Here is a 57671-nt window from a genome sequence, read left to right as displayed (position 1 = left end):
CCAGGCCAGTGTCGGCGACAAGGTCAAGCTCGCGTCGTTCGATATGGACGAAACCGGCCTGCAACGCATCAAGGACGGCACGCAGATGTTCTCGATCGACCAGCAGCCCTATCTGCAAGGCTTCCTTGCCGTGTCGCTGCTCAACGGCTTCGTCAACTACGGGCTCGACCTGCCGACGAAACCGGTGCTGACCGGACCCGGGATCGTCGACGCCGCCAATGTCGACGCGACGCTGGCTGGCGCGGCGGCCGGCGCCCGATAGCTCGGCCTTGCCTTCTCCCCTTTTTGGAGAAGGTGGATCGGCGCGCAGCGCCGAGACGGTTGAGGGGTGCTGGACGGAGCGCCGTCGGTGCCAAGCTGGAACACCCCTCATCCGTCGCCTGCGGCGACACCTTCTCCCACAAGGGGACAAGGGGGAGCCATATTTTCAAGTCACAACGCCAGGGACATTTCGATGACATCCCAAGCCCATCACCAACCCGCCGTGGCGGCGACCGCGCCGCACTCTTCGATGCCCTCGATCGGCAGCCTCGTGCGCCGACCGGAGGTGGGCTCGCTGATCGGCATGATCGCCGTGCTGGTGTTCTTCTCGATCTTCGGCGGCGCCAATTTCATGTCGGCCGGGGGCGCTGCGAGCTGGCTCAACGTCGCCTCGGAACTCGGCATCATCGCACTTCCTGTGGGGTTGTTGATGATCGCCGGACATCTCGATCTCTCCGTCGGCTCGATGATCCCGGCCAGCTCGATGACCATTGCCATCCTCTCGGGCCACTACGACCTGCCGATCATCGTCGGCATCCTCGCCGCGCTCGGTCTTGGGCTCGCCGTCGGCTTCATCAACGGCGTGCTGGTGATCCGCACCAAAGTGCCGTCCTTCGTCGTCACGCTGGCGACTTTGTTCGCGCTGGCCGGCCTGACGCTCGGCCTCTCGGTCATCCTGTCCGGCAGCACCAGTGTGGCGCTGAAGAGCGGACCGACCGCCAAGCTCCTGTTCGGCGACTATCTCGGCGGCAAGTTCCAGGTGACTTTGTTCTGGTGGATCGCCGTCGTCCTGATCGTCGGCTTCATCCTGAATTTCTCGCGCTTCGGCAACTGGATCCTGGCCATGGGCGGCGACGCGGTCAGCGCTCGCAATGCCGGCATCCCGACGGACCGGGTGACCATCGCGCTGTTCATGAGCAGCGGCCTGTGCGCCTCCTTCGTCGGCATGTCGCAGGCGATCCTCTACAACAGCGCGCAGGTGGCCGCCGGCCAATCCTTCATCTTCAACTCGATTATCGCTGTGGTCATCGGCGGTGTGCTGCTCACCGGCGGCTACGGCTCGGTCGTCGGCATCGTGCTCGGCACGCTGACGTTCTCGATCGTCAACCAGGGCATCTTCTACACCGGCTTCGACGCCAACTGGGCGAGCCTGATCATCGGCGTCCTGCTGCTCGCCGCCGTGCTGATGAACAACACCTTCCGCACCATGGCGCTGACCTACGCGCCGCGCACCAAATCGAGGGCAAGCTGATGACAACGCCCCTGCTCAGGCTGACCGCAATCAACAAGTCGTTCGGTCCGATCGATGTGCTCCACGACATCTCGCTCGAGGTCAACAGAGGCGAGGTGCTGTGCCTGCTCGGCGACAATGGCGCCGGCAAGTCGACGCTGATCAAGATTCTCTCCGGTGTCCACAAGCCGACATCGGGCACGATGGATATGGACGGCAAATCAGTCGCCTTCGACAGCCCGCGCGACGCCAGCGACCATGGCATCGCCACCGTCCACCAGTTCGGCGGGACATTCCCGCTGATGAGCATCGGCCGCTCCTTCTTCGTCGGCGCCGAGCCGACGCGACGCTGGGGGCCGCTGACCATCTACGACCGCAAACGGGCCAACGAGATCGCCGTCACCGAGATGCGCCAGCTCGGCATCACCCGCATCGATGACGGCGATCGCCTCGTCGGTGGGCTGTCCGGAGGCGAGCGCCAGGCGCTGGCGATCGCGCGCGCCGTGCATTTCGGCGCCAGCGTGCTGATCCTCGACGAGCCGACCGCGGCCCTCGGCGTCAAGGAGGCGGCGCATGTGCTGCGCATCGTCCTGCAGGCGCGCCGCAAGGGCATCGCGGTGATCTTCATCACCCATAATGTCGTCCATGCACTGACTGTCGGCGACCACTTCGCTGTCCTCATCAGAGGCTCAAAGGCGGCCGACTTCCGCAAGGGCGAGAAGAGCCGCGAGGCGATCACCGACCTGATGGCCGGCGGCGAGCAGATGGCCGAGCTTGAAGCCGAGATCGAGAGCTTCTCGGCGGCTGACAACGGGCATGCGCCGCAGGGCGCGAGCCATGCGTGACCAGTGAAGACGCCCATCTCCTCCTCCCGGGCATCTTCCTGTACGGCCGGCGGAATGCGTGGTCCGCCGGCCGCCTTTTTCAACCAACCAAAGACAGGCTTGCAGGAACCAGCAATGGCAAAGTGGATTGATGCGTGCGCGACCGATGACATTGAGGAAGAGGACGTCATCCGCTTCGATCACGAGGGCCGGACATTCGCCATCTACCGAAGCCCAGACGATACATTCTTCTGCACCGACGGGCTGTGCACGCATGAAAAGGTGCATCTGAGTGACGGGCTGGTTATGGAATACCGGGTCGAATGCCCCAAGCACAGCGGCGTGTTCGATTACCGGACCGGCGAAGCGCTGCGCGCACCGGTCTGCGTGAACCTTAAAACCTACACCACGAAGGTCGAGGACGGCCGCGTGCACATCGAGGCCTGACATGTCCGATACCTTCACCCTTGCGGCTTGCGTCGAAATGCTGTGGCGCGACAAGCCGATGGAATGGCGCGTCAAGCGCCTCACCGAAATGGGCTTCCAGATTGGCCTCTGGAACTGGCCCGAGCACGATCTCGCAATGCTCGAGAAATCCGGCGCGACCTTCTCGATCATGAACGGCTATCTGCGCGGCAGGCTTGCCGACGACGAGGGTGCCGCCGAACTATTGAAGACAGCGAAGGAGACGGCGGCGGTCGGCAAGCGGCTCGGCGTCGCACGGCTCAATCTGCATGGCACAGGACTGGGCGATGGCGGCCTCCCGGTCACCCCTTGCGAGACCGTCACCGGCGCGATGTGGCTGAAGGCGCGCGACACGCTGAACCGCATTGCCGACCTCGCCGAAGCCGAGGGCGTGACATTCACGCTGGAGAATTTGAACCTGCCGGTCGACCATCCCGGTGTGCCGTTTGGGCGCGCCGAGGATACGCTTGCCCTGGTGTCGAGCGTCAACCGTCCAAGTCTGCGCCTCAATCTCGATCTCTACCATGCGCAGATCGGCGAAGGGAACCTGATCGAACTGTGCCGCGCCTGCCTGCCGTGGATCGGCGAGGTCCAGGTGGCCGACGTGCCCGGACGCATGGAGCCCGGCACCGGCGAAATCAACTACAACGGCATCGCCCTTGCCCTGAAGGACATGGGCTACCGTGGGCCGGTGGGCATGGAGGCGTTTGCCTCCGGCGATCCCGAAATTGCCCTGCAGGCCTTCCGCGAAGCTTTCACCGTCTGAGGAACGAAATGGTCACCAAGAGCAGCCGCCCCACCGTCGCCGACATCCGCGCCATGAAGGGCCGCGGACAAAAGATTTCCATGCTGTACGTCACCTCTGTCGAAGAGGCGGCGGCAGCGGATGCGGCCGGCGTCGACATGCTTTCGATCGAGGGCCGCTTCTTCTCGCCCGAGATGCGCGAGGCGGCCGGCCGCTGCTTCGTGCAGGTCGGGCTCCCTTATGGCCCCGCCGGCAATCTGGTCACGTCGGAGGATTATCTGAAAACCGCCTACCACTTCATGCGCATCGGCGGCGACTGCTTCTACTGCGCCGCCTCGCTCGATATTCAGAAGGCGCTCTGCGACAATGCGGTGCCGGTCGTCGCCCATGTCGGCCTGATCCCCTCGCAATGCACCTGGACCGGTGGCTTCAAGGCCGTCGGCAGGACGGCCGAGAGTGCGCGTGCGGTATGGGATCACGTCAAACGCCTGGAGGCCATCGGCTGCTTTGGCGCCGAGCTGGAGGTGGTGCCCGACCGGGTGGCCGAACTGATCACCCGCAATACGCCCATGATCATGCTCGGCATGGGCGCCGGGCCGCATGCAGACGCGCAATACTTGTTCAGCGAGGATGTGCTCGGCCACACCGCTGGCCACAGGCCGCGCCACGCCAAGACCTACCGCAACTTCGCCGCCGAATATGAGCGGCTGCAGCGCGAGCGCATCGCCGCCTATCGCGAGTTCATATCCGACGTGCAAACCGGCGCCTATCCCGAGCCGCAGCACGTGGTTGCGGTCGCCGACAAGGAGCTTTCCGCTTTCAAGGCCTCGCTGGGCCTCTAGCAGCCTGTCCATTGGCGTGCGGGCTCGATTGCCGGCCGCCGACAAGCTGCGGAATTCTGCCCGGTGATCATGTGCGAGCACTCGGCGCCAATGCCGATACCCACAATCGGTCCTGCCCGATCATGTTGCTCCGGCGAGAGTCCGAGGCATGTGATCACGAAGCAGTGACGGCTGTAACGAAGGCTCGCGAGGCTGCGAAGATTGGACGTGAGTGCCGCGCGAAGCGTTGCGGCGCCTCGTGCCAACCTCTCAAGGAATTCGCGATCATGATCAATAGGCGTACTTTCTCCACCGCGCTCGTCGCTGGGGTGGCGACGAGCATACTGGCCGGCTCCGACAAGACCAGGGCGCAGACGGATCCCAAGATTCGCAATGTCGTCCTGGTCCATGGCGCCTATGCGGATGGCTCGTGCTGGTCGGAAGTGGTCGGTCGGCTACAGCAGGCCGGCCTCAAGGCCACCGTCGTCCAGCACCCGCTGACCACGCTGGAGGCGGGCGTTGACGCTACGCGCCGTGCGATCGCTCTCCAGGATGGACCGACGATACTTGTCGGCCACTCCTTTGCCGGCATGATCGTCACCGAGGCAGGGATGGATCCAAAGGTTTCCTCGCTCGTCTATGTCGCGGCGCGCGCCCCGGATGCAGGCGAAGACTACACGGCACTCGCCAAGACTTTTGCCGCGCCGCCCGCCTCCGCCGGCCTTGTCTGGTCCGAAGGCTATGGCAAGCTCAGCGAGGGGGCTTTCCTGCGGGATTTCGCCGGCGGTATCCCTCGCGAGAAGGCGCGTATCCTCTATGCCGTCCAGGGGCCGATCTCGGACAGGCTTTTCACAGGAAAGACAACGCAGGCAGCTTGGCGGTCGAAGCCAAGCTGGTATGCCGTCTCGACCGAGGATCGCACGATCAACCCGGATCTCGAGCGTTTCATGGCCAAGCGCATGAACGCAAAGACCATCGAGGTGAAGGCAAGCCATTTGTCGCTGATCTCGCACCCGCGCGAGATCACCCAGCTCATCTCGCAAGCTGCGGGTCTCAGCTAGCGAGGTCGCCCGGGCACACGCGGCCCGCACAATCCGGCGACATGATCGGCCGCATTGCCTTCTGCAAGCGCCCGCTGGATACTCTCGGCCATGTTGGAGACCCTGGCGACTCACTGGCCCCAAATTCTCGCCATCATCTCGGTGGTGATGGCGACCGCTGGCATCGCCCATGCCGTCATGACCAAGGAGGATGTCCGCGCCGCCACCGGCTGGGTCGGCGTCATGGTGCTGTCGCCGATCCTCGGCGTGCTGATCTATGCTGTCGCCGGCATCAACCGCATCCGCCGTGCCACGATCACCGCCCAGCGCCCGCTTGCCGACGGCGCGGTCTCCGCCAAACATGAGCGCGACGTCGCCGTCGAAGAGGCCCTGATCGTCGAGCGATACGGGCAGCGATTCACGGGTTTGCGGACACTGGGCGACAGGGTGGCGCGGCGCGCGCTCAACCCGGGAAATGCAATCGATGTGCTGGAGACCGGCGACGAGGCTTATGCCGCCATGTGCGCGGCGATCGATGGCGCCGAGCGCAGTGTCCTGCTCGAGACCTACATTTTCGACAATGATGCCGTCGGCCTGCTCTTCGTCGAAGCGCTGGCCGGCGCTGTCCGGCGCGGCGTCACCGTCCGCGTGCTGATCGACGCCGTCGGCGCCCGCTACTCCGTGCCGAGCATCCTTGGACATTTGCGCGAGGCCAACATCCCCGCTGATGTCTTCAACGGCAACATCGTCATGGGCCTGCGCCTGCCCTACGCCAATCTCAGGACCCACCGGAAGATCCTGGTGGTCGACGGCATGATCGCCTTCACCGGCGGCATGAACATCCGCAAGGGCTTCTCGGCCGAATTCGCCGGCTCCAACAGCGCGAGGGACACACATTTCCGGGTGAACGGTCCAGTCGTCGCCGACCTCTTTTCGGTCGCCGCCGAGGACTGGCGCTTCGCCACCAACGAGGCGCTGAAGGGTGATGCCTGGCGAATCGCCCCGCTGTCACCGTCGCCCGGCGTACCGATGCTGGTGCGGGCGGTCGCGTCCGGCCCGGACGCCAGCAACGAGACCAACCACAAGCTGCTGATCGGTGCATTCTCCGTCGCCCGCAAGTCGATCCGCCTGATGTCGCCCTATTTCCTGCCGGATCGGGAGTTGATCAGCGCATTGATCACCGCGGGCCGGCGCGGTGTCGAGATCGACATCGTCGTGCCGGCGGTGAACAACCTCTTCCTTGTCGACCGCGCCATGACGGCGCAGTTCGATCAGGTCCTGAAAAACTATTGCCGCGTCTGGCGTACCGAGGGGCCTTTCGACCATTCGAAGCTGCTTTCGATCGACGGTGTGTGGGCCTATGTCGGCTCGTCCAATCTTGACGCCCGCTCGCTGCGGCTCAATTTCGAGATCGACCTCGAGGTGCTCGACGCCGGCTTTGCCAGCGAGATCGAGGCGCGGATCGGATCGGCAATCGCCTCCGCCGTGCCGGTGACGCTGGACGCGTTGCGGGCCCGGCCATTCCTTATCAGGCTGTTCGACCGGGTGCTTTGGCTGGGTTCACCCTATCTCTAGATAGGCTTGGCCCTAGATGGGTTCACCCAATCTTTAACAAAACGACGTGTTTGCCGGATAGTTTGGTGTCAATCATGGAACATAAGCCCAAAGACTCTATTTGAGGTGCATGGTGAAGGCAGCTGAAATGGCAGGCACTCGATGCGAATGAACGGACGCAGCCTCCCGGCAAGCATGCTTCTATCCATTCGTGACCGCCGGATGCAGAAGGCAAACGCCGCTGCACACAAGACGACGGCCATCACCGGCACGCTGGTTGCCTCCTACAATGTCCACAAATGCATCGGCGTCGACAGGAAGTTCGACCCGGAGCGGACCATTCGCGTCATCCGCGAGATCGATCCGGATGTCATTGCGTTGCAGGAAGCCGACAACCGCTTCGGCGACCGCGACGGGCTTCTCGACCTGCCGCGGCTCGAGCGGGAAACCGGCCTGGTTCCGGTGCCGATTTCCGCGACTGGCAAGGGCCATGGCTGGCATGGCAATGTCTTGCTGTTCAAGAAGGGCGTCGTTCGTGACGTGCATCAGATCAAGCTTCCGGGTCTGGAGCCGCGCGGCGCGGTGGTGGCGGAGATCGACCTCGATGGAAGTCAGACGCTGCGCATCATCGCCGCCCATCTTGGCCTGCTGCGCCGTTCGCGCTCCCAGCAGGCCCGTGTCGTGCTCGACCTGATGAACAGCCCGGACGAAAAGCCGACCTTGCTGCTCGGCGACCTCAACGAATGGCGGCTCGGCAACCGCTCCGCGCTCAACACGCTGCATGCGACGTTCGGCCCGCAGCCGCCGGCGGTCCCCACCTTCCCCTCAAATCTGCCGCTGCTGGCACTCGACCGCATCATGGCCAACAGGCATGGCATGATTGCCGCCGTCGACGCGCATGACACGCCGCTTTCGCGCGTTGCCTCCGACCACCTGCCGCTGACGGCCTTCGTGCGCCTGGAGCGTGTCTCCGATAACGCCTTGATATCTCCGGCGTCGCAAAGCGTGTAGATTTAAAGTGGAACGCCCAGGTCTTCCGCGAGTTGATATGTCGAGTTGATATGTCTTGAACTCGCAGGAGGACGAAATGAAGAAATTGATTTTAGCTTCCGTGTTGGCATTTGCGGCGACAGCCGCAGTCATTGCACCCACGCAAGCTGCAAGCGTGATTATCCAGTCCGACGACGGCAACCGGTATTCACCGGACGATGAGTCCGACAACGGCGAAATTGTCGTTCGTCGCCATCATAACCGGTACAACAATGACAACCAGTATGGTGACTATCAGAACGGCAGCGTGCAGTTCGGTGATTACCAGGGTGGCCAATATCGCCGCCACCACCGGCATCACCGCTGCCATATCGAACTGGTCAAGCACTGGCGCCACCACCACAGGGTGATCGAAGAGGTCCGCGTCTGCGGCTGATTCTGGTCAGACCAACCGGCCGGCGAAAGCCGGCTGGTTTCGTTCTGGCATGATCAGCTGACGAAATAGCGCTGCCACTCGAAGTCGGTGATGTGCGACGCCTGCCAGGCGTCGAATGCTGCCTGCTCCGCCCGCCGGCTCTCGGCATAATTGTCGCGGAAGGCCTCGCCGAAGGCATCGGCGCAGAAATCCGATGCGGCGAACGCCTCGATCGAAGCATTGAGCGTGCGCGGCAGTTTCGGCTTGTCGAGATTGGCCAGGTTCGACGTCACCGGCGCCTCGAGCGGCAGGTCCTTTTCGATGCCCTCGCAGCCCGCCGCTAGGATCGCGGCAATCGACAGATACGGATTGATGTCGGCGCCCGGCGCGCGGTGCTCCAGCCGGCAGGCGCCGTCATTCGGCGTGGTGATGGCACGGATCGGCGCGGTGCGGTTCTCGAACCCCCAGGCGACATCCTCCGGCGACCAGGCGCCGCGATCGAAACGGCGATAGGAGTTAACCGTCGGCCGGAACAAGACATGCGTTTCCTGCATCCGCTTGAGCACGCCGGCAAGGAATTTTTCGGCGACCGGTGTCAGCCGGTTCGGTCCGGCGGCGAAGGCCGGCTTGCCGTCCCGCCACAGGCTGACATGGTGATGCGCGCCGCAGGCGCTTTCCTTGCCTGGCGGCTGGAAGCGCGTCATGAAGGTGGCGACCAGGCCACGCTCGGCGCAGAGTTCGCGCAAATGCAGCTTGGCGCGCATGGCGTCATCAGCCGCCTGAAGCGCCGATTTCGGCGTCAGCGCATATTCGTACATGCCGTAGCCATATTCGGTAACCAGCGAGGCCACCCCGATGCCGATGCTCTTCATGCGGGTGATGAACTCGGCGGCAAAATCCTGATATTCGCCGCTGCGCACCAGATCGTAATTGATCAGCGAATGGCCCCAGGGCTTCAGCTCGCGGTAGCGCCCGGCGCGCATCAGATCGTGGTCGGCATGGAAGATGCCGAACTCGTATTCGAGCGCGACCATCGGCTCGTAGCCGAGCGCCCTGGCGCGTTCCTCGACGCGGGCCAGCACGCCGCGCGGATCGAACGGACAGACCGCGCCGTCGAGCATGTAGGAACTCGTGATGGCAGAGGCGAATTTCGGCTTCCAGCCGTGCTGGACCACCGTCGCCGGATCGATGATCCCCTTGATGTTGGGGAAGCCATTCTCCTCATTGGCGCTCGGCGAGGCGAAGGCGACATCGCCCATGGGCTGGCCGTCGCCATGGGTGACGCAATAAAGGATGGCGTTGATGGATTCGCCATAGGTCGAAAGCTTCAGCGGCGTGATCTTGGAGCGGAACGCTCCTGATGTGTCGACCGTATGGATCTCGATGAATTCGACGCCGGCAGCTGCCAGCTGGCTCTGCAACGCCTCGAGCCTGGGCTTGTAGGCCGCGGCCTTGTCCTCAAATTCCACTTTCAAACCTCCACAAGAGAATGCCAGGCTTCGCTATTTCGCGTTGCGCCTGAAAAATCGCGACAACAGTTCATCGATCTCGTAGCGGCCGCTGATGCCGCTTGGCCGGAAAGCCATGCAAAGCACGATGACGACTCCGAGCGCCACACCGGACAGCCCGAGCAATTGCGGCAGCTGGATGCCGGCGATCGTCACCCCGGATTCGATGCTGCGGATGAATTCCAGCCCGACCGAAAGCACGATCACGCCGGTGACCGCGCCTGTCACCGTCGCCATGCCGCCCAGGATCAGCATCGCCAGCGTGTTGAAGATCATCTGGAAATAGAACAGCTTTGGGCTGATCGTGCCGGCGAAATAAGCGTAGAGCACGCCGGCCAGGCCGCAAATCAGCGCCGACAGCACCCACGACATCAGCCGCAGGCCCCTAGCGTCGATGCCGAGCGCGGCGGCGGCTTGCGGGCTCTGGGCGCTTGCCCTGAGTTGCAGGCCCCAGCGGCTGTCCTTGAACAGCCGCGCCAGCACGATCACCACCACCGAGAACACCATCATCCAGGGCAGGCCGACCACCTTCGGGATGCCGAAGAAAGCCTGGTTGCCCTTGAACAGGTTCGTCCAGTTGAGGAACACCGAATGGACAATGATCAGCAGTGCGAGGCTGACGATGGTCGCGGCGACGCCCGACAGGCGGCTGATGACCTTGCCGCTGACGGCGGCGACGATGCCGACCATGATGAGCGCGATGAGCGCCGACGACACCGGATCGAGCTGCAATGTGGCGAAGCCGAACGGCGCATTGGGGATCGACAGCTTCTTCATTGCCAGCGGCGTCGACAGGATGGCAACACCATAGGCGCCGAGACCGACAAAGGCGCTGTGGCCGAGATTGGCGATGTTGCTGTTGCCCATGAACACTTGCAGGCCGACGACGACGATCAGGTTCACGAAGGCGCCGAGCGCCAGATAGGTGTAGTAGGTCGGTGCGAAATTCAGGATCAGCAGCCCGACCATCAGCACAGGCAGCGACGTTACCAGCCCACCGATGAGCGAGCGCGTCAGCGCGCTGCCGGGCCGCGCGACAACCACAGCAGTAGGTGCGGTGTTTTCAATTGTCTGCGACACTTCAAATCTCCTTGTCGCCGAGTTCGACCCGCTGGCCGAGCAGGCCTTCCGGCCGGTAGACAAGCAGCGCGACGATGATCACGTAGGTGAGCGCATCCTTGAAGCCTCCATATTCCTGCGGCAAAGCAACCAGCAGGCCGACCTCGATGAAGCCGAGCAGCATGCCGCCGGCCGCAGCGCCCGCCAGCGAGCCGAACCCGCCGATGACGCAGGCGACGAACGCCTTCAGCACCAGGCTGAAGCCGAGATCGGGCGAGACGCTGCCGCGCCGCGCGATGATGAACACGGCGGCGATGCCGGCCAGCGCGCCGGAGATGGCGAAGGCCGTGGCGATCACCCGGTTCGCCTTGATGCCCATCAGCCGCACCGTGGCGAAATCGCGCGACGCCGCGCGGATAGCCAACCCCAATGTCGAACGGTTGAGGAAGAGCACCAGGGCCAGGATTGTCAGGCCGGAGACGATGAGCTCCATCACCTGCAGCGACGACACCGCGAAGGCGCCGAAGAACCACATCTGGTTCAACCCGTTGAGGATCGAGACTGACTGCGGCTTCGGCGATATCAGCAGCATGAACAGGTTCTGCACGACGATCGAAACGCCGAAGGCGGTGAGCAAGCCTGTCGTCGTAGGTGCATAGCGCACCGGCCGGAACGCCACCCGCTCGAAGGCGATTGCCGCAAGTGCCGCGGCAGCAACAGCAAGCAGCACGGCGACGAATGGCGAGGTCAGCCCAAGCGCCGCCGCCAGGAACACGCTGTAGGCCGACACCCCGATGATCTCGCCATGCGCGAAATTGACCAGGCCCATGATCGAGAACACCACTGCCAGGCCGAGCGCCACCAGCGAATATTCCGCACCGAAGGCGAGCGCATTGAGAAGCTGCTGCAAGGCATAGTCCATGTCGCCGCCTACCCGCCGATATAGAGGTTGAAGAGGCCGTGTTCGTCGGCAAGGCTGGACGGCGGCCCGCTATGGCGAAGCGTGCCGGCACTGACGACATAGACGCGGTCGGCGAAGCGCAGCGCCTGCCTGGCGTTCTGCTCGACCACCAGCAGCGTCAGCCCTTCCGCCTTCAGCTCGCCGATGAAATCGAAGATCTGCACCACGATCTTCGGCGCCAGTCCCAGCGACGGCTCGTCGAGCAACAGCAGCTTCGGCCGCGACATCAGCGACCTGGCGATGGCCAGCATCTGCTGCTCGCCGCCCGACAGCGTGCCGGCCGCCTGCCCGTAACGTTCGGAAAGCACCGGAAACAACGCCAGGAAGCGCTCGATGTCCCGGCGCACGCCCTTGGGATCGCGCCGTATCGCCGCACCAAGCCGCAGGTTCTCGCCGACCGTCAGATTGGCGAAGATGTGCCGGCCTTCCGGCGTGGAGGTCAGGCCTGCGCGAATGCGGTCCTCGGTGCGGACACGCGAAATGTCCTGGCCGTCGAGAACGATGCGGCCCGAGGCCGGCGTGACCAGACCCGTCAGCGCATTGATGGTCGAGCTCTTGCCGGCGCCATTGGGACCGAGCAGGGCGACAAGCTCGCCCCGCCCGACCTTCAGGCTGAGGTCGCGCACCGCGCTCACCGCACCGTAGCGGACGACCAGATTGTCGACGCTCAGCACGACGAGGCCTGCACTGCGAAGGCTCGATCCTTCATCACTTGCTGCCCGTCAATTCAACGCCGGAACGAAGGTCGGTGGCGTGTCGGTGATGAGCACCCGCTTGCCGTTCGCAAACCCCATCACCGGCACCGCCTTGACCGGATAACCCTTCTTTTCGGCAAAGGAGATGATCGGCGCCGTGGTGCCGGGATAGCCGCCCGGCGCGCGGATCGCCTCGCGCAAGGCGGCGGGCTCGACCGTGCCGGATTTCTTCGCCGCCTCGTAACTGATCTGCACCATGTCGGCGCCGAGCGCATCGAAGATGCCGTTGATCTTGTAGCCATCGGCCTTGCACTGGGCCAGGAACTTGTCGATCGGGCTGTCGACGCCGGTCGCGCCATGGGTGGCGAACATCACCTTCTCAAGCGAGGCCGGATCACCGACGGTGCCTTCCAGCGACTTGTCGTCGAAGGCGTCGCAGCCGGCGACCCAGCCATCATAGCCATTGGCGCGCAGCTGGCGGATGAAGATGCCGACATCCGGCAGCACGCCGCAGATGTGGATGGCGTCCGGCTTCTGCGGCAACGCCTTGATGCTGGCGATCTGCGGCGACCAGTCTGATGTGCCCCAGGAATAGTTGAGTTTGGAGACGACCTTGCCGCCGAGATGTTCGAACACCTCGCCAAACCATTCCGGCAGTTTTTCGGAATAAGAGCCGGCATCGGGCGAGACCATCAACGCCACGGTGCGCGCGCCCTTGGCGTAGAGCGCATTCGCGGTCGCAGCCGCATTGATCGGGTCGGGCACCGCGCCGGCGATGAAATTATCGAGGCCGGCCTGCTGCATCTCAAGCTGGGTGTTCGGCGCTGAAAACACTGTGGCGCCATAGGGCGCGGCGATCTGCGCGGTCGGGATCAGCGCATCCGGGAACGGCACGCCGGTGATGATCTGGGCACCGGCATCGAGGAACTTCTGGCCGAGCGAAACCGAGAGCTGCGGATCGGAGCGGTTGTCCTCGATCATCAGCTCGACCTTGGGATCGCCGGCGCCTGCGGCCTTGTTCAATTTGTCGGCCATGCAGCGCGCCCCTTCGGCCTCGCTGTAAGGCGCGTAAGTGCCGGTCATCGCCACGGCGAGACCAATCTTCAGATCGGCGGCGCCCGCATGCGTCACTTGCAAAAACCCTGCCGCGACCACCGCGGCCCCTAAAATCTTCCTGTCCATTGACCCTCTCCCTTGTTGTTCCCGACCCTAGGCGCCGTCACGATGCCTCGGACTGCCCGACATAAACCTCGATGACGCGCGGATCGCGCCACACCGCTTCGGTCTGCCCGGAGGCGATCACCTGACCCTGGTCCATGACGCAGAGCCGATCGCAAAGCCGGTTGATGAAGCGCAAATCGTGATCGATGACGATGGTCGCGCAGCCGACATCCCGGCGAATGCCTTCGATCGCCACCGCGAGCGTTTCGGACTCACCTTCATTGAGGCCGGCCGCCGGCTCGTCGAGCAGCAGCAGCGATGGACCCAGCGCCAGCGCGCGGGCGATTTCGAGCCGCCGCTGGCTGCCATAGGACAGCGTGCCGGCCGGAACGTCGGCAAAGCCGTCCAGCTGATATTGCGCAAGCAGTTGATCGACGCCGATGCGTGCCGCGGCTTCCGGCCGAACCGCCTGGCAGGTGATATGAGCGACTTCGACATTCTGCCGAACGGTCAAATCCTTGAACAGGCGGATGGTCTGGAAGGTACGCGCGACACCCGCCCGGGCGCAGTGCTCGGGGCCTTGGCCGGTGATCTCCTTGCCCGCCAACCTGACACTGCCAGTGTCCGGCCTGAGCACGCCGGAGATGGCATTGACCAGGGTCGATTTTCCGGCGCCATTGGGGCCGATCAGGCCGAGGATTTCGCCAGCCTCGCAGGTCAGCGAGGCACTGCGCAACGCCTGCACGCCGCCAAAGGTCTTGCTGACTGCCTCAACCGACAGCATCGGTCACATCTCCCATCCGGCCGATGGCTATTTCTCCTGTCGGCCGGTCAACAGGATGCTAGACCCCGGACTTTTCCATAACAAGTATTTTTTTCCATTTTAGAAAATATTCTTGAGGCGCTGAGCTTTCGGGCTGGGAATCCGGCTAGGCCGGTATCAGACGCCGGCGCCGGCCGGCAGCCCGTCGCGTGGCACGGTGTTCGACATCAGCATGATCACCGGCTCGTCGCCCAGCGCGATATAGGCATGCTGCATTTCACCGTCGAACAGGATGCTGTCGCCCGGCTGCAGCACTGTCGGATCATAGTGGATGGTGTGCAGTTCCAGGCTGCCGCTCAGCACGTGGATGAACTCCTCGCCCGAATGGCTGCGCCAGCCGCCATTCTCCTCGAAGCTCCTCGCGCGCAGCGTGACACGCCAGAAAATGTTGGTCTTGTCGCGAAAATCGCTGCACAGGACCTCGAATTCCATCGCATTGCCCTGGTGCAGGATGCCGCTGCCGGCGCGCGTGATCGAGCGGCGCGCCTGCATGCCCGGCTTCGGGCTGAACAGGAAGGAGGCCACCGGCACATGCAGCACGCCGGCGATCATCAGCGCGACGTCGACCGTCAGGCGGGCTTTGCCGTTCTCGAGCTTCGACAATTGCGACACCGAAAGGCCGGAGCGTTCGCTGAGATCGCGCAGCGTGATGTTCTGCTCCTTGCGCGCATCGCGGATCTTGCTGCCGACATTACCCTGCATCGCCCACGCCCTTGGCTGCCGTGTTTCCAATTCGACAAGCTCTAGCGGCGCGCCTCGGGGGCGTCCAGCCTTTAGACGGCTACGGCTGGTTTCGGCCATAGCGACATCGCGACGGTGGCAAAGACATCCTCCAGGGTGCGGCTGACGAGCTCGAATGTTTCCGGATCGGAAAGCAGGTCGTTGCGGACTTCGAGATAGAGGCAGGGCCTTCCCTGTTCCAGCCCGTGCCGGTTCAGCGTGTAGCCGACCGCCTGGCGCCAGTCATAAGGCTCGTTGTCGCCGACCCTCAACCCGGCCTCCGCGCCCCGCGCGCCAAGGGTTTTCAGCACCGAGGTGACGAAGGGGGACGGCTCCCGCCACAGCACGCCGATGTCGACATTGCGCCTGACACCGCCCATCACCGGGGTGAAGGAATGCACCGAGATCAGCGCCTGCCGGCCCGCCGCGGCCTCGATAACAGCCTGTTCGACCGGCGCCCAGGCGATCCTCTTGCGCAGCCTGACATCGACTGCATCGGGCGCCAGATTGCCGGGCACCGGAATGCCGCCGAGATCCGGGCGCATGAAGTCCCATTCACCGGCCGGCCTGTTGTAGTCGAGGAACAGCCGCGAATAATGCGCGACCACGGCCGGCGCCCGCAATGCCCGCGACAGCCGGCGCGTCAGGGCATCGATGCCGATGTCGACAGCGAAATGCGTGCCAAGATAGGGTGCTGCGAGGCCAAGATCGGACCACGGCGCGGGCACGCGATTGCCGGCGTGTTCGGCGATCAGAAGATAGGGGCTTGCCGCCTCGACGCGCAGCCGCTCGACGCTGGCGGCGGCCAGCGCGGCGATTGCTCCATCGTCAAGCCCTGCAAGGCTCGCGGCGCTCACCGGGCCGACCTCCGGATCAGCCGATGACGGAGCGGACATGATAGGCCTTCGCCGCCGTCGCCTCCGCCAGGCCGGCACGGCCATTGGTGCGGCCGAGACCGGAATTCTTGATGCCGCCCCAGGGCAGATGCAGATCGGCGTGGTCGCAGCGGTTGAGATAGACGGTGCCGGCCTCGACCTCGTCGAGCAGCGCCACGCCGCGATCGATATCCCTGGTCCAGATCGAGGCGCTGAGGCCGAAATCGCTGTCGTTCATCAGACGGATCGCCTCGTCATCGCTGCCGACCGACTGGATGCAGGCCACCGGCCCGAACAGTTCGTTGCGCATGATCCGCATGTCGTGGTCGACACCGACCAGCACTTCCGGCGCGACATAGGCGGCGCCGAGGCCTGAGGCCTTGAGCCCACCATCCTGCGGCATCAGCCGCCGGGCCCCTGCCCGCACCGCCTGCTCGGTGAGATCGCGGATCGTGTCGGCGGCACTCGCCCGCACCACCGGGCCGACCATCGGCTTCTCGCCGATCGGATGCCCAATCGTCCATTTCGCCGTCTCGGCGACCAGCGCTTCGATGAAGCGGTCATGGATCGCCCGGTCGACATAGATGCGCTCGACCGAGCAGCAGGACTGGCCGGCGTTGGAATAGGTGCCCTCGGCGATCTGCGGGATCGTTGCCTCAAGGTCGGCATCGGCCCTGATATAGGTCGGATCCTTGCCGCCGAGTTCGAGATGAACCTGTGTGAAGGTGCCCGCGGCGGCGGCATGGACGCGCCGGCCGCCATTGACCGAACCGATGAAATTCACCGCGTTGAAGGCGCCCGAGGCGATCAATTGCTCGGCATCTGCATGATCGAGATGCAGGCTCTGGAACACGCCCTCGGGACCGCCGGCGGCGCGGAAGGCGTCCTCGGCCAGTTCGGCAATCAGTGGCGTCTGCGGCGAATGCTTGAAGATCACGACATTGCCGGCCGCAAGCGGCGACGTGACGAGATAGCCAAGCATGGCGGTCGGGTAATTCCACGCGCAGATCGACAGATGCAGGCCACCCGCCACCGGTTTGGCATAGCGGCGGATGGTCTCGTCCGAAGGATACGGCACATCGGCCAGCGTTTCCGGTGCGATGTCGGCAAGCAGCTGTCCGACCAGCGCCAGGCGCGGCGTCTCGTCGGCCTGCCACAGCGGCCGGCCGATCTGCCAGGCCACCATCTCGGCCAGCGGCGTTGCCCGCGCCTTCATCTCCTCGCCGAAGCGCAGCAGGATTGCCAGCCTGTCGGCCAGCGGCGTCCGCCGCCAGGAAGGCAGCGCAGCACGAGCCCGGGTGAGCGCTGCCTCGATGGTGGAACCATCGGCATAGGAGCGCGTCGTATAGGTCGAGCCGTCGACGGGAGAAGTCACGGAAAAGGTCCGCGCGCCGGAATGCAGGTTCATGCTGTTGAAATCCATCCGAGCTGAGAGGTCATTTTGGGTACGATATCGCGATTTTCCATTTTGGCAAATTTTTTCTAATACCGCTTGATGGATTTTTAGTCCGCCCCTATTGTCACTCTCGATCGGCATTTCGGCAGAAGCAGACGAGGGGTTCAGATGATCGCTTACGATTTCACCGGCAGGCATGCGGTCGTCGCCGGCGCAGGCGGCGGCATGGGCGAGGCGATCACGCTGGCGCTGCTCGATGCCGGTGCCTCCGTCACCGCCATCGACGTGAAGGCCCGGCCGGCCTCCCTCGCCTCTTACGACGACAGGCTCACCTTCGCGCAGGGCGACCTCACCGACGCCGCCTTTGTCGAACAGACGATCGGTACGGCGGGCCGCGAGCGCGGTGGCATCGACTATCTCGCCAATGTCGCCGGCGTGCTGTGGTTCGGCCGCGACAAGTCGGCCCTCGAGATGGATCTCGACGTCTGGGACGAGGTGTTCAGGATCAATCTGAAATCCTTCGTGCACACCGCGCGGTCGGTAGTACCCCATATGCGCTCCGGCGGCCGAGGCGGCGCCATGGTGCATTTCTCGACCATCCAGTGGTATCGCGGCGACGCCAACCCGCAGGACGCCTATCAGGCATCCAAGGCCGGGGTCTGCGCGCTGTCCAAATCGCTCGCCATGCAGCTGGCCGGCGAGCGCATCCGCTCCAACGCCATCTGCCCCGGCATGGCGCTGACCCCGCTGCAGGCGCGCTGGGACACCGAGGAGAAGCGCTCGGCCGTGGCGAGCTACGCGCCGCTCGGCCGCATCGGCACGCCGCAGGACATGGCCAATGCGGCCCTGTTCCTGCTCTCCGACGCGGCGAGCTACATCACCGGCATCGAACTTGCCGTCGACGGCGGCCTGCTGATGCGCATGTAGCCAGCACGCCCGCTGCCGGAGGCCATGGTCCAGACCGCGACCCTCGATCTCGACATCCATCGCTCGGCCACGGACGGCGGCACATACGGCGGCATCTACATCGGCGACGGTGCCGATGGCGGCTACGATCCAAACGGCTGACGCAGGCCGACAATGATCGCGTGGCGCCTCCGGCGACTTTCGGGGGCGCCGGTTTTTTTCCGATAGCGGATAGAAGAAGGCAAAAGCCTACTGGACCGACGCGACAGCGGATGCGACGTCTCCTATGCTCTGGCCGCAGCAATCAGTTAGCACGCCGCTGGCCGCTATCGGACAGCGCCTCTTCTCCAACTTTGGTACCCTCTGGACACAGCTGTCGAAGGCTGAAAAATGTGGAACGCAACTCCGCGTTTGGAGTTGAATCGGAACATGAGGAGGATGACGCTGAATCTGGAAGACATTGCCGGCCATCCGGCCCTGCATCGCCATGTTCAGGCACAGTCTTTGGCGCTGATCCGGATCTATGAAGAGAGCCCGCGGCTGGCTTCGATTTTCGCGACGCAGCAGCGTTGGCTATTGGGCCATGTCGGCCTTGCCATGCATTTCAGGCGCGACCCGCACGACCGCCGCAAGGAGTTGACGGTATCCCGTTTCATCGAGTTCGTGCACCAGCATGCCGTGGCCAGCCGCAACACGGCGGACGCTTTCATCAAGGAGATGCTCCACTACCACATTGCCGAGTATGTGTCGGGCGGGGACGGCCGCACACACCCCTTGCAGCCGACGGCGGCAACCGTCCAAACGTTTACCGGCTGGGTCCTTGCCCATTTGCGGACGCTGGATCGCCTCGACGGTGCTGACCGCTTGGCCAGGTTCCTGGAACACCCCGAGATGGTTGCCAGGCTGCAGCCTCTGGTGGCGGACGGCCTGCTTGCCTCCAAGCCGGTGCGCGAGCCCAACCAGACCTTCTCCCTGTTCATCTGGCTCAACAATGGCGGCATCGTCATGGACTGGCTGATGTCGGGCATCGACCCCGATCATGCCGGCCTGGACCGGATTCCGACCAGTGTGGTTTCGATCGGAGATTTCGCCAAATGGCTCAAGCTGTCGCGGACCCACCTTGCCCGCAAGCTGCGCGCCGCCGAGGAACTCGGCAGCATCGGCTGGCTCGGCCAGCGCGGCCATTCGGTGATGTGGGTGTCGAAAACCTTCTACCAGGAGTACATGACCGTCCAGGCCGCCAAGCTGGCTATTGTCGATGCGGCCTTCGACGCCTGTTTTCCAACCCCGGAAGACCGCTGAGAACCGGCGCGGATCGATATCTGCCCGGACCGTGAACGTTATCTCCTGGCGATCATAACCTGTTATAGACCGGGCGCGTCTGGACACGGGCCGTGAAGGCTGAAAATGTGACCTGCGTCTTCGCGTTGGGGGGCTCGACGCACGGGGGGAGAATGGCGCTGACCTTGAACCATATTGCCGGTCACCCGGCATTGTATCGCTGTGTCCGTGCCCAGGCGCAGGCGCTGATCCAGGCCTACGAGATGAACCCGAGGCTTGCCTCGGTGTTTGCCACCCAGCAGCGTTGGCTGATGGCGCATATCGGCCTTGCCCTGCATTTCAGGCGGGAGCCCGACGACTACCGCAAGCAGTTGACGGCGGCGCGTTTCATCGACGTTATCCGCGAGAATTCCGTCGCCAGCCGCAACACCGCCGACGCCTTCCTCAAGGAGATGCTGCATTACAATTTCATCGAGCATCTGCCGGCAACACAGGACGGCCGCATCCGCCCCATTCAGCCAACGGTGAACACGCTGGAGACGGTTGCCGGCTGGATGATGGCGCACCTGCACACGCTGGACAATCTCGACGGCGCAAACCGCCTGGCGACGTTCCTGGAGCGGCCCAACGCGCTTGCCAGGGTGCAACCGCTGGTGGCCGACGGCCTGGTCTCCTCCAGTCCCGTGCGTGAGCCCAAGCAGACCTTTTCGCTGTTCACCTGGCTCAACAATGGCGGCGTCGTCATGGACTGGCTGATATCGGGCGTCGATCCCGACCATGCCGGCCTCGCCCAAATCCCGACCGGCATCGTCTCGATCGGTGACTTCGCCAAATGGCTCAAGCTGTCGCGAACCCACCTGGCACGCAAACTGCGCGATGCCGAAGACCTTGGCAGCATCGGCTGGCTCGGCCAGCGCGGTAACTCGGTGATGTGGGTGTCGGGCGAATTCTACCAGGAGTACATGGCCGCCCAGGCCGTCAAGCTGGCCATCATCGACGCCGCCTTCGAGGCGAGCCTTCCGTCGGCCGAAGCTGGCGATTGATTGGAGCATGATGCCGAAAAGTGTGAAGCGGTTTTCGGACAACATCATGCTCTATCTCGTCTAGAGCCGGATCGGGTCGCATCCCCGTGCGGGAGATGCGAAAACGTGATAGGGTTTCCATACAGGTTTGCCGCTGCCTGCGCGGCACCCTGCACGGAGAGGAACCCTGCATGAAAAAAATTATGAAAAACCGACGCTGGACAAGCGCGAAAGACTGTCCAGCGTCACGGCGAGTTGCGCATCATCGACCTGCGCGATCTGATCGCCGGGCGGTCAGACCTCCGGCGTTCTCAATCGATATCGAAGGAGACGCCCTGGGCCAGCGGCAGCGCCTTGGAATAGTTCACCGTGTTGGTGGCGCGCCGCATATAGGCCTTCCACGCATCGGAGCCGCTCTCGCGGCCGCCGCCGGTTTCCTTCTCGCCGCCGAAGGCACCGCCGATCTCGGCGCCCGAGGTGCCGATGTTGACATTGGCAATGCCGCAATCCGACCCGTCGACACCGAGGAAGCGCTCGGATTCCTGCAGGTCGCGGGTGAAGATCGATGACGACAGGCCGGCCCCCACCGCATTGTGCTCGTCGAGCACGGCGTCGAAATCCGAGTACTTCATCACATAGAGGATCGGCGCGAAGGTCTCTTCCGTCACCGGCGAAACCTGGCTTTGCATTTCGACCAGCGCCGGATGCACGTAGTAGGCGTCCGGATGGCCGTTCTCGACCCGCGCCCCGCCGGTCACCTTGCCGCCATGGGCGGTGGCTTCCTTCAGCGCCTTCTGCATGGCGTCGAATGCCGCCTTGTCGATCAGCGGCCCGACCAGCGAGGAGGTTTCCAGCGGATTGCCGACCGACACGCTTTCGTAGGCCTTCTTAAGACGCGGAACCAGCGCGTCGTAGACGCTGTCATGCACGAACAGGCGCCGCAGCGTCGTGCAGCGCTGGCCTGCCGTGCCCATCGCTCCAAAGGCAATCGCGCGCAGCGCCATGTCGAGATCGGCTGTCGGGCAGACGATGCCGGCATTGTTGCCGCCAAGCTCCAGCACCGCGCGCGCAAAGCGCTTGGCCAGGCGCGGGCCGACGTCGCGGCCCATGCGGGTCGAGCCGGTGGCCGAAACCAGCGGCACCTTGGGGTGATCGACCAGGATCTCGCCGACGGCCCGGTCGCCGATCAGCACCGGCGCCAGGCCCTGCGGTGCGTCCGCGCCGAAGCGCTTGACCGCACGCTTGAAGATGGCCTCGCAGGCAAGTGCGGTCAGCGGCGTCTTTTCCGACGGCTTCCACACCACCGCGTCGCCGCAGACCAGCGCCAGCGCTGCGTTCCACGACCACACCGCGACCGGGAAATTGAAGGCGGAAATGACGCCGACGACGCCGAGCGGATGCCAGGTTTCCATCATCCGATGGCCCGGGCGCTCAGTGGCGATGGTCAGACCGTACAATTGCCGGGAGAGGCCAACGGCGAAATCGCAGATGTCGATCATTTCCTGCACTTCGCCGAGCCCCTCGGACGGGATCTTGCCAACCTCGATCGAGACCAGCCGGCCAAGCTCGGCCTTGTGCGCGCGCAGCTCCTCGCCGAGCAGCCGCACCAGTTCGCCACGCCGCGGGCCCGGTACCATCCGCCACGCCTGGAAGGCCTTGTGCGCGGCATCGATCACCTTGGCTGCGTCAGCCGGCGAGATCGTCTTCAGCGCCGCGATCTGCTCGCCCGTCACCGGGCTCTTCACGATCATGTCGCCGCCGACAAGCGCGTCCTTGGCCACACCCAGTTTCGCCAGAAGCTCGGTCGTTTCCTTGGCTATCGTCATTTTTGTCCCTTTCAGATCCCGTCGCCATCATATGGCGCCGGGTTAAGCCTTTGCCGTGTCGCCCGCGTACCGAAAGGCACTTCAGGCACAGTCATGGCGTGGCATTACTCGTTTCAGGGGAAAATCGCCACCCCGGCATGGTCCAAGCCCGAGCGACACGATTGAGCCAGATGGGCGGATGACGCTCAGTTTGCCTTTTTCGCCGGCGGGCGCACGGCGCCGTCCTTCATCAGCCGGTCGATATGCATGCGGATATGGGCTGCTTCCGCCGCCGTGTTGGCAAGCGCGATGGCGCGGTCGAAGGCGACGCGCGCCTCCTCGCCCCGGTCAAGCTGCATCAAAAGGCCACCCTTGAGGCCGAAGAAGTGGAAATAGCCCGAAAGCCGGTCTTCCAGCGGCTCGATCATGGCGAGCGCCTCTGCCGGTCCACGCACCTTCGAGACAGCAACGGCCCGGTTGAGCGTGACCACCGGTGACGGCTGCATCTGCTCGAGCAAGCGGTAGAGCAGGTCGATCTCGTTCCAGTCGGTGTCCTCGGCCTTTTCGGCCCGCGCATGCAGCGCGGCAATAGCCGCCTGCACCTGATAGGGGCCGGGCTTGCGATGGCGCAGCGCCTTGTCGACCAGCGCCAGCCCCTCATCGATCATCTTGCGGCTCCACAGGCTGCGATCCTGATCCTCGAGCAGCACGATCTCGCCGTCTTCGTCGAAACGGGCCGGTGCGCGCGCATGCTGCAGAAGCAGCAGCGCCGTCAGCCCCATGATCTCCGGCTCGGTCTGGAACAGCCGCAGCAACAGCCGTGCCAGCCGGATCGCCTCCTCGCACAGCGGCGCGCGGGCCGGCGCCTCGCCGCTGTTGGTCGAATAGCCCTCATTGAAGATCAGATAGACCATGGCGGCGACAGCGGCGAGCCGTTCCGACCGCTCGACCGCGCCCGGCGTCTCGAACGGCACGCCGGCATCCGCAATGCGCGCCTTGGCGCGGGTGATGCGCTGCTCCATAGCGCTTTCGCCAACCAGGAAGGCGCGCGCGATCTGCTTGACGGTGAGGCCCGAGACGATGCGCAGCGCCACCGCGATCTGCTGCGTTGCCGGCAGATCGGGATGGCAGCAGATGAACAGCAGCCGCAGAATGTCATCGCGGTAGTGCGCCCCGTCCAGCCGCTCGGCGATATCGCTCTCGGCGTCTTCCAGGTCGGAAATCTGGTCTTCCTCCGGCATCGGCGCCTGCTTGGCGCGCTTGCGCACCGCATCGATGCCGCTGTTGCGGCCGACAAAGATCAGCCAGGCCGCCGGGTCGCGAGGCGGGCCGTTCTGCGGCCAGTTCTTGATGGCCCTGAGGCAGGCGTCCTGGAAAGCTTCCTCCGCCGTATCGAGATCGCGGAAATAACGCAGCAGCGCGCCCATCGCCTGCGGGCGGGCGACGCTGATCGCGGAGCTGATCCAGGCGAGTTCGGTCATGCGGAAACCTTGGCGGGATTGAAGATCGAGACCGGCCGGATCTCATAGGAGCCGCCGCTCGGATTGACTTCGGAAAGCTCGCGAGCGAACTCGACGGCCTCGTCGAGATCGGCGCATTCAAGCGTGTAGAAGCCGAGGAACTGTTCCTTGGTCTCGGCAAACGGACCGTCGATGACGACCGATTCGCCCTTGACCTTCCTCAGGGTCGTCGCCGCCGTGGTCGGCAAAAGCCGCGCCACCGGGCCAAGCCGGCCGGCCTTGGCATACTTGTCCTGAACGTCGAGGAGATTGGCCATGACTTCGTCGTCCTGTGCCTTGCTCCACGAGCAGACGACATCTTCGGAAGCATAGCAGAGGATTGCGTAGAGCATGGCTGGTCCTTTTTCTCTGTCAAAGGACGAAACAGTAAGACCGATCCCGACACGACGTCGATAAAAAAATCCCGATGCGGCGGATTTGGCGGCCGCCGGTCGCAGCCAGTCAGCTTTCGCGCATCATCAGCCATCGCAGCACGAGAGCTTCCTCGTCATCGAGACCGTCGATCGCGCGCTTGCGCTTGTTGGCCTGCGCCATTTCGTCCAGCAACCGCCCCTCGATCCACGCTTCGAAGACCTGCGGATGGATGTAGCATTTGCGGCAGACGGCGCGTGTGTTGCCCAGCCGCTCGGCGACCTTGTCGATGACGCTGTTACTCACCTGTTTTTGCTGCGCCTGGCTTTGCGGCAATTCCGTCTGTGCAAACAGCGACGCGGCGTGGATGGTGCCGCCCCAGGTGCGGAAATGCTTCGAACTGAACGCATCACCGGTGGCATCGCGGATATAGCGGTTGACGTCCTCGGAGCGCACCGGCCGCCTGCTGCCATCCTCATCGAGATACTGGAACAGCTTCTGGCCAGGCAGGTCCTGCGCGCCGCGCACGATTCCGGCGATGCGGCGGTCGATCAGCTTCAGCTTCCACTCCTTGCCGGACTTGCCCTTGAAGGCAAACCGAAGGCTTGAGCCGACAATATCGACATGGCGGTCGCGCAATGTGGTCAGCCCGAAACTCTTGTTGTCGCGGGCGTAGGCGGCATTGCCGACCCGGATCATCGTGTTGTCAAGCAGCCAGACAACCGCGGCGACGACACGCTCGAGCGGCAAGCCACGACGGCGCAGATCGCTGTCGATCTTGCGCCTCAGGTCTGGCAGGCTTTCGGCAAAGGCGACAAGGCTCGAATATTTGGCACCGTCGCGTTCTTTGGCCCATTGGAGATGGTAACGGTATTGCTTGCGTCCGCGCTGATCCCTGCCGGTTGCCTGGATATGGCCGTCGGCGTCGGGCGAAATCCACACATCCGTCCAGGCCGGCGGAATGACGATCGCCTCGATGCGCGCCCTGGTAGCATCAGGAACCGCCCGCCCGTCCGGACCCTTGTAGGAAAACCCCTTGCCTGTCTTCAGTCGCCGGATGCCGGGCTCGGTATCGCTGACATAAGTAAGTGACGCATTATCGGCCGAGCTTTGCGCCCCGTTCTTCGGCGCATCATTTTTCGGCGCAGCGTCTTCGTCAGCCGGCCGGCTGTGCGACAATCCGGATTTTTGCAGCATGTCAGCTCCACGCAAATATCCGTAGATAAGCTGTTGGCCGATTGCTGGTTCCACACGCCGTCCGAAAAGCCTGTGCGCCGATATAGAGTAGGTCCGGTGGGACCTGGCGCCTACAGAGCGCCCTGCATCTGGATCGACGGCGCGGACAAACGCCGCCGCGCCGCGAGCTTGAACCTGTAACGCAGACAGCGCCAGGCTTCCGAGCGTCGCTTGGGGGCTGCCGCGGCGACCGCCAGGAAGCGTGCCGCGGTGTCCAGATCGCCGCGCGCATAGTGGACCCGGGCGATCTTGAGCGCGACAAGCCCTTCTCTGGCCTTGAGCGCCGACATCGGGATGTTGCAGTCGGTAAGCGTGCGCAGTTCTCGGCGCCAATCCAGGAAGCGCCGTACCGAGTTGATCGCATAGCGGTCATCGGAACGCACCGGCGAAACCTCATAGACCATGACGGGTTGCGAAACCATGGCGAGCGATGCCTTGCTCATCAGCCGCGCCCAGAACAGCGTGTCCTCGTCATAGGCCAAACCGACCGGGAACCTCGTCTCGCCGATCAGGGCTCGAGATGCCAGGACGCTGCCCACGGCGACCGACCGTATGTCGCCTTTCACATAGGCTGAAGCATTTGCCAGGCATGCGGCCTGATAGCCGTTCGGCACTTTGATCTGCCGATCCTGGCCGTTCACCCGTCGCCGGTAAGCGCCCACGATCATATCGGCTTTCGGCTGCTCTACCGCCTTTCGGAGCAGCGAGCGCAATCCGCCTTGCAGATGCAGGTCGTCGGCGTCGATCAGGTAGACCCAGGGATGGACTGCCTGGTCTAGCGCCACATTGCGAGCGCCGCCGGCATCGCGGCAACTGGCCGGCAACACGCGCAACGGCAACGACAGTTCCGCCGCGGCCTGCCGCGCCACAGCTGCCGTGCCGTCCGTCGATGCATCGTCGACCAGCAGGATCTCGCCGATGATCTCGGCCTCGCTGCGAAGCGACGCCAGCGTTGCCCCGATGGTCGCCGCCGCGTTGCAGGCAGGAATGACGGCGCTGATCGCTCTCAATTACAAAACCCCGCGCCTCGCGCTTAAGAATACAATTATCGTCCACCTCGAAACGAATGCAGATTAGCGGCCACATCGGCGTTTGAGAAGCAGTCTTGTCCATTCCATCCAGAATTGCGAGAAAGAACCCGCTGCGTGTGTGCGGCCTGCTTTCAGGCCTTTTCGAGCACGACCGGAATGACGTCGACAGCTTGCTCGCCGACCTGTCCGCCGGTGGTCTTGAGGACGCCGACGATCGGCGCCACGTCCGAATAGTCGCGGCCGTAGCCGACAGTGATGTGATCATTGCTGGCCCGCATGCCGTTGGTCGGATCGAATTCCTGCCAGCCGGCATCGCGTCCGCACCAGACCTTGACCCAGGCATGCATGGCATCGGCGCCTTCCAGCCGGGGTTTGCCCTTCGGCGGGATGGTGCGCAGGAAGCCGCTGACATAACCCGCCGGAATGCCGAGTCCGCGCAGGCCGGCGATCATGATGTGCGAAAAGTCCTGGCAGACGCCGCGCTTCAGCTTGAAGGCATCGCTGGCCCGGGTTCGCACCGTGGTCGCTTCGCCGTCATAGGTAAAATCGCGATGGATCCGATTGCACAGGTTCATGGCCGTGCCGGCGGTAGAGCCGGCGATGCTGTCCCGTGCGTAGGTGGTGATCGCAGCATCGATGCCGGCATGGGTGCTGGCCGTCAGGAAATGGTGCGGTGTATCAGGCGCCAACGACCGCACCGCGGCGAGCTCCTGCCTGAGCCGGCCGAGATCGGGCGACACGTCGAGTCCGGGCTCGGGCCGCGACACCGAGACGCGCGCACTCATCCTTATGTCGAGCGTGTCATGAGCGTCGCGAAAGGCGATCGAGGTGACGTTGTTGCCGAAGAAATCGGAAAAGTCGGAACGCTCGCTGGGCGCCGGCGCAAAGGACAGGGATGCGGCGATGACACGCTGCACGCCCGATATCGTCGACGGCAGTACACGCACCTGATGACGACCGCCGCCAGCAGCGGCAGCGTAATCGTAGTGGAGATGAAGCCTGATATCGTAGAGCATGTTCTATTTTTTCTGTCTTTGCGCAGGTTCTTGTCGCAAAACCGTGCGACACTTTTGTGGAACCTGCTTAGCCGAAATAGGCTTTGGCGAGGCTGTTGTAGAGGCCGCCGATTTCGTAGGCGAGTTCGTCCAGCGCCTTTGCCGTCATATCCGAAGGCTCCTTGATGGCGATCTGGGTGTTGAGCTGCAGAATCTCCTTCGCCGCCGGCGACATGTGCCCCTCGCCGCCGAGCGACGGTAACAGGCCGATCTCGGCCTTCAGCCTTTCGAGCTGGAACAGGATGGAGCGCGGATTGAGCGGATCGAGCGCCAGCAGGTCGATAACCGTGCGCCGTCCGGCCTGCACCGGATATTGCCGGCGGTGGGTCATCACGCTGTCGCCGATCTCCAGCATCATGTCGAGCGCGCCGTCTGGCGCCTTGGTGCTGGTCAGCCGCGACAGCGTGCGGGCGATCTGGATGCCGCGCTCCAGCCGGCGGCCGATCTCGAGGAAGCGCCAGCCGGCAAAGCGGTACATGTTCTCATGCAGAAGGCCGGAAAAGCCGGCGAGCTTGCGCAGGATGACCGTCATCGCCCGTGTCGCGTCGTCGCCAGGCGCCACCGTCGTTGCGAACTGATGGATGGTCTTCGACAGGTCCTTCAGCGCCAGCCAGCCATCGGGCGAGAAGCGGTCGCGGATCTGGCCGGCGCTGTAGACGGCGCTGTCCAGCGTACCGATCAGCCCCGACGGGATCGCCGTCTCGACGTCGATACCGAACGGTTCGAGATAATCCCTGATGTCGGCGAGCAGCGGCATATCCGGGTCGGAGGTCTCGGCCAGCCGAACATGATAGGCGCGCAGGATGCGCACCGTGTCTTCCGAGCGCTCGATGTAGCGGCCGAGCCAGGTCAGGTTCTCCGCCGCACGGCTGGGCAGGCTACCCGGCCTAGTGCGGCTGAAACTGTCGCCTTCTTGCGGCAACAGCGTCTCGCGCTCCACCGGTTTGTCGCTGACAACCCAGACATCCGCTGCCTGGCCGCCACGCTGCATGGCGATGGCCGTCGGGTCGAGCGACAGGCCGACGCGGGCAAAACCGCCGGGCATCACCGTCCAGCCGTCCGGCGTGCGCGCCAGATAGACGCGCAGGCTCGCCGGCCGCGGCTCCAGCCAGCCACCAACATAGACCGGCGTCGTCGAAAGCGTCACCGCTTCCTGGCCGACGAAGTCGCCGCCATAGCGTTCGATGCGCGCCACCAGCTCCGCCCGCTCACCGGCGGACAGCGCCGAGCCGAGCTTCGTCTGTTCGTCATCCTCGAAGGCAAGTCTCGTCGACAGCGCCGGCCCGATAACCATGCGATCGATATTGGCCAGCACATGCGCGCGTTCGGTTGCTTGCCCACACCACCATGTCGCCACGCTCGGCAGCAGCAATTCCTCGCCCCGCAGGGCACGTGAAATCTTCGGCAGGAAGGCGAGCAGCGCGCGCGTCTCCATCAGGCCGGAGCCCAGCGCATTGACGGTCGCAACCGCACCCTGACGGATCGCCTCGACCAGGCCCGGCGTGCCGATCTGCGAATCCGGGCGCAGTTCGAGCGGGTCGGCAAAAGCGGCATCGAGCCGCCGCCACAACACGCTGATCGGCATCAGGCCGGAAACCGTGCGCACCATCAGCCGGCCGCCAGAAACGGTCAAATCCTCGCCTTCGAGCAGCATGATGCCGAGATAACGGGCGATATAGGCGTGTTCGTAATAGGTTTCGTTGAGCGGCCCCGGCGTCAGGATAGCAACGCGGCCGTCGGTTTCCTTGGCCATGCCGATCAGCGCATCGCGGAAACGGCGGAAAAAGCCGGCAAGGCGGTGCACATGCATCTCGCCATAGATATCGGACAGCGCGCGTGTGGTGGCGACACGGTTTTCCAGCGCGAAGCCGGCGCCGGACGGCGCCTGGGTGCGATCGCCCAACACCCACCACTGGCCGTCAGGCCCACGGCCGAGCTCGAAGGCGCAGAAATGCAGGAAATGGCCGCCGGCCGGCCTGGTGCCGACGACGGGCCGCAAATATTCCGGACTGGCCGCGATCAGCCCCGCCGGCAGGATGCCTTTTTCGACCAGCCGGTTCGGCCCGTAGATATCGGCGATGGTCTCCTCGAACAGCTCGGCGCGTTGCACGAGGCCGGCGCTGATCGCCGCCCACTCGCTCTCCTCGATGAGAACCGGGACATGCGCCAGCGGCCATTCACGCTCATTGGCGCCGGCCTTGTCGTAGACGCGGTAGTAGACGCCGGCATCGCGCAAATACTGGTCGGCGCGGGCAAAGCGCTGGCCGAGCTTTTCAGGCCCCAACTCGTCGAGCGATTCGATGAAGTGCTTCCAGATCGGGCGGGGGTTGCCTGACGCATCGACCATCTCGTCGACGACGCCGTCGATCGGCTGGTAGTGCTCCAGCAGGCTGTGGATCTGCGGCTTGCCGCGTACCCTCTTGTGATTCCCCTTTGCCATCGCTGATCAGAGTCTTGCCGGCCGCCGAAGGTCAAGGGTCATCGGGAAATCTTCCGCCGGTTGTTCTTCACGGATCACATAGGCGGATGGCGTATGGCCGCGCGGTTCAAAGCGGGCGAGCCGCCGAGCTTCCGCCTCGTTGCCATTGACCGGAAAGGTGTCGTAATTGCGCCCGCCGGGATGTGCGACATGGTAGACGCAGCCGCCGACCGCCCGGCCCGACCAGCGGTCATAGATATCGAACACCAGCGGCGTGTTGACCGGCAGTGCCGGATGCAGGCCCGATGACGGTTGCCAGGCCTTGAAGCGCACGCCCGCCACCGCCACTTCACGGTTGTCCGTCACCTTCATCGGCACGATGCGGCCGTTGCAGACGATCGCGTGGCGCTCCGGATTGAGACCTTCCGTCTTGACCTGCAGCCGCTCGACCGAGGAATCGACGAAGCGCACGGTGCCGCCGATCGCGCCCTGCTCGCCCATGACATGCCACGGCTCGAGCGCCTGCCGCAGCTCCAGCTTGATGCCGGCGTGCTGAACCTCGCCGCAGAACGGGAAGCGGAATTCGAGCTGGGCATCGAACCATTCGGGTCTGAATTCGAAGCCATTGAGCTTGAGGTCGTCGAGTACGTCGAGGAAATCAGCCCAGACATAATGCGGCAGCATGAAGCGGTCATGCAGCGACGTGCCCCATCGCACGAAGCGGCCATCGAGCGGGTTTTTCCAGGCACGTGCGATGATAGCGCGCACCAAAAGTTGCTGCGCCAGCGACATGCGCGCGTTGGGCGGCATCTCGAAACCGCGGAACTCGACCAATCCCAGCCGGCCGGTTGGCCCATCCGGCGAGAACAGCTTGTCGATGCAGATTTCCGAACGGTGCGTATTCCCGGTGACGTCGGTCAGCAAATTGCGAAACAGCCGATCGACCAGCCACGGCAAGGGCGCCGCGCGCTGATCTGGATGCGGCACCTGCGCCATGGCGATCTCAAGCTCGTAGAGCGAATCGTGGCGCGCCTCGTCGAAGCGCGGCGCCTGGCTGGTCGGGCCAATGAACAGGCCGGAGAACAGGTAGGACAGCGAGGGACGCCGCTGCCATTGCAGCACCAGGCTCTTCAACAGGTCCGGCCGGCGCAGGAACGGACTGTCATTGGGCGTCGCGCCGCCGACCACGACATGGTTGCCGCCGCCGGTGCCGGTGTGGCGGCCGTCGATCATGAACTTGTCGGCGCCAAGCCGCGTCTGCCGCGCCTCCTCGTAGATTGCCGTCGTCGTCGCTACGCAATCCTGCCAGTTAGACGCAGGATGGATGTTGACCTCGATGACGCCGGGGTCGGGTGCGACGCGGATGACGTTGAGACGTGGATCGTGCGGTGGGCCATAGCCCTCGATATGCACGGGAAGACCGATCGCCTTTGCCGCGTTCTCGGCCGCCGCAACCAATTCCAGATAGTCTTCCAGCGCCTCGACCGGCGGCATGAACACGCATAGCCGGCCGTCGCGCGGCTCGACTGAAAGTGCGGTACGCACCGCGCCGCCGATCTCGGTGATCTCCTGCTCGACCCGGTCCTGCTGCCCGGTCGTGGCGGTAAAGGAGGCCGCCTGCTGGCGGCGCGCAATCTCGTCGGCACCTTCCAGTTCGGCTGGCGCAGCGGAGGGCAGTATGGCTTCGCGCGCGGGCAGCCGGCCGCGTGGCAGTGACGGATCGACCGGCACGATGTAGGGGAACTGCTCCGGCGGCACATAGGGCAACGTGCCGAGCGGCAAGCGGTAGCCGACGGGTGAATCGCCGGGCACCAGGAACAGCCGGCCACGCCGCGTCTTCCATTTTTCCGAGCGCCAGCGCGGCCCCGACGCCTGGCTGTTCCAGCGCTGGACGGGCAGCACATAGCCGGACGGCTTGGTCAGCCCGCGTTCGAACACTCTTGCCATGCGGCTGCGCTCTTCCGGATCCTCCAGCTTGGAGTTGGACGGATCGACATTGTCCGGCAGCTTGCCCTCCTTGAGCAGCCATTCGGCCGGATCCTCATAGGCTTCGCTGACCATGGTCCTGTCGATGCCGAGTTCACCGGCGATCGCGGTCAGCAGGCTTTCGGCCTGCTTCGGCCCGATATCGGCCTGGCTCTTTTCGCGCGCGATCAGCGACGGGTCGCTCCACACCGGCTGGCCATCGGCACGCCAGTAGAGCGAGAAGGTCCAGCGCGGCAGGCTTTCGCCCGGATACCATTTGCCCTGGCCGTAGTGGAGAAAGCCGCCCGGCGCGAAGCGCTCGCGCAGTTTACGGATCAGTTCATCCGCCTTTTCACGCTTTGTCGGGCCGACGGCGGCGGTGTTCCACTCGGCCGACTCGAAATCGTCGATCGACACGAAGGTCGGCTCGCCGCCCATGGTCAGCCGCACATCGCCAGCCGCAAGTGCCGCATCGACCTTGTTGCCGAGCGCGTCGAGTGCCCGCCAGCTTTCATCTGAAAATGGCTTGGTGATGCGCGGATGCTCGGCGATGCGGTCGACCCGCATCTCGAAACCGAATTCGACATTGGCGAAGCTCGCCATGCCGGAAATCGGGGCGGCGTTGCGGAAATGCGGGGTGGCGGCCAGCGGCACATGGCTTTCGCCGGTGAGCAGGCCCGATGTCGGGTCGAAGCCGATCCAGCCGGCGCCGGGAAGATAAACCTCGCACCAGGCGTGCAGGTCGGTGAAGTCGACCGCTGTTCCGGCTGGACCGTCGAGCGCGACCAGATCGGGCTTCAACTGGATCAGGTAGCCGGAGACGAAGCGCGCGGCGATACCGAGGTTGCGCAGGATCTGCACCAGAAGCCAGCTCGAATCCCGGCACGAGCCCTTGGCTGCGGCCAGCGTCTCCTCCGGCGAGAACACACCGGTCTCCATGCGCACGATATAGGCGATCTCGCGCTGCAGCCGGGCATTGAGGTCGACCAGGAAATTGACGGTATTGGCAGCGCTGCGGTCAATGGTCTTCAGCAGGGCCGAAAGCAGCGGTCCGGCCGGCTCCGGGGTGCGGTAGATGGCGAGATCGTCGCGGATCTCTTCCGGATACTCGAACGGGAACGCCTCGGCCGACGGTTCGACAAAGAAATCGAACGGATTGTAGACCGTCATGTCGGCGACGAGGTCGACCTCGATCTTCAGCTCGGTCACCGGCCCCGGAAAGACGAAACGGGCAAGGAAATTGCCGTAGGGGTCCTGCTGCAGATTGACGAAATGGTTCGCCGGCTCGACCTTCAGCGAATGACTCAGCACCTTGGTGCGGGAATGCGGCGCCGGCTGCAGCCTAATGATCTGAGGCCCGAGAACCACCGGCTGGTCGTATTTGTAGTGGGTCAGGTGGTAGACAGCTGCCAGAATTGCCATGGAGCCCCGGAATTCAGCGTTTCAAACGATTTCGCTGAACCCTGACACATCTGGCGGCCATTCTCCAAGCAGAGATGTTGCGGTGCACCTAATTTAAACGGCTACCGAACGCTCAGAAGAACGCCTGTATCCCCGTCTGCGCCCGTCCCAGGATCAGCGCATGCACGTCATGCGTGCCCTCATAGGTGTTGACGGTTTCCAGGTTCTGCGCGTGGCGCATGACGTGGTAGCCGATCTGGATGCCGTTGCCGCCATGCATGTCGCGGGCCTGGCGGGCGATGTCGAGCGCCTTGCCGCAATTGTTGCGCTTGACGATCGAGATCATTTCCGGCGCCATCTTGCCTTCATCGAGCAACCGCCCGACGCGCAAGGATGCCTGCAGCGCGAGCGCAATTTCGGTCTGCATGTCGGCGAGCTTCTTCTGGTAAAGCTGCGTGCCGGCCAGCGGCTTACCGAACTGCTTGCGATCAAGACCGTACTGACGGGCGCGATGCCAGCAATCTTCCGCGGCGCCCATCGAGCCCCAGGAAATGCCGTAGCGGGCCCGGTTGAGGCAGCCGAACGGGCCGCCAAGGCCCTTGGCGTTGGGCAGCAGCGCGTCTTCGCCGACTTCGACGCCTTCCATCACCACTTCGCCGGTGATCGAAGCCCGCAGCGAAAGCTTGCCGCCGATCTTCGGCGCCGACAGCCCCTTCATGCCCTTTTCCAGCACGAAGCCGCGGATCTCGTCCTTGCCGTTGTCGCCCTTCAGCTTTACCCAGACGACGAACACATCGGCGACCGGCGCGTTGGAAATCCACATCTTCGAGCCGGACAGCTTGTAACCGTTGGCGGTCTTCTCGGCGCGCGTCTTCATGCCGCCCGGGTCGGAGCCGGCATCCGGCTCGGTCAGGCCGAAACAGCCGATCCACTCGCCGCTGGCAAGCTTGGGCAGGTACTTCTTGCGCTGTTCGTCCGAGCCATAGGCGTAGATCGGATACATCACCAGCGACGACTGCACTGACATCATCGAGCGATAACCCGAATCAACCCGCTCCACCTCGCGCGCGACCAGCCCGTAGGTCACATAGTTGGCGCCAAGCCCGCCGAATTCCTCAGGGATGTTGATGCCGAGCAGGCCGGCCTCGCCCATTTCGCGGAAGATCGCCGTGTCGAATGTCTCGTTGAGATAGGCGTCCTCGATCCGAGGCGCCAGCTTGTCGGCGGCAAAAGCCGCCGCGCCGTCGCGCACCATGCGCTCTTCTTCCGAAAGCTGGTCCTCGATCAGGAACGGGTCTTCCCAGACGAATGCATTCTTGTCGGCGGCCATGGCTTTCTCCCAAACCAATGCAGGTCGCCCAAAAATGCCCAGCAATTTGGGATGCGACATGCGTGAAGCAAAATCTTGGCCCGGCTTATCGGCCTGCGCCCCGAAAAAATCAAACGAAATTGCCTCCCCGATCAATGAGCTGTAGTAATGGATCATGAGTGTTCAGCGCCGCCTTTTGCCCAACATCAGCGCCCTTGCCGCCTTCGAGGCGGTGGCTCGCCTCGGCAGTTTCACCGCGGCCGCCCAGGAACTCGATCTGACCCAAGGCGCTGTCAGCCGGCAGATCAGATTGTTGGAAGATCAGTTCGGCCGCCGGCTGTTCGAACGCGACAGCCGCAATGTCAGGCTGTCGACATCGGGCGAAATCTACGCCGAGGCGGTGCGTTCAGCACTTGGCCAGTTGCGTGACGCAGCCCTTGGATTGATGAGCAATCGGCATAGTGGCATCCTGAACCTTGCCATTTTGCCGACCTTCGGCACGCGCTGGCTGATGCCGATGATCCCCGATTTCGTCGAAAACAACCCTGACATCACCATCAACTTCGTCACCCGTGTCGGCCGCTTCGACTTCACCAGGGAAAGGCTGGACGCTGCCATCCATTATGGCCTGCCGGACTGGCCGGAGGCCGACTCGACACTGTTGGTGCGCGAAACGGTGGCGCCAGTCGTGTCGCCCGAATTCCTCGCCGGCCGCGCCATCGCCACACCGGCCGATATCGGCCACTTGCCACTGCTGCATATGGCGACGCGTCCTGGCGCCTGGACCGAATGGTTCGAGCATCAGGGCCTGAGCGCGCCAACCGGACCCGGCATGCAGTTCGAACAGTTCGGGACCGCAGCCCAGGCCTGCATGGCTGGGCTCGGCGTCGCGCTGTTGCCGCAGATCCTCATCGCCGGCGAATTGCAGCGAGGCCAGTTGGTGCCGGCGCCCGGCCACCCCATGCAAAGCCGCAGCGCCTACTATCTCGTCGTCCCACACGACAAGCGCGGCCATCTGCCGGTCGCAAGCTTTCGCGACTGGCTGCTGGGCCAGGTCGAGAAGGAACCGGCTGTCCTGGCTTGGTAGCTACTTCCGCTTCAAGGCATCCGCCAGTGCGGCGCCGAACGCACCTTGCTGCGCCGGCCGCTCCGGCTGGCGCTGCGGTGCCGGCGAACGCGGCGCCGGCCTGCCGCCGCCATTGTCGCGCGGTCCGCTGCGCGGTGCACCACCCTCGCCGCCATCCTTGCGCATGGAGAGCGCGATGCGCTTGCGCTTGATGTCGACTTCGACGACGCGCACCTTGACCACGTCGCCGGCCTTGACCACCTCATGCGCATCCTTGATGAACCGGTCGGCCAGTTGCGAGACATGCACCAGCCCGTCCTGATGCACACCGATATCGACGAAGGCGCCGAAGGCAGCGACATTGGTGACAGTGCCTTCCAGCAGCATGCCGGGCTTCAAATCCTTGATGTCGTCGATACCGTCGGCGAAGGTCGCCGTCTTGAAGCCGGGGCGCGGGTCGCGGCCGGGCTTTTCCAGCTCCGCCAGGATGTCGCGCACGGTCGGCAAGCCGAAACGCTCGTCGACGAAGACGCGGGGATCGAGCGCCTTCAGCGCGGCACTGTCGCCCATCAGCGAGCGGACATCGCGCCCGCAGGCCGCAACGATCTTCTTCGCCACGCCATAGGCCTCCGGATGCACCGACGAGGCATCGAGCGGCTCGCTGCCATTGGCAATGCGCAGGAAGCCAGCGCTTTGCTCGAACGCACGCGGCCCAAGCCGCGGCACCTTGAGCAAATCCTTCCGGCTGGCGAAGGGCCCGGTCGCATCGCGGTGCGCGACGATCGCGTCCGCGAGAGATGCGCCGAGACCTGAAACGCGCGCCAGCAGCGGCGCTGAGGCGGTGTTGAGATCGACGCCGACGGCATTGACCGCGTCCTCGACCACCGCTTCCAGCGAACGGCCAAGCCGGTATTGGTCGACATCGTGTTGGTATTGGCCGACGCCGATCGACTTCGGCTCGATCTTGACCAGTTCGGCCAGTGGATCCTGCAGGCGCCGGGCGATCGACACCGCGCCGCGCAACGACACGTCGAGACCCGGGAATTCCGCCGCCGCCGTCGCCGATGCCGAATAGACCGAGGCGCCCGCCTCGCTGACGATCACTTTCAAGGGCTTCGGGCCACCATCAGCCGGCATGTCGGACAGCATGTCCGCCACAAGCTTCTCCGTCTCGCGGCTGCCGGTGCCGTTGCCGATCGAGATCAGCTCGACCTTGTGCTGGCGGATGAGCTTGGCCAGCTCCGCCTGCGTGCCGCGCACATCGTTCCTGGGCGGAAACGGATAGACAGTCGTCGTTGTCAGCACCTTGCCGGTGCCGTCGACCACCGCCACCTTGACGCCGGTGCGGATGCCGGGATCGAGCCCCATCGTGGCGCGCGAACCAGCCGGGGCGGCGAGCAGCAGATCCTTCAGATTGCGGGCGAAGACATGGATCGCCTCTTCCTCGGCCCGCTCACGCAGATCGCGCATCAAGTCGAGCGTCAGGTGCAGCGATAGTTTTATACGCCAGGTCCAGCCGGCGACCTCCGTCAGCCAGCGATCGCCCGGCAGGCCGCCGCCGATGGCATAGGCATTGGCGATCATCCGCTCGACCGGCTTCACCGGCGCGGTGTCGTCGGCATCGACCTCGATGTCCAGCGACAGCACTTCCTCGTTGCGGCCGCGCAGCATCGCCAGCGCCCGGTGGCTCGGCACATTTGCCCAGCGCTCGACATGGTCGAAATAGTCGGAGAATTTGGCGCCTGCCTCCTGCTTGCCGTCAACCACCCTGGCCCGCATGAAGGCGCGTTCTTTCATGTAGCTGCGCAATTTGCCAACCAGATCGGCATTCTCGGCGAATTGTTCCGACAGGATGTCGCGCGCGCCCTCAAGCGCCGCCTTGGCGTCGGCCACGTCCTCGGTCAGATAGGCCAGCGCCAGTTCGGCAGGCACCAACGCGCGGTTCGCGAGAATGGCCTCGGCCAGCGGCCCCAGCCCGCGCTCCCTGGCGATTTCGGCCTTGGTGCGGCGCTTGGGCTTGTAGGGCAGATAGATGTCTTCCAGTTCCGCCTTGGTGATGGCGGCGACGATCTTGCCCTCGAGCTCCGCGGTCAGCTTGCCCTGTTCGCGGATGGAACCGAGGATGGTGTCGCGGCGCGCGTCGAGTTCGCGCAAATAGGCAAGCCGTTCGGCAAGGTCGCGCAATTGGGTGTCGTCCAGCCCGCCGGTGACCTCCTTGCGATAGCGCGCCACGAACGGCACCGTCGCGCCCTCGTCCAGCAGCCCGATCGCCGCGGCCGCCTGTTCTGGCCGCGCGTTGATCTCGGCCGCGATGATGGCTGCGATGCGCTTGATGTCGGATGCCATGTCGTTCCTGCTCTCGTCCAAAGAGCGGCGACCATAGGCGCAGACGTCCGGTCCGCCAACCGCCGCGCTTTGATCAGCCCGGCGGGTCCACAGGAAAGCGTACGCTAACGTGGTGGCCTGGCGAGGATCAGACCATCCGGCTCAGCGCCTCGAAGAAGGCGACAGTCTCGACATCGAGTGGATCGTCGACCGGCTCCGGCTGTGACGACATCTTGGCGATCACCACTTCAGCCTTGGGATCGACATAAAGCCACTGGCCGTGGATGCCGATGCCGCAATAGGCGCCGCTCGGCAAACCGGTCTGGTACCATTTGTTGCGGTAACGGCCGTTCGGGAACAGCAGCGCCATCGTGCCGCGCTGCCAGGCGTCCACACTGCCACCGGTGCTGGTCGTGTCGCGCACCCACGCCTCGGGCACGATGCGGCGGCCATTGGCTGTACCGCCTTGCCGCATCATCTCGCCGACACGCGCCAGATCGCGCGGCGTCACCGAAATGCCGCCGGCCGTGCGTGCCGTGCCTTCCATGTCGACGCCGATCGAGGCTTCGCTTAGGGCGCCAACGGGCAGCCACAGCTTCTCGCGCATCAGGTCGGTGAAACGCTGGCCGGAGGCGCGCTCGAGCAGCAGGCCGAGCAGGTCGGAATTGGGCGAGCGGTAGCGGAAGGTCTGGCCATGCGGCTCGGCCAGACGCTGCAAGGTCAGGATGAATTCGCGCAGGCTCTCCGTGCCGCCGCCCGGATTCCACAGCGTCGCGCGGCGGTAGCGGGCGAAAGCGCTCTCCGGGTCGAGATAGGCCTCCTCGAAATCGAGGCTGACGCTCATGTCGAGCACATGCCGCACGCTCGCGTCGCCATAGGCCGAGCCGGCGGCTTCAGGGATATACCGCGTCACAGGCGCTTCCGGATCGAACACCCCCTCGCCTTCCAAGATGCCGGCGACAATGGCGGTCAGCGACTTGCTGATCGAAAAGATGATGTGGCGGGCGCCGAAATCCATATGCGGCGCGAACCAGTCGCCGATGATCTTGCCGCCCTTCATCACCGTCAGCGCGTCGGTGCTCGAACGTGCGAGAAATTCAGCCACCGTCTCCGGTGCGCTTGTGATCATGACCTTTTCGCCGAGCAGCCCGCCCATGTCCCGCACGGGGGCTTCGACAACGCCCGGTGCCGCCGCCACGCGGGCGGTCGGCACCAATTCGCCGAGGTTCTGGAACGACCACCGGTTGAACGGGTTTTCGCGCCAGTTGGCGAGCAGCACCTGGTTGCGGCGAAAGCCATAGCGGGTCTCAAACGCGGTCTTGCCGGTCATGGCGGTTCCTTCCGGGTCGTTTCTTCTTGTGGGCTCAGCGAAGTGCCGTGGCGATGGCGTGCACGGCCTTCAGCGTCGCCATGGAATAGGCGACATTGCCGAAATCCGGCCAGGTCGAAAGCTTCACCACGACCATTCCGGTGTTCCAGTCGATATGGATCATCTGCCCGAACACGCCCCGGCACATCAGCGCGCGCGAGCGCGGGTCCTCGATCCAGAACTGGTTGCGATAGCTGCCTTCCGGCAGGCTGTCGGAGAAATCCGGGCCGTGCCTGCCGTTGCGCGTCGCCTCGATCCAGTCGGCCGGTACGATGCCGCCGCCATTGTCGAGGATCATCTGGCCGAAACGGCCATAGTCGCGCAGCGTCGCGTTGAAGCCGCCATCGGCCACCGCATAGCCGGCGCTGTCGACGGTGAAACAGGCGCTTTCATCAGTGCCAAGCTTTTGCCAGAGTTCTTCCGAAACCAGCTGCGGCAACCGTTTGCCTGTCACCCGCTCCATGATGAAGGCAAGCACGTCGGTCTCGATCGAACGGTATTCGAATTGAGCACCGTGCGGGCGGATCGTTTCCTTCAAGCCCAGGACCAGCTCGAACATGTGCGAGGGCCAGCGAAAGGCCGGATCGCTGTCCGGCGGCACCGGCTTCCAGCCGGTGGCGACATCGACCTGGCCAATGTCCGAATAGCGGTCGGTATACTCCTCGGAGAAGCGGACGCCGCTGGTCATGTCCAGCACATGCTGCACACTGGCGCCGGCCCAGCCCGTCGCGCCGAGCTCCGGCAGATAGTCGGTCACCGGTTTGGCCGGATCGATCAGGCCGCGCCCGACCAGTATGCCGAACACCGAGCCGGTGACGGACTTCGCCATCGACTGCGACAGATGCAGCGTGCGGTCATTCATGCCGTTGAAATAGCGCTCATAGGCTATCTTGCCGTCCTTCAGCACCAGGAAGCCGTCCGCATAGGTCTCGTCGAGCAGCCCGGCGAGCGTTGTCGGCTTGCCCTCGCTGTCTTCGACCGCCAGCCCGTCGAGATCGACCTCGGCGCGTTCGAACCGGTGGCGATGGCCATTGCCGCGCCAGACTTCGGCGGTCGGCAGAATTTCGCGGATATGCTGAAACGCCCAGCGGTTCCACGGTGGCCGGTCCCAGTCGAGCTTCGGCGGCACCATGGCGGGCGGCGAGCCCTGCATGATTGGCGGCCGCGGATCGGAGTTGCGGTAGGATTCCATGACGGCCGAGTCCCTTGAACGTAAAAACGGACCCGGCGGCGTGCGCCGCCGGGTCCGTCGAAAACGCAGTTACTTCTGCAGTTCGGTCCAGATCTTGGTGTAGATGTCCTGGATTTCCGGGGCGCACATCTGCTGCAACTCGGCATGCGGCTTGTCGGCTGCCGGGATGACGACTTCCGGCGCGTCCTTCATGTCGGCCGGCATGTACTTGTCCGATCCGGTGATGGCGTTGGCATAGCGATGGAAGGCCGAGAGACCGGCCGCATTTTCCGGATCCATGATGAAGTTCTGGAAAAGCTTGGCGTTCTCGACGTTCTTGGCTTCCTTCAGAACGACGACATTGTCGCTCCACAGGCCAAAGCCTTCTTTCGGATAGTTGTAGTGGATGGCCGGGTTGGCCAGCCGCTGGCGCAGCGCCGAGCCATTCCAGTCACTGGTTGCCTTGAAGTCGCCGGCGCCCATCTTCTCGATGGTGTTGTATTCCATCGCGATCCAGTTCGGCTTGGCCGCGACAAGCGTATCACGCACCTTCTTCAGCACTTCCTTGTCCGTGGTGCACTGCTGGCCGCCGACATACTTGATCGCAGCGAAGATGACGTCGTTCATTTCGGGAACGACATTGACCTTGCCCTTCAGCTCGTCAGGCGTGTTGAAGATGATGCCCCAGCTGTCGGCCGGACCCTTGTAGACGTCGGTGTTGACGACCACGCCGACCGTGCCCAGAGCCCACGGAACCGAGTATTTGCGGCCCGGGTCGAATTCCGGATTGGCCCATTCCGGCGCGACATTCTTGAAGTTTTCCATCTTGCCCGGATCGGTCTCAAGAACGAGGCCTTCCTTGATCCAGATCGGCACGTAGGTCTGCGAAGGCACCGCGATGTCGAAGCCGGTGCCGCCCTGACGAACCTTGGCCAGCGCGGTGTCGTTGGAATCATAGTCGGTGATGGTCACCTTGACGTTGTATTTGGCCTCGAACTTCTTGATCACGTCGGGGCTGGTGTAGTTGCCCCAATTGTAGATGTTCAGTTCGCCATCGGCGCGCGCCAGGCTCGTCGAGGCGAGCAACGCCAACCCCATGGCGGCTGCTGTTGTCTTCCAGTTCATGGTTTTAACTCCCATTGTCGGTTCAGTCTCGTTTCCTGCTGACGAAGAAAAACAACGTGACGATCGCGACCGAAAGCAGCAGGAAGGCGGTCGATATCGCGTTGATCTCGGGTGTGATGCCGCGGCGGATCTGGCCGAGCATGTAGGTGGGCAGCGTGTCCTGGCCGCCCGATTTGACGAACTCGGTGATGACGACATCGTCGAGCGAGATGACGAAGGCCAGCATCAGTCCGGCCAGGATGCCGGGCCACAGAAGCGGCAGCGTGATGCGGCGGAAGGTTTTCCAGGGCGTCGCGTAGAGGTCGGCGGCGGCACGCTCCAGCGTCAGGTCCATATTCTCAAGCCGGGCCCGGATCGGCAGATAGGCGAAGGGAATGCAGAACGCCGTATGCGCGGCGACCAGATATCCGATGCCGGAATAGCCGGTGAAGATCTTGATGCGCGAGAAGAAGATCAGCAGCGCCACGCCGGTGACGATCTCGGGCACCATCAGCGGCTGGTTGATCGCCGCATATTTGAAGGTGAGGCCTGGATAGGGTGCGGTGCGGGTGGTGGCGAGCGCCGCCATGGTGGCGAAGATGGTCGAAAGCACCGCCGCGATGGAACCGATCTGGAAGGAACGCAGGGTGGCATCGACAACCTGCGTGTTCTGCCAAGCCGACTGGAACCATTTCAGCGAAAAACCGCCCCATTCGGAGGTCGAGCTCGCCGCGTTGAAGGCATAGATGACCAGCACGATGATGGGCAGATAGAGCACGACAAAGCAGGTCGCGGCGATCGCGGTGAAGCCTGGCTGGTGCTTGATGGAGAAGTTCTTAGCCATGACGCACCCCTGACTTGCCGGCATTGCGCACATAGGCAAGCAGCGCCACCATGACGATGATCATGACGGCGATCGACAGCGCCGAGCCGAGCGGCCAGTTGCGACCCTGCCCGAACTGCAATTCGATCAGGTTGGACAGCATCATGTTCTTGCCGCCGCCAAGCACGCTCGGCGTCACATAGGCGCCAAGCGCTGGAATGAAGACCAGAATGGAGCCGGCGATGACGCCCGGCTTGACCATCGGAAAGATGATCCGCCGCAGCACCTGGAAGCGTGTCGCGTAGAGATCATAGCCCGCCTCGACCAGGCGGAAATCGAGCTTCTCCATGCTGGCGTAGATCGGCAGCACCATCAGCGGCAGGTAGACATAGGCCATGCCGATCAGGATCGCCGTGTCGGTGTAGAGTATCTGGATCGGCGCCGAGATGATGCCGAGCTTGAGCAGGATCGTGTTGATGATGCCTTCGTTGCGGATGATCTGCAGCACCGCGAAGGTGCGGATCAGAAGGTTGGTCCAAAACGGAATGGTGATCAGGAACAACCAGAGATCGCGCGTCTTTTCACTGCGCGTCGCCATGAAATAGGCGGTCGGGAAGCCAAGCGCCAAAGTGGCTATTGTCGTCACCACCGCAAGCTTGATCGAGCGCAGGAAGATGGTGACGTGGGCGGCGGCAATCGAAAGCGTGTCGTCGAAGATATCGCGTTCCAGAAACACCGCGATCCAGGCTTCCGGCGAGAATTGCCACTTCACGTCGCCATAGGAGCCTGGCGTCAGGAACGAGTAGACCAGCACGATCAGCAGGGGACCGGTCGCGGCCAGGAAAATGACGAGCAGCGCTGGTGCTGACAGAAGCCAGCGGTCACGCACATCGCGCCGCTCCGCTGCCTTGGCGACTTCTTCCGCGGTCGCCATGATCAGTCCTTCAGCACTTGCGCGGCATCGTTGCCGATCAGGATACCGACCTTGTCGCCACGCTCGAAACCGCAGCCGGCGCTGCGTGTGTTCTGCTGGCGAACGGTGAAGTCCTCACCGCTGTCGAGCTGGACATGGATATGCGTATCGGTGCCGAAATAGACGACGTTCTCGACCGTGCCCGACAAGTCGCCCTTGCTGTTGGTCAGCTTGGCATGCTCGGGCCTCACCACCACGGTGGCGTTGTCCTTCGGCTGGAAGCCTTCTGCAACGGTCGCCTCGATGGTCGTGCCGGATTTGAGCGTCGCGCGCGCCTTGCCGTTGCCGATGCCTGATATGGCGGCGGTGAGGAAGTTGGTTTCGCCGATGAAGTCGGCGACGAAGCGTTCCGCCGGCTTGTCGTAGATATCCCAGGGCGAGCCGACTTGCAGGATCTTGCCCGACGACATCACCGCGATGCGGTCCGACATAGTCAGCGCTTCTTCCTGGTCGTGGGTGACGAAGATGAAGGTGATGCCGGTCTCGTGCTGCAGCCGCTTCAATTCGATCTGCATCTCCTTGCGCAGCTTGTAGTCGAGCGCCGACAAGGGTTCGTCGAGCAGCAATACTTTCGGCTGCGGCGCGAGCGCCCGGGCCAGCGCCACGCGCTGCTGCTGGCCGCCGGAGATCTGGCTGGTGCGACGACCGGCGAGTGCCTCCATCTTGACCAGCTTCAGCATCTCGGCGACGCGCGCCTTGATCTCTGCCTTCGGCTTGCCCAGCATTTCCAGGCCAAAGCCGATATTGTCGGCGACCGTCATGTGCGGGAACAGCGCATAGGACTGGAAAACGGTGTTGACCGGCCGCTTGAAGGGCGGCAGCGGCGCGATGTCCTGGCCATAGAGCAGGATTTCACCGGCGGTTGGGAAGTCGAAGCCCGCGATCAGCCTGAGCAACGTCGTCTTGCCGCAGCCGGATGGCCCCAGCAACGTGAAAAACTCGTTCTCGCGGATGGATACCGAGACCGTGTCGAGGGCAGCGACTTGCCCCTCACCTGACCCGAAAATTTTGCTGACGTTTACTACTTCAATCGCATTCCGATCCGGTTTGTCCGGCACGATTACGCCTCACTGTTGACCCCGCTCTTGCTGGCGGAGCTCTTCCCCTGTTCGATGTGACCACATGGCCGGTAGGTTGGCAAGCCCGGCATTGAACCACAGTTCAGTCAGTTATTTTCGGCTAGCAAGCCGCATGCCATTGTCAGGCCTGGTAGGTGACCTTGCCGCCACAGATCGTCGTCACCGGCCGCACCTTGTGCAGGTCGGCAGGCGCCGTTTTCTCGATATCCGCCGACAAAACAACCAGATCGGCCATGTAACCGGGCTTCAGTGTGCCCTTGCGGTGCTCGGCGAATTCGGCATAGGCGCCCTCGACAGTGTATGCGGCGAGCGCTTCATGCAGCGAAAAGCTCTGGTCCGGGTCGCTGTCTGCCCACGGTTTGCGCAACACTGCCGCCCGAATGCCCAGGATCGGATCGATCGGCGACACCGGCCAGTCCGACGCGAAGACGACATGCGCGCCGGCATCCTTCAGGGTCCGCCAGGCATAGCTCAACGGCCAGCGCGCCGGCCCGATGCGCGACACCGTCGGCTCCAGCGGAAAATCCATGGCGCCGGGCGGATGCGGCGGTTGCATGGAGGCGATCACACCGAGTTCGGCGAAACGCGGCACGTCCGAAGTGGTGGTGACCTCGATGTGCTCGACCCGGTGACGGCTGTCGCGCTTGCCGTTCGCCTTTTGCGCCGCCTCATAACCGTCGAGCACCGCGCGCACGGCGCCGTCGCCGATGGAATGCACGGCGATCTGCAGGCCGCGTCTGTCGACCGCGACGGCCAGATCGATGAATTGTTGCGGCGTGAACAGAGGCTCGCCCACCCAGTCGGGCCGGTCGGCATAGGGCTCGACCATCACAGCCGTCCAGGAATCGAGCACGCCGTCGTAGAACACCTTGACCATGCCCGACGACAGCCATTCGCTGTTGTAGCGTTCGGCCATCGTCGACGCCTTGTCGAGCATGTCGAGCGTCATGAAATTCTTGTAGTGGAACGGGATCTTGACGCGGCATGGCAAGCCTTCCTCGGCTTCGATCTCGGCCAGCAGCTCGAGCTGATAGAGGTTTCCATCCATGTTCTGGATCGAAGTGATGCCGTGGCGGGAGCACCAGGCAAGGCCGCGCCGCATGATGTCGCGGTCGGCGTCCCGCTCGGCCGCCGTCGGCATGGGGTCCGGCTCGCCGCCGGTCGACAGCCCCAGCCGCACCCGGCTTTCGCCGGCAAGGTCGAGCACCGGGCCGAAGGCCTCGCCTTCGCGCAATTCGCCCGCGGCCAGACCATCATCGCCCATGACGATCTCATTACCGGGACCAAGCGTGCGCCCCTGCAGGATGCCGGCCATTTCCAGCGCCTTGGTGTTGGCCCACATGGTGTGATGGTCGGGCGCGGCCATGCAGAACGGGCGATCGGGCAAAATGGCGTCGAGATGGTGACGCGTCACCCGCTCGCTGCCGAGTACGGTGTAGTCGACGCCCTGCCCGACCAGCATCTTCGCATCGGGCCGCGTCGGCGCATAATCGCAGATCGCCTTTTGCAGCGCCTCGAACCCGTGAATACCGGTGAGCTGAAGGTGGGCAAGTTCAGCCCCGCCTGAAAACAGATGCATATGGGCTTCGATGAAGCCCGGCACGACAGAACCGCCCTTGGCGTCGATCACCTTGGTGACCGGTCCCTTGAGCTCTTCGATGGAGGCGCGGCTGCCAATGGCGATGATGGCGCCGTCCTTGACGGCAAGTGCCTCGGCGGCGGGATTGTCGTCGTCCATGGTCCGTACACGACCGTTGATGACGATCAGATCCGCATTGTGACCCGCACCTGTGACAGACATCGCGACTCCGCGCTTTTGACGACTGACTGAGACCAACAGCCCTCTTGTCCAAAGACCTGCCACTCCACCGGAGCGACGCCATGGGCGAAAAAGAATGCCAGTGCGCTGTCTTGGAAATTCCCCTTGTCATCCCAAGAGGCAGCGTGGATAAAGAATGCGACTGATTATTCGCGTTTGTCAACATGCCGAATCTGGAATGTATTGTGGACAGCAAGCTCCCACCATGTTGAGACCGGGCGGGGAACGAGGACATCAAGCCGTGAAGCGCAGTCTCGACCGCAAAACCAGGATAGCGCTCGAGCCGCGCAAGCAGCCGCGGCAGCAACGGTCGAGCAAGGTTGTCGACCGGATACTCGACGCGGCGCTGATCCTGACGCGGGAGCAAGGAACCCGGACGCCAACGACGCTTGCCATCGCGCAGCGCGCGGGCTTGTCGGTCGGTTCGGTCTACCAGTACTTTCCCAACAAGGAAGCCATTCTTCTGGACCTCGCCCGGCGCTGGCTGTCCTCCTTTCCGGAGGTGATCGAGAGGCGCATCAAGGTCCCCCAGCCCACCAACCGCGAAGATTTCCGGCGCGAAGTGCGCAAGCTCTTTATCGACACGTCCAGTATCTATCTCGAAAACGCGACCCTGATGCCGGTGATCGAGGCCATTTCAGGCAACGCCGATCTCAGGCCTATCCAGGACGAATATGATGAGCAGATCATCACGCTTTACGCCGCCTGGCTGCGGCATGTGAATCCTGCTCTCGAAGACAAGATCGCCAAACGGCTTGGCCTTGTGATGATGGAAGTCGGGCACGCCTGCCGGCTGGTCGGACTGAAGAGGGATCGCAGGACGTTCGACCTCATAGAGGACGATGTGGAAACCATGTGGCTCGCTCTGGTGAGCCCCTATCTCAACCTTGACTGATTTCGCATTTCGAGAGGAATTTCATGAAGACTGTCTATTCGCCGCTTCATGCTGGCCATGCCGGCCAGATGGAACTGGTCACATCAGCCATTGTGCCGGGTTTTGAAAAGCCGTCGCGAGCCGAATTCATCAAGGCGCGGGTCGAGAGCGAGAAACTGGGGCCGATCGTCCTGCCGCTAGAGCACGATCTCGCCGCCGCCAGGCGCATCCACAAATCAGACTACATCGACTTCCTGCCGACGGTCTGGCCGCAATGGCTGGAAGCAGGCCTCACGGGCACGGCGATGCCCTTCACCTGGCCGACGCGAGGCCTGCGCGGCGACGTGCCGCCAAAGCGCATCGACGCCCTGCTCGGCTATTATTCCTTCGATGCCGGCGCCACCTTCGTCGAAGGCACCTGGGCCGCGATCAAGTCTTCCTACGACGTGGCGCTGACCGCCGCCAACCTGGTCAAGGATGGCGAGGCCTCCGCCTTCGCGCTCTGCCGTCCGCCCGGCCACCATGCCGGCGCCGGCTTCATGGGCGGTTACTGCTACATCAACAACGCCGCCGTCGCCGCGCAATGGTTCCGCGACCAGGGCGCCAAACGCATCTCGATCCTCGATGTCGACTACCACCACGGCAACGGCACGCAGGAGATCTTCTATGACCGCGCCGACGTCCAGGTGCTCAACCTGCATGGCGATCCGATGGTCGAGTACCCGTTCTTCCTCGGCCATGCCGACGAACGCGGCGCCGATGCCGGCGAAGGCTTCAACATCAATTATCCGATGCCCTTCGGCACCGACTGGAACACTTGGAGCGCCTCGCTGGAGGATGCCTGCGCCAGGCTCACCGCTTACGCGCCGGATGTCGTCATCGTCTCGCTGGGTGTTGATACGTTCGAGAAAGACCCGATCAGCCAGTTCAAGCTGAAAACATCTGATTATCCCAAGATCGGCCGCCGCATCGCAAAGCTCGGCTTGCCGACGCTGTTCGTGATGGAAGGCGGCTATGCCGTCGAGGAGATCGGCGTCAACGCAGTCGGCGTGCTGACCGGCTTCGAGGATCGGTAAAAACGAACGCCGAACGGCGGTAGCCGTTCGGCGTTCGATCTAGCTTGCCGCCCCGGTGCTCGGTACCGTAACTGGCGCGACTGCCTTGCGCGAGCGGCCGAGATAGTAGACCGCCGCTGCCGCGATGACGCCGGCCGCAAGGATGCCCACCGCCAGAACCGGCCGATACCAGAACCAGGCAATGGCAATCGTCGTCGTGCCGACCAGGATCGCCAGGAAGAAGGCGATGATGCCGGTTCCCATCCGCGCCATGCTGCCGAGGAACGGGATGACGTCGAGGATCACGCCGATCGGGCTGAGGAACAGGGCAAAGCCGATGGTCAGCAACAGCAGGCCGGCGGCGCGCAGCAGCCAGGTGATCAGCGTGTTTGCGCTGACCGCCTCGGCGAACATCTTGTCGGCCGGCACCGCACCCGTATCGACCATCAGCAACGCATCGCCGGCCTCTGTCTGGTAAGGTTCGAACCGGCTGCCGGCCTGCCGCGCGACGATGCTGACCACGCCAAGCGGCGCCAATTCGTAGCCGATGCGGTAGTCGCCCAGCGCCGGCGTTGTGGTGTCGGCGCCGAGATAGATCTTGCCGTCGACGATGCTGAGCGGCTTTGCCCCGGTATAGGCGGCCTTGATCGCGGCCGACTGATCGGACGACAGCGAGTACGCCTTGTCACCCTCGATGCGATCAAGCACCGGCGTGTCGAGATCGAAGGCGACGAGCTTGCCCTGCGGTATCTGGAAGGTCCGGCTGTGGATCGCCATCGGTGGATTCTGGTGGCCGTCCGGCTTCTTGAAATCCGAAGAGTCGATCTGGCTGTCGTCCCACACCTTCGAATAGCTGTAGGTGGTCACCGTCTCCTCACCACCGCCAAGCTTCTTGGTGGTCTCGGATTTGGACTCTTCCTTCCACTGGTACATCTCGGTGCTGCGCGACAGCCGTAGCCCTTGCGCCGCAATGCCGAAATCCGGATCGGCGAGACCGCTGTCTGCCGTCACCGGGCCGCTGACATGCACCAGCTTTCCGTCATTGGCGGCATCGACGCTGTCGGCGCTGGCCGAAACGACGGCGCCGGCCCCTTCGGCCAGCGAGCGCGCCGTCTGCACGGCGCGGCCCTCGTTCCAGAACAGCCCGATCACCATCAGCACGACCAGAAGCAGGCCGAAGATGACCCCGCCGACCGCGCGCTTGATCCGCCCGAACCACGAGACAGATGTAACTTCCCGAAATGAATCGCTCATTGTTTCCCCCGAAACCACTGGTGCTAAAATTTGAGCGCGGCCGGCGGCCGCGCCTAGAACCGATCAATCGGCGTGAATTTGCGCGCCGCAATCCCTGGCTGAAGTACACGAATGCACCGCCCGCGTCGTGCCGCCGTCACCGACCCGCCATGGCGAGGCGGACAGCGGGGCTTGCTGCTTGCCGCCCAAAAGGTCAAGCGCTCGCATCGCCGTCTGCTCGCCTTCATCGTCGCGCTTGACGATCTCGACATCCCCAAGGCCGATCGCGGCAAGCTGCGGCATGACCACATCCGGATCGCCCGCGACCACGATCAGCGACGGCTCGAGCGACGACAATGCCAGTGCCTGTTTCTGCACCGCGTCGAGCGTCAGCTTCGTGCGCGCCGTCATCCGGTTCTGCTGGTCCTCCAGCGTCGAACCGGAGCCGACCGCGCCGATCAGCGAGCCGAACAGGCCGGCCGACGTTTCCGCCGATCCGGCCAGTGCCCGGCGATAGACGGTGACCGTGCGGTCGACCTCGTCCTGCACCACCGGCAAAGTGGTCAAGCCGGCAAAGCCTCTGAGGATTTCCGTGATCGCCGGACCTGTGTTGGCCCGTTCGACGGTGGTTGCCACCACCAGCCCCGAGCCGGCCTTCATCGGGCTCAGCAGATAGCTCGACACGCCATAGGAATAGCCCTTCTCCTCGCGGATCACCGAGTTCAGCCGGCTGGAAAAATCATCGCCGAGCAGATTGGCGACCGCGGTCGATTCCGCACGCTCGCCTTCATCCGTGCCGGGTGCCGGCCGCGCCACGAACAGTGCCGACTGGCTGGCGCCAGGTTCGGGCACCAGCAGCACCTTCTGACCGCCGTTGAAATGCGCGGCCGGCGATGGCTCGACAGCATAGCCGCCAGCGTCATCCACCCATGTGCCGAACGCCTTTTCGAGACTTGCCGCAACAGTTGCAGCCGGTACTGGACCGACGCTGTAGAACGTCACTGCCTTCGGCGTGAACTCCGTCTTGAAGGCCGCCCTCGCATCGTCAAGCGAGATCGACGCCAGCGCCTTGGCGGACCAGTCGACAGCCGCCTTGCCAGGAACCTGCGGAATAAGCGCAGCCTTTGCCGCGCGGCCGGCAACGCCCGGCAGATCCGCCTCACGGCCGTTGAGCCAGTCGACGGTCTGCGCCATCAGCACCGTCCAGTCGGCCTTGTCGAAACGCGGCTTCAGCACCGCGTCGGCAAGCAGGGCAATGCCTTGATCGAGCTTTTCCGGCGGCACGCCGAGCGTCATCGCTGTGGTCAGATAACCGGCCTGGTAGCCGATGCCGGCGCCGATATCGCTGGTCGCCTTGGCGAAGTCGGCCGAGCCGCGCGCGCCGGCGCCACGCGTCGCCATGCTTGCTGCCAGTTCGAGCACCCCTTCCTTGCCTTCCGGCACACTGTTCCAGCCGCCCTGGGCGCTGGCCGCCACATAGACCATCGGTGCTTCCGGCATCGTGTAGTGAACGAGCTTGATGCCGTTCGACAGCGTCGCCGTTTCCATGGCCGGCAACACCGCCGAAGGCGCGTCTCCGGCCGCGTGCTTCGGGATGTCGATGGCTGCCCGTTCAGGTGCGGTAAAAGGTTGCGGTGTGCCCGACGATCCGATCAGCGCGTCGGGATAGCCACCACGCGGGCCTGGTTTCAGCACCAGCACGCTGGCGTCTTCCGGCTTCAGCAGCCGCTTCATCGTCGCTTCGATATCCGCAACGCTGGCATTCTTGACGCGCGGATCGTCGACCAGCGCGCTCTGCGCATCACCGAGAATGTCGGCATTGTAGGAAACCGTGCCGGCGCGGTCCTTGAGCGCCTCGCTACCGAGCCGCGTGGCCAGCAAGATGCCATTTCGCGCGCGATCCACGTCCACCGGATCGAGCGGCGTCTTCTGGAAATCCGCGAATGCCGATTTCATCGCGCTCTCGAGCGCTTCGGGTGTGACGCCTGCCGCCGCGCCCGCCTCGAAGGTGAAACGGCCGCCGAGCAAGCCGCCCGTCCAGCCCGCGCTGGCGTAGGTGGCAACACCCTGCTCCGAGACCAGCCGGTTGCGCAGAAAACCATACTCGCCATTGCCGAGCAGTTCGGCGACGATGCTGAGCGCGCCATTGTCTGATGATTGCGCCGCCGGGCCGCTGAAGCCGACCACCACCACGGGGCTTGGCACACGATCCTCGAGTTCCAGCTTGAGCCGGGCCTGCGTCGGCTCAGGCACTGCCGGCCGCGCCACGTCGGCGCCGCGCGGCACAAGGCCGAACGTGTCGGCAATCAGCGCTTTGGCGTCATCGACCTTGAGGTCGCCGACCAGCACCAGCACCGCATTGTTGGGCAGGTAATAGGTGTTGAAGAAACCGCGCACGTCGTCGAGCGTCGCCGCATCGAGGTCGGCGACCGAGCCGATCACCATGCGGCTATAGGGATGCGGCTTCGGGAACAACCCGGACCAGAAGGCCTCCCAGCCGGAGGCGCCGGCCTTGTCGAGCACGTTCTGGCGCATCTCGTTCTTGACCACGGAGCGTTGCAGGTCGAGCTTGGCCTGCGTTACCGAGCGGCCGAGATTGGCCATGCGGTCGGCCTCCAGCGACAGGATCATCGGCAGCGAGGACGACAGCCCATCGACATAGAACACGGTGCCGTCCTCGGTGGTCCATGCATTGATCTCGTTGCCGAGTGCTGCATGCGCGCCGAACACGTTCGGCCAGGCCGGTGTGCCGGAAAACATCAGGTGCTCGAACAGATGCGCGAAACCCGAGCGGCCCGCCGGTTCATTCATCGAGCCGACGCGGTAGCGCAGGTTCATCACCACCTTCGGCGCGCGATGGTCTGGCACCAGCACCACCTGCAGCCCGTTGTCGAGCGCATAGGTGACGATCGGCTCGGCTTGCGCGGATACCCACGCCCCGCTCAAGACCGCGAGCACCACCGTGAACGCCAGGAAAACCCGCTTCATGATCACCCCCAATGCCGATGGTAGCGAAGCAAGCGCTGCCAATCTCGCCAGTCCGAACGAAGGGACGCCCATCCCGCCGATCGCCGAAAGCCTATCGGAATCGATCGGTCCTCGATACGGCAACTTCGCAACAACGTCTGGCTTTTTCGTGTCGGCGTTTCAGCGCCCCCGGAGCAGCGAAGGGGCTTGGAGCCCACCTCTGAGTCGCACCTGAGTCCACCGGATTCGATTTTGTCAAATCGCGTTTGATGTCGGATTCAACTGCGGGTAGATTAGACCCGAATCAGCCGGTCCTTGGGGGGCGCGGCGACCACCCAAAGTCTCTTGTTCCGGGGTTTATCCGGCACCAGACGCGGACGGCTTCGCGTTCCCTGAATGGATTCGGATCTGGTTGGCGCAGCCCTGCGCCACGCGTGTGTCTTCGTCAAAGTAATGCGTATTCGGGTTCGGCGGCTGGCTTCCAGCATCCGGACAGCAGAAACGATTCCGGCCAAAAGCAACAAGAATGAGCAGTCCCGCCGCGCTACTTCAATCCGACACATTGGGCTCGCGCCTGACGTCGCGCGGCGATCTGACCAGCTTTTTCATGCAACTGACCGCCGAGATCGGTGCCGACAGCTACATGCTGGTCGCCATCGTCCACGACCAGGACCGCAACGATGCGCGCATCGTCTCGTCCAACTGGATTTTCGACGCCATCGAGCTGATCGGCAAGCGGCTGATCGCCGGGCTTGCGCAAGGCGCGCTCACCGTCGCACCCGGCATCCGTCCGCAGCCGTTGGTAGCGTCTCAGGCACCCGAAGCAGACGGATTGATCACCGGTGAAGAGGCGCGCCTTCTCGACGTGCTCGGCCATGCCGAGATCTATTCGCTGCGCCTCAATGTCGGCCGCCAGCGCCTGTTCGCCCTCTTCTCGGCGGCGACTGCCGGCGGCATCGACCAGCCAGCACTGATGCGGGCGCAGCTGAAATGCTGCTACGCGCTTTCGCACATCCCGCAACTGATCGCCGCCGCCGCCATGCAGGATCCGCTGTCGGATCGCGAGCGCGAATGCCTGTTCTGGGTCTCCGAAGGCAAGACCACCGACGAGGTCGCCGTCATCCTTGGAGTCTCCTCGAACACCGTCAACAGCTACATCACCCACGCCATCCAGAAATTCGCGGCCAGCAACCGCGCGATGGCCATCGCCACGGCGATCAGGAGCGGCATCATTTGAAACACGCCGATATCAAGGAGGCTGCCGAAGCCCTTTTCAACGAGCAGCGCAACCCGTTCGGCGCCTTCACGCTCGGCTCCGAAACCCATCACGCCGTCACCATTCCCGATGCCGTGCGCCGCTGCCGCTGGATATCAGTCGACATCAACGCCTCGGCTTTCGGCCTGTTCTTTGTCAGCCCCTCGCCCGAACGGGCGCGGCTCGTTCCTTGCTTCGATTCCGACTATCCCGGGATTGCCGTGGCGACCAAGTTCATTTCGGGCGCCAACGGTGAGGAGATCGTGCGCCACACCCGCATCTCGACCGAACCGCGCTGGTGGACGGATGACGGTGTCGCCGCCATGGCGGCGATGTTCGGCAATCTCGGCTGGACCGAGCAGATGGCGGCGCTGGCGCCCGGCACCAGCGGCATCGCCTTCCCGGTCCATGCCGACAGGGGCCAATGCGGCCTCGTCGTTTTCCTCGGCTCGGAGATCGCCTTGTCGCAGGACGCGCTCTACGAGATCCACGCCCGCTGCTTTTCGCTGTTCGCCGCCGTCGCCCGCATCCGTCCGGGCGATGCCGGCCGCATGCGCGCGATTTCCAAGCGCGAACTCGAATGCCTGAAGCTGACCGCCAACGGCAACACCAGCGAGGAAATCGCGCGGCTCCTGAAGCTGTCGGTGCACACCGCCAACCAGTATCTGACCCAGTCGACCCAGAAACTCAACGCCGTCAACCGCAACCAGGCCGTGGCCAAGGCGCTGCGGCTGGGCCTGATCGAATAGGACAATTCGAGGGTCTTTCGGCGGCGGCTCGCGATCGATGTCAGCGATAAGCGAGCGGTTCGACCTTGCGGATACGCGCCTCTTCGATCACGGCCTCGAGCAGCGCCGTGTTGTGCTCGGGGTCTTCGCCCGGCTTCTCGAACGACACGTAGTTGACCACCACCGAAGCGCCGAGCTCGCTCAGCGTAAGCTGGAAATAGACCGTGACGCCGGGCGGCCTCAGCTCCAGATCGAGCACGATGCGCGGGCTGCCGCTCCAGTCGACATGCGCCTCGCCGCCATGGCCGAGCCTCAGTGTGCCCGGCATGAAGAACAGCTCCACCGCTGAATCGACCAGATCCGACAGGCAGGCGAAATGCTCCAGCCGGATGAAGGCGATGTAGTCGGCGACATCGATCAGCCTCAGTTCCCCCACCACCTGTTCGATGGCGCTGGCGACGATGATCTCGCGGGATTTTGCGTGCGGTTGGCGGTTCATGAAATCTGTCTGCGCTCAGCCTTTTTCGAGTAGACGATCCGCACCAGTTCGGCGACGGCCTGGTAGAATTGCGACGGGATCACATTATCGACCGAAACTTGCTTGTACATGGAGCGGGCGAGCGCCACGTCCTCGAAGATCGGGATGTTGTGTTCCCGCGCGATCTCGCGGATCTTGAGCGCCACCAGATCCTGCCCCTTGGCCAACACCATCGGTGCCGAGTCCTCGTCGCGCACATATTTCAGCGCGATCGAGAAGTGCGTCGGGTTGGCGATGATCAAAGTCGCGCGCGGCACCGCCGTCATCATCCGCTTGCGTGCCCGGTCGCGCGCCAGCGAGCGCAGCCGCGATTTGACGATCGGGTCACCCTCGGACTGTTTGAACTCGTCCTTGACCTCCTGCTTGCTCATGCGCAGGTCCTGCTTCCAGTGGAAGCGTGACCAGACGATGTCGATCGCCGCGATCAGCCCCATGACGAAGACGATCGCTACCAGGATGTCGACGGCGATGCCGCGAATGACAAGGCCGAAAGCGACGGGATTGGTGATCATTCCGGCGAGCAGCTTGCGGTGGTCTTCCGACAGCGTGAAGCTCAGCACGAGGATGGCGAAGCCGACCTTGCCGATCGACTTCGCGAACTCGACCCAACCTTGAATGCCGAACAGCCTGTTCCACCCCTTGGCGATCGAGATGCGCGAGAGTTGCGGCCGGATCCGCTCGCCGACGAATTGCGGCATGTTCTGGAACACCGAGGCGCCGACACCGGCGACAGTCAGCAGCACCATCAAACTCAGGACCGCGCGGCCTACCTCGAGGAGGACGATCTTGTAGAGCGCGATGACATCGGTCTCGGTGTCCATCGGCCAGGCTTCCGGCTTCTCCAGGAACATCGACAGGAACATGCCGAGATCGATGACGGCGTCCTTGGCGTAGAAGACGGTGAACACCAGTATGGCGACGAAGGACGCAAGGAGCGCCGTTTCCCGCGAATGGGGCAGTTTGCCCTGTTCGACGGTGTCGCGGATCTTCTTTTCCGTCGCCTCTTCGGTTTTCGAATCCTTGTCGACCGCATCAGCCATGGGGCGGTCTTAGGCGGCGTTCTGGGTCGAGGGAAGTTCGAAGGCGCCTTCGCGCGACAGCCGGATCGTCGTCGACACGACCGTCTTGCGCGCCGCCGTAATGTCGGCGAGAGGCACCCCTTCCGAGCCCTGTCCGAGTTCGGCTTCGATCATGCGCCGCGACCGCGCGCCGATCGCCGACAGTACGGACTCGGCAAGTCCCGCCTGCGCGCCGCGCAGGGCCAGCGTGACCAGTTCGGTCGACAGCCCGTCGAACAGCAGCACCCGCGCCTTCTGGGTGAGCAGCGGCAGGTCGTCAAAGGCAAACAGGCGCGCCCGGACGCCATCGAGATCGGGCGTGCCGGCGGCTTCCAGATCCTGCATGACCTCCTCGAGCAGCGGCTTGTCCAGTTCGTTGAGAACGCTGGCGACGCGCGCCTGCCCGGCCGACGTATCCTTGGTCGACGTTTCCGTCAGCACACTGCTGCGCAGCCGGTTTTCGACGATCCTGCTTGCGGCTTCCGGAACATTGGCCATCGTCACCATGCGCTTGATGATTTCGCCGCGCGTCGACTTGGTCAACGTCAACAATACGCTCGCCGCCGCCTGCGGCGCCAGCTTCGACAGCACCATGGCCGCGGTCTGTGGATGCTCGCCGGCCAGGAAGGCGCCAAGCCGCGCCGGCTCGAGCTTTTCGAGCTCGGGCCAGATCGGCGGCGGGCCTTCCGGGGCGACCTCGAACCTCTTGTCGCCCATGATCGCGCTCATCTCTTCAGGCGACAGCGACTCATTGAGGATGGTGTCCATCCTGTCGGCAGAATCGAGCAATCCCGCCCCTTCGGTGAACTCGGCCTCGAACTCGGCGACGATGCGCTCGAGATCGCTTTGCGGAATCGTGCGCAGCAGACGGGCGCCCTCGATCAGCGCCTTCAGTTCTTCCTGCTTGAAGAATTTCAGCAGGCGGCTGGCCGACGGCTTGCCCATCGCCACCAATATGGCGGCCGCCTTCTGCGCACGGGTCAAGGTCACCGGCGTCGTCATGCCACTCGCCTCCGCTGCCACCGGCAAGCCCCGCAATCCATGTCTAGGCGCCCTTCGTGCCGGCGATGATTTCGGTCAGCCTGATGCCGAAGCGCGACGGATCGCTTTCCAGCACGGTGATTTCGCCACGCGCGATCTTGCGGCCGTTGACAACGACGTCGACAGGTTCGCCGATCCGGCGATTGAGCGCCACCGTCGACCCCTTCTGCAGCGCCATCAGCTCGGAGACCGGCATCTCGGTGCTGCCGAGGATGATCTGGACATCGACGGGGATGTTCATGATGACGCTCGAATTGGCTGATGAAGCGGCCCTGAACGCCGCATCGGGGCGTTGCTCCTCTTCATGCAGGACACCGCGCAATTCTTCAATGGCACGGTCGAGCTGCT

The 57671-nt window shown here is 63.9% G+C and carries 50 protein-coding genes (2 of these 50 running past the window's edge); 18 read left to right on the top strand and 32 right to left on the bottom strand.

The features are described 5' to 3' along the window. The 10 genes from HB777_02245 to HB777_02200 all read left to right on the top strand — a co-directional run. A protein-coding gene (locus HB777_02245; protein ID QND62850.1) for a sugar ABC transporter substrate-binding protein crosses the window boundary here: on the top strand, window positions 1-262 show its 3' end. Its footprint begins 725 nt before the window's first position; the window shows 262 of its 987 coding nt (coding positions 726-987); its start codon lies beyond the left edge, outside the window; its stop codon occupies window positions 260-262. Between the two features lie 249 nt (window positions 263-511). Next, the gene (locus tag HB777_02240; GenBank protein QND68618.1) at window positions 512-1513 is read left to right on the top strand and encodes an ABC transporter permease; all 1002 of its coding nucleotides are present in this window, start codon (window positions 512-514) and stop codon (window positions 1511-1513) included. Then, on the top strand, window positions 1513-2337 hold the full coding sequence (locus HB777_02235; GenBank protein ID QND62849.1) for a sugar ABC transporter ATP-binding protein: 825 nt from the start codon (window positions 1513-1515) through the stop codon (window positions 2335-2337). The genes HB777_02240 and HB777_02235 overlap by 1 nt, the downstream gene beginning before the upstream one ends. 114 nt (window positions 2338-2451) lie before the next feature. Then, window positions 2452-2763, top strand: coding sequence for a Rieske 2Fe-2S domain-containing protein (locus tag HB777_02230; protein ID QND62848.1), 312 nt, complete (start codon window positions 2452-2454; stop codon window positions 2761-2763). 1 nt (window position 2764) lies between these two features. Continuing rightward, entirely contained in the window at window positions 2765-3547 is a 783-nt protein-coding gene (locus tag HB777_02225; protein QND62847.1) for a hydroxypyruvate isomerase family protein, read from the top strand. Window positions 3548-3555: 8 nt separating this feature from the next. Continuing rightward, window positions 3556-4368: a 3-methyl-2-oxobutanoate hydroxymethyltransferase gene (locus HB777_02220; protein ID QND62846.1), complete on the top strand. Its 813-nt coding sequence runs from the start codon at window positions 3556-3558 to the stop codon at window positions 4366-4368. A 263-nt stretch (window positions 4369-4631) separates the two neighbouring features. Further along, entirely contained in the window at window positions 4632-5408 is a 777-nt protein-coding gene (locus HB777_02215; protein QND68617.1) for an alpha/beta hydrolase, read from the top strand. A 90-nt stretch (window positions 5409-5498) separates the two neighbouring features. Further along, complete coding sequence (locus HB777_02210; protein QND62845.1) at window positions 5499-6962, top strand: phosphatidylserine/phosphatidylglycerophosphate/cardiolipin synthase family protein; 1464 nt, start codon at window positions 5499-5501, stop codon at window positions 6960-6962. A gap of 201 nt (window positions 6963-7163) precedes the next feature. Beyond that, window positions 7164-7952 carry an endonuclease/exonuclease/phosphatase family protein gene (locus HB777_02205; GenBank protein ID QND62844.1) on the top strand — a complete coding sequence of 263 codons (789 nt, stop codon included), beginning with the start codon at window positions 7164-7166 and terminating at the stop codon, window positions 7950-7952. Between the two features lie 76 nt (window positions 7953-8028). After that, window positions 8029-8367, top strand: coding sequence for a hypothetical protein (locus HB777_02200; GenBank protein QND62843.1), 339 nt, complete (start codon window positions 8029-8031; stop codon window positions 8365-8367). 53 nt (window positions 8368-8420) lie between these two features. Here the strand turns inward: HB777_02200 and HB777_02195 are convergent, their stop codons facing one another. From HB777_02195 to HB777_02155, 9 genes are all read right to left on the bottom strand, one after another. Further along, entirely contained in the window at window positions 8421-9815 is a 1395-nt protein-coding gene (locus HB777_02195; GenBank protein ID QND62842.1) for a glutamine synthetase, read from the bottom strand. A gap of 33 nt (window positions 9816-9848) precedes the next feature. Then, a complete protein-coding gene (locus HB777_02190) occupies window positions 9849-10934 on the bottom strand; it encodes a branched-chain amino acid ABC transporter permease (protein ID QND62841.1) in 1086 nt (361 codons plus the stop codon). Window position 10935: 1 nt separating this feature from the next. Continuing rightward, window positions 10936-11835, bottom strand: coding sequence for a branched-chain amino acid ABC transporter permease (locus HB777_02185; GenBank protein ID QND62840.1), 900 nt, complete (start codon window positions 11833-11835; stop codon window positions 10936-10938). Between the two features lie 8 nt (window positions 11836-11843). After that, window positions 11844-12548 (bottom strand): ABC transporter ATP-binding protein, encoded by a 705-nt coding sequence (locus tag HB777_02180; GenBank protein QND62839.1) that lies wholly within the window; start codon window positions 12546-12548, stop codon window positions 11844-11846. A gap of 48 nt (window positions 12549-12596) precedes the next feature. Next, the gene (locus HB777_02175; GenBank protein ID QND62838.1) at window positions 12597-13751 is read right to left on the bottom strand and encodes an ABC transporter substrate-binding protein; all 1155 of its coding nucleotides are present in this window, start codon (window positions 13749-13751) and stop codon (window positions 12597-12599) included. A gap of 37 nt (window positions 13752-13788) precedes the next feature. Next, window positions 13789-14514 carry an ABC transporter ATP-binding protein gene (locus tag HB777_02170; GenBank protein QND62837.1) on the bottom strand — a complete coding sequence of 242 codons (726 nt, stop codon included), beginning with the start codon at window positions 14512-14514 and terminating at the stop codon, window positions 13789-13791. A 156-nt stretch (window positions 14515-14670) separates the two neighbouring features. Next, window positions 14671-15255 (bottom strand): helix-turn-helix domain-containing protein, encoded by a 585-nt coding sequence (locus HB777_02165; GenBank protein QND62836.1) that lies wholly within the window; start codon window positions 15253-15255, stop codon window positions 14671-14673. Window positions 15256-15326: 71 nt separating this feature from the next. Then, entirely contained in the window at window positions 15327-16169 is an 843-nt protein-coding gene (locus HB777_02160; protein QND62835.1) for an N-formylglutamate amidohydrolase, read from the bottom strand. Next, complete coding sequence (locus tag HB777_02155) at window positions 16147-17556, bottom strand: aldehyde dehydrogenase family protein (protein QND62834.1); 1410 nt, start codon at window positions 17554-17556, stop codon at window positions 16147-16149. The genes HB777_02160 and HB777_02155 overlap by 23 nt, the downstream gene beginning before the upstream one ends. A gap of 156 nt (window positions 17557-17712) precedes the next feature. Between HB777_02155 and HB777_02150 the strand changes: the two genes are divergently transcribed. The 3 genes from HB777_02150 to HB777_02140 all read left to right on the top strand — a co-directional run bounded on the left by HB777_02150 (window position 17713) and on the right by HB777_02140 (window position 20774). Next, window positions 17713-18471, top strand: a complete 759-nt coding sequence (locus HB777_02150; protein ID QND62833.1) for an SDR family oxidoreductase — start codon at window positions 17713-17715, stop codon at window positions 18469-18471. A 417-nt stretch (window positions 18472-18888) separates the two neighbouring features. Further along, complete coding sequence (locus tag HB777_02145) at window positions 18889-19752, top strand: hypothetical protein (protein ID QND62832.1); 864 nt, start codon at window positions 18889-18891, stop codon at window positions 19750-19752. Between the two features lie 152 nt (window positions 19753-19904). After that, a complete protein-coding gene (locus HB777_02140) occupies window positions 19905-20774 on the top strand; it encodes a hypothetical protein (protein QND62831.1) in 870 nt (289 codons plus the stop codon). 290 nt (window positions 20775-21064) lie between these two features. Here the strand turns inward: HB777_02140 and HB777_02135 are convergent, their stop codons facing one another. From HB777_02135 to HB777_02095, 9 genes are all read right to left on the bottom strand, one after another. Further along, window positions 21065-22579, bottom strand: coding sequence for an aldehyde dehydrogenase family protein (locus HB777_02135; protein ID QND62830.1), 1515 nt, complete (start codon window positions 22577-22579; stop codon window positions 21065-21067). A gap of 185 nt (window positions 22580-22764) precedes the next feature. Further along, complete coding sequence (locus tag HB777_02130) at window positions 22765-24039, bottom strand: RNA polymerase sigma factor (GenBank protein QND62829.1); 1275 nt, start codon at window positions 24037-24039, stop codon at window positions 22765-22767. Then, window positions 24036-24410 carry a YciI family protein gene (locus HB777_02125; GenBank protein QND62828.1) on the bottom strand — a complete coding sequence of 125 codons (375 nt, stop codon included), beginning with the start codon at window positions 24408-24410 and terminating at the stop codon, window positions 24036-24038. Before HB777_02125 ends, HB777_02130 begins: the two co-directional genes overlap by 4 nt. A gap of 109 nt (window positions 24411-24519) precedes the next feature. Beyond that, entirely contained in the window at window positions 24520-25626 is a 1107-nt protein-coding gene (locus HB777_02120) for a DNA topoisomerase IB (protein QND62827.1), read from the bottom strand. Window positions 25627-25736: 110 nt separating this feature from the next. Next, window positions 25737-26675, bottom strand: coding sequence for a glycosyltransferase (locus HB777_02115; GenBank protein QND62826.1), 939 nt, complete (start codon window positions 26673-26675; stop codon window positions 25737-25739). A 152-nt stretch (window positions 26676-26827) separates the two neighbouring features. Then, on the bottom strand, window positions 26828-27712 hold the full coding sequence (locus tag HB777_02110; GenBank protein QND62825.1) for a transglutaminase family protein: 885 nt from the start codon (window positions 27710-27712) through the stop codon (window positions 26828-26830). Between the two features lie 67 nt (window positions 27713-27779). Then, on the bottom strand, window positions 27780-30191 hold the full coding sequence (locus HB777_02105; GenBank protein ID QND62824.1) for a circularly permuted type 2 ATP-grasp protein: 2412 nt from the start codon (window positions 30189-30191) through the stop codon (window positions 27780-27782). Between the two features lie 6 nt (window positions 30192-30197). Then, window positions 30198-33557: a transglutaminase family protein gene (locus HB777_02100; GenBank protein QND62823.1), complete on the bottom strand. Its 3360-nt coding sequence runs from the start codon at window positions 33555-33557 to the stop codon at window positions 30198-30200. 112 nt (window positions 33558-33669) lie between these two features. After that, entirely contained in the window at window positions 33670-34866 is a 1197-nt protein-coding gene (locus HB777_02095) for an acyl-CoA dehydrogenase (protein QND62822.1), read from the bottom strand. A 154-nt stretch (window positions 34867-35020) separates the two neighbouring features. Between HB777_02095 and HB777_02090 the strand changes: the two genes are divergently transcribed. After that, entirely contained in the window at window positions 35021-35932 is a 912-nt protein-coding gene (locus HB777_02090; protein ID QND62821.1) for a LysR family transcriptional regulator, read from the top strand. Here the strand turns inward: HB777_02090 and HB777_02085 are convergent, their stop codons facing one another. The 8 genes from HB777_02085 to HB777_02050 all read right to left on the bottom strand — a co-directional run bounded on the left by HB777_02085 (window position 35933) and on the right by HB777_02050 (window position 46556). Then, window positions 35933-38257, bottom strand: coding sequence for an RNA-binding transcriptional accessory protein (locus tag HB777_02085; protein ID QND62820.1), 2325 nt, complete (start codon window positions 38255-38257; stop codon window positions 35933-35935). Window positions 38258-38384: 127 nt separating this feature from the next. Continuing rightward, window positions 38385-39566, bottom strand: a complete 1182-nt coding sequence (locus HB777_02080; protein ID QND62819.1) for a serine hydrolase — start codon at window positions 39564-39566, stop codon at window positions 38385-38387. A gap of 34 nt (window positions 39567-39600) precedes the next feature. After that, on the bottom strand, window positions 39601-40797 hold the full coding sequence (locus HB777_02075; GenBank protein ID QND62818.1) for a serine hydrolase: 1197 nt from the start codon (window positions 40795-40797) through the stop codon (window positions 39601-39603). Window positions 40798-40866: 69 nt separating this feature from the next. Further along, complete coding sequence (locus tag HB777_02070; protein QND62817.1) at window positions 40867-41901, bottom strand: extracellular solute-binding protein; 1035 nt, start codon at window positions 41899-41901, stop codon at window positions 40867-40869. Window positions 41902-41923: 22 nt separating this feature from the next. Continuing rightward, the gene (locus HB777_02065; protein QND62816.1) at window positions 41924-42724 is read right to left on the bottom strand and encodes an ABC transporter permease; all 801 of its coding nucleotides are present in this window, start codon (window positions 42722-42724) and stop codon (window positions 41924-41926) included. Continuing rightward, complete coding sequence (locus tag HB777_02060; GenBank protein ID QND62815.1) at window positions 42717-43637, bottom strand: ABC transporter permease; 921 nt, start codon at window positions 43635-43637, stop codon at window positions 42717-42719. Before HB777_02060 ends, HB777_02065 begins: the two co-directional genes overlap by 8 nt. 2 nt (window positions 43638-43639) lie before the next feature. Then, window positions 43640-44734, bottom strand: a complete 1095-nt coding sequence (locus tag HB777_02055) for an ABC transporter ATP-binding protein (GenBank protein ID QND62814.1) — start codon at window positions 44732-44734, stop codon at window positions 43640-43642. A gap of 142 nt (window positions 44735-44876) precedes the next feature. Next, window positions 44877-46556, bottom strand: coding sequence for an amidohydrolase (locus tag HB777_02050; protein ID QND62813.1), 1680 nt, complete (start codon window positions 46554-46556; stop codon window positions 44877-44879). 259 nt (window positions 46557-46815) lie between these two features. Between HB777_02050 and HB777_02045 the strand changes: the two genes are divergently transcribed. Together HB777_02045 and HB777_02040 are read left to right on the top strand one after the other, a co-directional pair. Then, window positions 46816-47469 carry a TetR/AcrR family transcriptional regulator gene (locus HB777_02045; protein QND68616.1) on the top strand — a complete coding sequence of 218 codons (654 nt, stop codon included), beginning with the start codon at window positions 46816-46818 and terminating at the stop codon, window positions 47467-47469. A gap of 23 nt (window positions 47470-47492) precedes the next feature. Next, entirely contained in the window at window positions 47493-48524 is a 1032-nt protein-coding gene (locus HB777_02040) for a histone deacetylase family protein (protein QND62812.1), read from the top strand. Between the two features lie 39 nt (window positions 48525-48563). On the opposite strand, the gene HB777_02035 is transcribed toward HB777_02040, so the two are convergent. Next, complete coding sequence (locus HB777_02035; GenBank protein QND62811.1) at window positions 48564-49757, bottom strand: hypothetical protein; 1194 nt, start codon at window positions 49755-49757, stop codon at window positions 48564-48566. Between the two features lie 63 nt (window positions 49758-49820). Continuing rightward, the gene (locus HB777_02030; GenBank protein QND62810.1) at window positions 49821-52724 is read right to left on the bottom strand and encodes an insulinase family protein; all 2904 of its coding nucleotides are present in this window, start codon (window positions 52722-52724) and stop codon (window positions 49821-49823) included. 505 nt (window positions 52725-53229) lie between these two features. Here HB777_02030 and HB777_02025 point away from each other — a divergent pair. Both HB777_02025 and HB777_02020 read left to right on the top strand, forming a co-directional pair. Next, window positions 53230-53940 carry a LuxR family transcriptional regulator gene (locus tag HB777_02025; GenBank protein ID QND62809.1) on the top strand — a complete coding sequence of 237 codons (711 nt, stop codon included), beginning with the start codon at window positions 53230-53232 and terminating at the stop codon, window positions 53938-53940. Next, window positions 53937-54707, top strand: a complete 771-nt coding sequence (locus HB777_02020; GenBank protein QND62808.1) for a helix-turn-helix transcriptional regulator — start codon at window positions 53937-53939, stop codon at window positions 54705-54707. Before HB777_02025 ends, HB777_02020 begins: the two co-directional genes overlap by 4 nt. Before the next feature lie 40 nt (window positions 54708-54747). Here HB777_02020 and HB777_02015 read toward each other — a convergent pair whose 3' ends face one another. The 4 genes in view from HB777_02015 to fliN are tightly spaced (at most 43 nt apart) and all read right to left on the bottom strand, a layout consistent with a single transcriptional unit that may run on beyond the window. Beyond that, a complete protein-coding gene (locus HB777_02015) occupies window positions 54748-55185 on the bottom strand; it encodes a hypothetical protein (protein ID QND62807.1) in 438 nt (145 codons plus the stop codon). Further along, the gene (flhB, locus tag HB777_02010) at window positions 55182-56264 is read right to left on the bottom strand and encodes a flagellar biosynthesis protein FlhB (protein ID QND62806.1); all 1083 of its coding nucleotides are present in this window, start codon (window positions 56262-56264) and stop codon (window positions 55182-55184) included. The genes HB777_02015 and flhB overlap by 4 nt, the downstream gene beginning before the upstream one ends. A gap of 9 nt (window positions 56265-56273) precedes the next feature. Further along, entirely contained in the window at window positions 56274-57284 is a 1011-nt protein-coding gene (gene fliG, locus HB777_02005; protein QND62805.1) for a flagellar motor switch protein FliG, read from the bottom strand. A gap of 43 nt (window positions 57285-57327) precedes the next feature. Then, a protein-coding gene (gene fliN, locus HB777_02000; protein ID QND62804.1) for a flagellar motor switch protein FliN crosses the window boundary here: on the bottom strand, window positions 57328-57671 show its 3' portion. The gene runs 43 nt beyond the window's last position; the window shows 344 of its 387 coding nt (coding positions 44-387); its start codon lies off the right edge, out of view; the stop codon is at window positions 57328-57330.

The sequence above is a fragment of the Mesorhizobium loti genome, from assembly GCA_014189435.1.
Lineage (GTDB): Bacteria > Pseudomonadota > Alphaproteobacteria > Rhizobiales > Rhizobiaceae > Mesorhizobium > Mesorhizobium loti_G.
This window is presented reverse-complemented; position numbering and strand designations above follow the sequence as displayed.

Bases quoted from the DNA above. Each gene is read 5' to 3' on its own strand.
- HB777_02240 (QND68618.1), top strand. From the start codon at position 512: ATGCCCTCGATCGGCAGCCTCGTGCGCCGACCGGAGGTGGGCTCGCTG.
- HB777_02235 (QND62849.1), top strand. From the start codon at position 1,513: ATGACAACGCCCCTGCTCAGGCTGACCGCAATCAACAAGTCGTTCGGT.
- HB777_02230 (QND62848.1), top strand. From the start codon at position 2,452: ATGGCAAAGTGGATTGATGCGTGCGCGACCGATGACATTGAGGAAGAG.
- HB777_02225 (QND62847.1), top strand. From the start codon at position 2,765: ATGTCCGATACCTTCACCCTTGCGGCTTGCGTCGAAATGCTGTGGCGC.
- HB777_02220 (QND62846.1), top strand. From the start codon at position 3,556: ATGGTCACCAAGAGCAGCCGCCCCACCGTCGCCGACATCCGCGCCATG.
- HB777_02210 (QND62845.1), top strand. From the start codon at position 5,499: ATGTTGGAGACCCTGGCGACTCACTGGCCCCAAATTCTCGCCATCATC.
- HB777_02205 (QND62844.1), top strand. From the start codon at position 7,164: ATGCAGAAGGCAAACGCCGCTGCACACAAGACGACGGCCATCACCGGC.
- HB777_02200 (QND62843.1), top strand. From the start codon at position 8,029: ATGAAGAAATTGATTTTAGCTTCCGTGTTGGCATTTGCGGCGACAGCC.
- HB777_02185 (QND62840.1), bottom strand. From the start codon at position 11,835: ATGGACTATGCCTTGCAGCAGCTTCTCAATGCGCTCGCCTTCGGTGCG.
- HB777_02175 (QND62838.1), bottom strand. From the start codon at position 13,751: ATGGACAGGAAGATTTTAGGGGCCGCGGTGGTCGCGGCAGGGTTTTTG.
- HB777_02170 (QND62837.1), bottom strand. From the start codon at position 14,514: ATGCTGTCGGTTGAGGCAGTCAGCAAGACCTTTGGCGGCGTGCAGGCG.
- HB777_02165 (QND62836.1), bottom strand. From the start codon at position 15,255: ATGCAGGGTAATGTCGGCAGCAAGATCCGCGATGCGCGCAAGGAGCAG.
- HB777_02160 (QND62835.1), bottom strand. From the start codon at position 16,169: ATGTCCGCTCCGTCATCGGCTGATCCGGAGGTCGGCCCGGTGAGCGCC.
- HB777_02155 (QND62834.1), bottom strand. From the start codon at position 17,556: ATGAACCTGCATTCCGGCGCGCGGACCTTTTCCGTGACTTCTCCCGTC.
- HB777_02150 (QND62833.1), top strand. From the start codon at position 17,713: ATGATCGCTTACGATTTCACCGGCAGGCATGCGGTCGTCGCCGGCGCA.
- HB777_02145 (QND62832.1), top strand. From the start codon at position 18,889: ATGACGCTGAATCTGGAAGACATTGCCGGCCATCCGGCCCTGCATCGC.
- HB777_02140 (QND62831.1), top strand. From the start codon at position 19,905: ATGGCGCTGACCTTGAACCATATTGCCGGTCACCCGGCATTGTATCGC.
- HB777_02135 (QND62830.1), bottom strand. From the start codon at position 22,579: ATGACGATAGCCAAGGAAACGACCGAGCTTCTGGCGAAACTGGGTGTG.
- HB777_02130 (QND62829.1), bottom strand. From the start codon at position 24,039: ATGACCGAACTCGCCTGGATCAGCTCCGCGATCAGCGTCGCCCGCCCG.
- HB777_02125 (QND62828.1), bottom strand. From the start codon at position 24,410: ATGCTCTACGCAATCCTCTGCTATGCTTCCGAAGATGTCGTCTGCTCG.
- HB777_02120 (QND62827.1), bottom strand. From the start codon at position 25,626: ATGCTGCAAAAATCCGGATTGTCGCACAGCCGGCCGGCTGACGAAGAC.
- HB777_02110 (QND62825.1), bottom strand. From the start codon at position 27,712: ATGCTCTACGATATCAGGCTTCATCTCCACTACGATTACGCTGCCGCT.
- HB777_02105 (QND62824.1), bottom strand. From the start codon at position 30,191: ATGGCAAAGGGGAATCACAAGAGGGTACGCGGCAAGCCGCAGATCCAC.
- HB777_02100 (QND62823.1), bottom strand. From the start codon at position 33,557: ATGGCAATTCTGGCAGCTGTCTACCACCTGACCCACTACAAATACGAC.
- HB777_02095 (QND62822.1), bottom strand. From the start codon at position 34,866: ATGGCCGCCGACAAGAATGCATTCGTCTGGGAAGACCCGTTCCTGATC.
- HB777_02090 (QND62821.1), top strand. From the start codon at position 35,021: ATGAGTGTTCAGCGCCGCCTTTTGCCCAACATCAGCGCCCTTGCCGCC.
- HB777_02085 (QND62820.1), bottom strand. From the start codon at position 38,257: ATGGCATCCGACATCAAGCGCATCGCAGCCATCATCGCGGCCGAGATC.
- HB777_02080 (QND62819.1), bottom strand. From the start codon at position 39,566: ATGACCGGCAAGACCGCGTTTGAGACCCGCTATGGCTTTCGCCGCAAC.
- HB777_02075 (QND62818.1), bottom strand. From the start codon at position 40,797: ATGGAATCCTACCGCAACTCCGATCCGCGGCCGCCAATCATGCAGGGC.
- HB777_02070 (QND62817.1), bottom strand. From the start codon at position 41,901: ATGAACTGGAAGACAACAGCAGCCGCCATGGGGTTGGCGTTGCTCGCC.
- HB777_02065 (QND62816.1), bottom strand. From the start codon at position 42,724: ATGGCTAAGAACTTCTCCATCAAGCACCAGCCAGGCTTCACCGCGATC.
- HB777_02060 (QND62815.1), bottom strand. From the start codon at position 43,637: ATGGCGACCGCGGAAGAAGTCGCCAAGGCAGCGGAGCGGCGCGATGTG.
- HB777_02050 (QND62813.1), bottom strand. From the start codon at position 46,556: ATGTCTGTCACAGGTGCGGGTCACAATGCGGATCTGATCGTCATCAAC.
- HB777_02040 (QND62812.1), top strand. From the start codon at position 47,493: ATGAAGACTGTCTATTCGCCGCTTCATGCTGGCCATGCCGGCCAGATG.
- HB777_02035 (QND62811.1), bottom strand. From the start codon at position 49,757: ATGAGCGATTCATTTCGGGAAGTTACATCTGTCTCGTGGTTCGGGCGG.
- HB777_02030 (QND62810.1), bottom strand. From the start codon at position 52,724: ATGAAGCGGGTTTTCCTGGCGTTCACGGTGGTGCTCGCGGTCTTGAGC.
- HB777_02025 (QND62809.1), top strand. From the start codon at position 53,230: ATGAGCAGTCCCGCCGCGCTACTTCAATCCGACACATTGGGCTCGCGC.
- HB777_02015 (QND62807.1), bottom strand. From the start codon at position 55,185: ATGAACCGCCAACCGCACGCAAAATCCCGCGAGATCATCGTCGCCAGC.
- flhB (QND62806.1), bottom strand. From the start codon at position 56,264: ATGGCTGATGCGGTCGACAAGGATTCGAAAACCGAAGAGGCGACGGAA.
- fliG (QND62805.1), bottom strand. From the start codon at position 57,284: ATGACGACGCCGGTGACCTTGACCCGTGCGCAGAAGGCGGCCGCCATA.